44 protein-coding genes and 1 pseudogene (1 of these 45 only partly in view) are annotated in these 48,508 nt (G+C 71.5%); 22 read left to right on the top strand and 23 right to left on the bottom strand.

Going from position 1 to position 48,508, the window contains the following annotated elements; all coding sequences use genetic code 11:
- Window positions 1–78, bottom strand: partial view of an oleate hydratase gene (locus RT054_RS07695; RefSeq protein WP_312718917.1) — the start only. 1,680 nt of this gene lie to the left of the window's left edge; the window shows 78 of its 1,758 coding nt (coding positions 1–78); it begins with the start codon at window positions 76–78; the stop codon falls past the left edge of the window.
- A gap of 95 nt (window positions 79–173) precedes the next feature.
- Here RT054_RS07695 and RT054_RS07700 point away from each other — a divergent pair, with 95 nt between their 5' ends.
- Window positions 174–797: a TetR/AcrR family transcriptional regulator gene (locus RT054_RS07700; RefSeq protein WP_312718918.1), complete on the top strand. Its 624-nt coding sequence runs from the start codon at window positions 174–176 to the stop codon at window positions 795–797.
- Between the two features lie 54 nt (window positions 798–851).
- Here the strand turns inward: RT054_RS07700 and RT054_RS07705 are convergent, their stop codons facing one another.
- The 3 genes from RT054_RS07705 to RT054_RS07715 are packed head-to-tail and all read right to left on the bottom strand — an operon-like array spanning window position 852 to window position 3,396.
- The gene (locus RT054_RS07705; protein ID WP_312718919.1) at window positions 852–1,520 is read right to left on the bottom strand and encodes a methionine ABC transporter permease; all 669 of its coding nucleotides are present in this window, start codon (window positions 1,518–1,520) and stop codon (window positions 852–854) included.
- Entirely contained in the window at window positions 1,517–2,500 is a 984-nt protein-coding gene (locus RT054_RS07710; protein WP_312718921.1) for an ATP-binding cassette domain-containing protein, read from the bottom strand. Before RT054_RS07710 ends, RT054_RS07705 begins: the two co-directional genes overlap by 4 nt.
- Window positions 2,497–3,396 carry a MetQ/NlpA family ABC transporter substrate-binding protein gene (locus RT054_RS07715; protein WP_312718923.1) on the bottom strand — a complete coding sequence of 300 codons (900 nt, stop codon included), beginning with the start codon at window positions 3,394–3,396 and terminating at the stop codon, window positions 2,497–2,499. The genes RT054_RS07710 and RT054_RS07715 overlap by 4 nt, the downstream gene beginning before the upstream one ends.
- A 215-nt stretch (window positions 3,397–3,611) precedes the next feature.
- Between RT054_RS07715 and brnQ the strand changes: the two are divergent.
- The 3 genes and pseudogenes from brnQ to RT054_RS07730 form a co-directional block, all read left to right on the top strand.
- Window positions 3,612–4,487, top strand: a pseudogene (gene brnQ / locus RT054_RS07720) (branched-chain amino acid transport system II carrier protein); the annotation flags it as partial.
- Between the two features lie 205 nt (window positions 4,488–4,692).
- On the top strand, window positions 4,693–5,091 hold the full coding sequence (locus tag RT054_RS07725) for a branched-chain amino acid transport system II carrier protein (protein ID WP_313022955.1): 399 nt from the start codon (window positions 4,693–4,695) through the stop codon (window positions 5,089–5,091).
- A 33-nt stretch (window positions 5,092–5,124) separates the two neighbouring features.
- Window positions 5,125–6,117 carry a Cof-type HAD-IIB family hydrolase gene (locus RT054_RS07730; protein ID WP_312718927.1) on the top strand — a complete coding sequence of 331 codons (993 nt, stop codon included), beginning with the start codon at window positions 5,125–5,127 and terminating at the stop codon, window positions 6,115–6,117.
- Window positions 6,118–6,170: 53 nt separating this feature from the next.
- Here the strand turns inward: RT054_RS07730 and RT054_RS07735 are convergent, their stop codons facing one another.
- The 4 genes from RT054_RS07735 to RT054_RS07750 form a co-directional block, all read right to left on the bottom strand.
- The gene (locus RT054_RS07735; RefSeq protein WP_312718929.1) at window positions 6,171–6,323 is read right to left on the bottom strand and encodes a hypothetical protein; all 153 of its coding nucleotides are present in this window, start codon (window positions 6,321–6,323) and stop codon (window positions 6,171–6,173) included.
- A gap of 47 nt (window positions 6,324–6,370) precedes the next feature.
- On the bottom strand, window positions 6,371–8,203 hold the full coding sequence (locus tag RT054_RS07740) for an ABC transporter ATP-binding protein (RefSeq protein ID WP_313022920.1): 1,833 nt from the start codon (window positions 8,201–8,203) through the stop codon (window positions 6,371–6,373).
- A gap of 14 nt (window positions 8,204–8,217) precedes the next feature.
- Window positions 8,218–8,388: a hypothetical protein gene (locus tag RT054_RS07745; protein WP_313022922.1), complete on the bottom strand. Its 171-nt coding sequence runs from the start codon at window positions 8,386–8,388 to the stop codon at window positions 8,218–8,220.
- A 131-nt stretch (window positions 8,389–8,519) separates the two neighbouring features.
- On the bottom strand, window positions 8,520–9,893 hold the full coding sequence (locus RT054_RS07750) for an amidase family protein (protein WP_313022924.1): 1,374 nt from the start codon (window positions 9,891–9,893) through the stop codon (window positions 8,520–8,522).
- 316 nt (window positions 9,894–10,209) lie between these two features.
- Between RT054_RS07750 and RT054_RS07755 the strand changes: the two genes are divergently transcribed.
- Entirely contained in the window at window positions 10,210–11,994 is a 1,785-nt protein-coding gene (locus tag RT054_RS07755) for a hypothetical protein (protein ID WP_313022925.1), read from the top strand.
- A 7-nt stretch (window positions 11,995–12,001) separates the two neighbouring features.
- Here the strand turns inward: RT054_RS07755 and RT054_RS07760 are convergent, their stop codons facing one another.
- The 3 genes from RT054_RS07760 to RT054_RS07770 all read right to left on the bottom strand — a co-directional run bounded on the left by RT054_RS07760 (window position 12,002) and on the right by RT054_RS07770 (window position 15,264).
- On the bottom strand, window positions 12,002–12,730 hold the full coding sequence (locus RT054_RS07760; RefSeq protein WP_313022926.1) for a hypothetical protein: 729 nt from the start codon (window positions 12,728–12,730) through the stop codon (window positions 12,002–12,004).
- Window positions 12,731–12,890: 160 nt separating this feature from the next.
- Window positions 12,891–14,795 (bottom strand): translational GTPase TypA, encoded by a 1,905-nt coding sequence (gene typA / locus RT054_RS07765; protein WP_312722269.1) that lies wholly within the window; start codon window positions 14,793–14,795, stop codon window positions 12,891–12,893.
- Between the two features lie 13 nt (window positions 14,796–14,808).
- On the bottom strand, window positions 14,809–15,264 hold the full coding sequence (locus RT054_RS07770) for a (deoxy)nucleoside triphosphate pyrophosphohydrolase (protein WP_312722271.1): 456 nt from the start codon (window positions 15,262–15,264) through the stop codon (window positions 14,809–14,811).
- Between the two features lie 224 nt (window positions 15,265–15,488).
- Between RT054_RS07770 and RT054_RS07775 the strand changes: the two genes are divergently transcribed.
- From RT054_RS07775 to RT054_RS07815, 9 genes are all read left to right on the top strand, one after another.
- Entirely contained in the window at window positions 15,489–18,041 is a 2,553-nt protein-coding gene (locus tag RT054_RS07775; RefSeq protein WP_313022928.1) for a sodium-translocating pyrophosphatase, read from the top strand.
- A 54-nt stretch (window positions 18,042–18,095) separates the two neighbouring features.
- Window positions 18,096–20,084 carry an acetoacetate--CoA ligase gene (locus RT054_RS07780; protein WP_313022930.1) on the top strand — a complete coding sequence of 663 codons (1,989 nt, stop codon included), beginning with the start codon at window positions 18,096–18,098 and terminating at the stop codon, window positions 20,082–20,084.
- Window positions 20,085–20,166: 82 nt separating this feature from the next.
- Complete coding sequence (locus RT054_RS07785) at window positions 20,167–20,595, top strand: CBS domain-containing protein (protein WP_312722277.1); 429 nt, start codon at window positions 20,167–20,169, stop codon at window positions 20,593–20,595.
- Between the two features lie 173 nt (window positions 20,596–20,768).
- Window positions 20,769–22,445, top strand: a complete 1,677-nt coding sequence (locus RT054_RS07790) for an ABC transporter substrate-binding protein (protein ID WP_312722278.1) — start codon at window positions 20,769–20,771, stop codon at window positions 22,443–22,445.
- Between the two features lie 66 nt (window positions 22,446–22,511).
- Entirely contained in the window at window positions 22,512–23,525 is a 1,014-nt protein-coding gene (locus tag RT054_RS07795) for an ABC transporter permease (protein WP_312722279.1), read from the top strand.
- Window positions 23,522–24,541 carry an ABC transporter permease gene (locus tag RT054_RS07800; protein ID WP_313022932.1) on the top strand — a complete coding sequence of 340 codons (1,020 nt, stop codon included), beginning with the start codon at window positions 23,522–23,524 and terminating at the stop codon, window positions 24,539–24,541. The genes RT054_RS07795 and RT054_RS07800 overlap by 4 nt, the downstream gene beginning before the upstream one ends.
- 2 nt (window positions 24,542–24,543) lie before the next feature.
- Complete coding sequence (locus tag RT054_RS07805; RefSeq protein ID WP_312718473.1) at window positions 24,544–25,632, top strand: ABC transporter ATP-binding protein; 1,089 nt, start codon at window positions 24,544–24,546, stop codon at window positions 25,630–25,632.
- The gene (locus tag RT054_RS07810; RefSeq protein ID WP_312718474.1) at window positions 25,629–26,810 is read left to right on the top strand and encodes an oligopeptide/dipeptide ABC transporter ATP-binding protein; all 1,182 of its coding nucleotides are present in this window, start codon (window positions 25,629–25,631) and stop codon (window positions 26,808–26,810) included. Before RT054_RS07805 ends, RT054_RS07810 begins: the two co-directional genes overlap by 4 nt.
- A 112-nt stretch (window positions 26,811–26,922) precedes the next feature.
- Window positions 26,923–29,346, top strand: a complete 2,424-nt coding sequence (locus RT054_RS07815; protein ID WP_313022934.1) for a nitric-oxide reductase large subunit — start codon at window positions 26,923–26,925, stop codon at window positions 29,344–29,346.
- Window positions 29,347–29,388: 42 nt separating this feature from the next.
- Here the strand turns inward: RT054_RS07815 and RT054_RS07820 are convergent, their stop codons facing one another.
- The 4 genes from RT054_RS07820 to RT054_RS07835 all read right to left on the bottom strand — a co-directional run bounded on the left by RT054_RS07820 (window position 29,389) and on the right by RT054_RS07835 (window position 33,338).
- The gene (locus RT054_RS07820) at window positions 29,389–29,994 is read right to left on the bottom strand and encodes a response regulator transcription factor (protein WP_312718476.1); all 606 of its coding nucleotides are present in this window, start codon (window positions 29,992–29,994) and stop codon (window positions 29,389–29,391) included.
- A gap of 85 nt (window positions 29,995–30,079) precedes the next feature.
- Window positions 30,080–31,435, bottom strand: a complete 1,356-nt coding sequence (locus RT054_RS07825) for a histidine kinase (protein ID WP_313022935.1) — start codon at window positions 31,433–31,435, stop codon at window positions 30,080–30,082.
- A gap of 53 nt (window positions 31,436–31,488) precedes the next feature.
- Window positions 31,489–32,361 carry an ABC transporter permease gene (locus RT054_RS07830; RefSeq protein ID WP_313022936.1) on the bottom strand — a complete coding sequence of 291 codons (873 nt, stop codon included), beginning with the start codon at window positions 32,359–32,361 and terminating at the stop codon, window positions 31,489–31,491.
- Between the two features lie 50 nt (window positions 32,362–32,411).
- Window positions 32,412–33,338, bottom strand: a complete 927-nt coding sequence (locus RT054_RS07835) for an ABC transporter ATP-binding protein (protein ID WP_313022937.1) — start codon at window positions 33,336–33,338, stop codon at window positions 32,412–32,414.
- A 326-nt stretch (window positions 33,339–33,664) separates the two neighbouring features.
- Here RT054_RS07835 and RT054_RS07840 point away from each other — a divergent pair, with 326 nt between their 5' ends.
- The 4 genes from RT054_RS07840 (at window position 33,665) to RT054_RS07855 (ending at window position 37,604) form a co-directional block, all read left to right on the top strand.
- Window positions 33,665–34,894 carry a pyridoxal phosphate-dependent aminotransferase gene (locus RT054_RS07840; RefSeq protein ID WP_312718482.1) on the top strand — a complete coding sequence of 410 codons (1,230 nt, stop codon included), beginning with the start codon at window positions 33,665–33,667 and terminating at the stop codon, window positions 34,892–34,894.
- 88 nt (window positions 34,895–34,982) lie between these two features.
- Window positions 34,983–35,693 (top strand): glutamine amidotransferase-related protein, encoded by a 711-nt coding sequence (locus tag RT054_RS07845; protein WP_312718483.1) that lies wholly within the window; start codon window positions 34,983–34,985, stop codon window positions 35,691–35,693.
- Window positions 35,694–35,776: 83 nt separating this feature from the next.
- Window positions 35,777–36,484 (top strand): type 1 glutamine amidotransferase, encoded by a 708-nt coding sequence (locus tag RT054_RS07850; protein ID WP_313022939.1) that lies wholly within the window; start codon window positions 35,777–35,779, stop codon window positions 36,482–36,484.
- Between the two features lie 454 nt (window positions 36,485–36,938).
- Window positions 36,939–37,604, top strand: a complete 666-nt coding sequence (locus RT054_RS07855) for an FAD-dependent monooxygenase (protein WP_313022941.1) — start codon at window positions 36,939–36,941, stop codon at window positions 37,602–37,604.
- On the opposite strand, the gene RT054_RS07860 is transcribed toward RT054_RS07855, so the two are convergent.
- Window positions 37,570–38,538 (bottom strand): NAD(P)-dependent oxidoreductase, encoded by a 969-nt coding sequence (locus tag RT054_RS07860; RefSeq protein WP_313022942.1) that lies wholly within the window; start codon window positions 38,536–38,538, stop codon window positions 37,570–37,572. The two genes, RT054_RS07855 and RT054_RS07860, sit on opposite strands and share 35 nt — an antisense overlap.
- An 87-nt stretch (window positions 38,539–38,625) precedes the next feature.
- Here RT054_RS07860 and RT054_RS07865 point away from each other — a divergent pair, with 87 nt between their 5' ends.
- The gene (locus RT054_RS07865) at window positions 38,626–39,597 is read left to right on the top strand and encodes a DUF808 domain-containing protein (protein ID WP_312718489.1); all 972 of its coding nucleotides are present in this window, start codon (window positions 38,626–38,628) and stop codon (window positions 39,595–39,597) included.
- 12 nt (window positions 39,598–39,609) lie between these two features.
- Here the strand turns inward: RT054_RS07865 and RT054_RS07870 are convergent, their stop codons facing one another.
- From RT054_RS07870 to RT054_RS07885, 4 genes are all read right to left on the bottom strand, one after another.
- Window positions 39,610–40,149: a VOC family protein gene (locus tag RT054_RS07870; protein ID WP_313022943.1), complete on the bottom strand. Its 540-nt coding sequence runs from the start codon at window positions 40,147–40,149 to the stop codon at window positions 39,610–39,612.
- Window positions 40,146–41,006, bottom strand: coding sequence for a VOC family protein (locus RT054_RS07875; RefSeq protein ID WP_313022945.1), 861 nt, complete (start codon window positions 41,004–41,006; stop codon window positions 40,146–40,148). The genes RT054_RS07870 and RT054_RS07875 overlap by 4 nt, the downstream gene beginning before the upstream one ends.
- Before the next feature lie 75 nt (window positions 41,007–41,081).
- A complete protein-coding gene (locus RT054_RS07880; RefSeq protein WP_313022946.1) occupies window positions 41,082–41,891 on the bottom strand; it encodes an AraC family transcriptional regulator in 810 nt (269 codons plus the stop codon).
- Window positions 41,892–41,971: 80 nt separating this feature from the next.
- A complete protein-coding gene (locus tag RT054_RS07885) occupies window positions 41,972–42,748 on the bottom strand; it encodes a carbon-nitrogen hydrolase family protein (protein ID WP_313022948.1) in 777 nt (258 codons plus the stop codon).
- Window positions 42,749–42,873: 125 nt separating this feature from the next.
- Here RT054_RS07885 and RT054_RS07890 point away from each other — a divergent pair, with 125 nt between their 5' ends.
- Window positions 42,874–43,629, top strand: a complete 756-nt coding sequence (locus tag RT054_RS07890) for a TIGR02206 family membrane protein (protein ID WP_313022949.1) — start codon at window positions 42,874–42,876, stop codon at window positions 43,627–43,629.
- Window positions 43,630–43,733: 104 nt separating this feature from the next.
- Complete coding sequence (locus tag RT054_RS07895; RefSeq protein WP_313022950.1) at window positions 43,734–44,255, top strand: DinB family protein; 522 nt, start codon at window positions 43,734–43,736, stop codon at window positions 44,253–44,255.
- Window positions 44,256–44,309: 54 nt separating this feature from the next.
- On the opposite strand, the gene RT054_RS07900 is transcribed toward RT054_RS07895, so the two are convergent.
- The 3 genes from RT054_RS07900 to RT054_RS07910 all read right to left on the bottom strand — a co-directional run bounded on the left by RT054_RS07900 (window position 44,310) and on the right by RT054_RS07910 (window position 46,115).
- Window positions 44,310–44,996 carry a class I SAM-dependent methyltransferase gene (locus RT054_RS07900; RefSeq protein WP_313022951.1) on the bottom strand — a complete coding sequence of 229 codons (687 nt, stop codon included), beginning with the start codon at window positions 44,994–44,996 and terminating at the stop codon, window positions 44,310–44,312.
- A gap of 173 nt (window positions 44,997–45,169) precedes the next feature.
- Entirely contained in the window at window positions 45,170–45,712 is a 543-nt protein-coding gene (locus RT054_RS07905; protein WP_313022952.1) for a GNAT family protein, read from the bottom strand.
- Window positions 45,702–46,115: a hypothetical protein gene (locus RT054_RS07910; protein ID WP_313022953.1), complete on the bottom strand. Its 414-nt coding sequence runs from the start codon at window positions 46,113–46,115 to the stop codon at window positions 45,702–45,704. Before RT054_RS07910 ends, RT054_RS07905 begins: the two co-directional genes overlap by 11 nt.
- Window positions 46,116–46,234: 119 nt before the next feature.
- On the opposite strand from RT054_RS07910, the gene RT054_RS07915 reads away from it, so the two are divergent.
- Window positions 46,235–48,241 carry an NAD(P)H-binding protein gene (locus RT054_RS07915; protein WP_313022954.1) on the top strand — a complete coding sequence of 669 codons (2,007 nt, stop codon included), beginning with the start codon at window positions 46,235–46,237 and terminating at the stop codon, window positions 48,239–48,241.
- Window positions 48,242–48,508 lie beyond the last annotated feature (267 nt).

Here is a 48,508-nt window from a genome sequence, read left to right on the forward strand (position 1 = left end):
CCAGGCGCGAACGTCCTCGGCGTTCTTCACGGGGCGGGGGCGGGCGAAGGCTTCGTAGTTTCCGCTGCTGTGGAACATGGCTCTCCTTCTCCGACGTGCCGGGTGGAACCCCCCGGCTACTTATTGAGCGTACTCATCTTTGAAGTTGAGTCAATGGGGGTACAGTGTGACTCATGACGCAGACCGAGAGACCCCTCGGCCGGCGGGAGCGGAACAAGGCGGAGAAGCGTGCCCGCATCCGGGACGCAGCGGCGAGGTTGTTCTCCCGGCACGGCTACGAGGGCACGACGATGGCCCAGGTGGCACGGGACGCCGACGTCGCCATCGGCACGGTGTTCCAGTACGCGGCGACCAAGCCCGAACTCCTCATGATGGTCGCGGCCGAACGGTGGCGCGAGGTCCTCGATGCGGTGGTCACCGGCCTCGCCGGACGCGACGACCCCATCGAGGCGATCCTCGTCCTCGTCGAACCCGTCATCAAGACCGCGGAGGCCGAACCGGACCTGTCGATGACGACCGCACGCGAGCTGCTCTTCGGCGCTCAGGGGCCGCACCGCACGGAGGTCGCCGAGATCGTCGCCGCCGTCGAGGACGCCGTCGCCGGTCTCCTGCGGCGCTCCGGGGCGGCCGATCGTGCGCAGAGCGCAGCCCGCCTCGTCGTCTCCGGCGCGCTCCTCGAGATCAACCGCAGCCGCACCGGTCGCGCCGACGCCGCCTCCGTGCGGGAACGCGTCCGCGACCTCGTCGAGGTCGCCGTCCGCGGGGCCACGGCCGAGGAGGGCGCGCTCCGCGCCTGACGCCCGACCGCGCCGTCGCGGGGACGCGCCCTCCCGGCCTCCTCGGACGACGGGTCAGCGGCCGCGGGCGATCGCTCGCACGATGCCGTCGCCGAGCATCTGGACGAGCTGGACGACGACGACGAGGACGAGGACCGCCGAGAGCAACACGGGCGTGTTGAACCGCTGGTAGCCGTATCGGATGGCGAAGTCGCCGACACCGCCGCCACCGATGGCCCCGGCCATCGTCGAATACCCGATGAGCGTGACGAGGGTGAGGGTCGCTCCGGACACGAGACCCGGAAGCGCCTCGGGCAGCAACACCTTTCGGACGATCTGAGCCGTCGTCGACCCCATCGACTGCGCCGCCTCGATGCGCCCGACCGGCACCTCACGCAGGGCCGACTCGACGACCCGCGCGTAGAACGGGATCGCCCCGACGGCGAGCGGCACGATCGCGGCCGTGGGCCCGTAGGCCGTGCCCGCCACGAGCCGGGTGAACGGGATGAGCACGATCATGAGGATGAGGAACGGCAGCGAGCGCGTGAGGTTGACCAGCGCCCCGAGGCTCTGGTGCACGACCGCGTTGCGCCGCAGCCCGTCGGGGGCCGCGAGGCGCAGCCACACCCCGAGGCCGAGCCCGAGGACGAGGGTGACGAGGAAGGCGCCGAGGGTCATCCACGCGGTCTGGCCGAGGGCGGTGAGGAGCTCGGGCAGAGCCTCGACCCAGGTGGTCTTCGTCATGCCGCACTCACCGTCACTCCCGCACGTCGTAGGTAGGCGACGATCTCGTCCTCTCGGCCGCCCCGCTCGTCGCCGAGGGCGACACGCAGCCGTCCGACCTGGTGTCCGGCGACGCGCTCGAGGGTGCCGCCGAGGATCGACACCTCGACACCGAGGTCGCGGGTGAGCCGCGAGAGGGTCGGGTCGACCGCGCGCTCGTCGGCGAAGGCGAGGGTGAGGTGATGCCCGGGGATCTCGGCGAGAGGCTCCCCCACCGGCAGGAGGATGCCCGCGAGGCGGGAGTCCGGGTCGCCGACGAGGTCGAGGAGCCGACCGGACTCGACGACGCGACCGGCCTCCATGAGCGCGGCGGAGTCGCAGATGCGCCGGACGACCTCGGCCTCGTGCGTGATGAGGACGACGGTGACCCCGGTCCGGTCGTTGATGTCGGCGATGAGGTCGAGGATCTGGGCGGTCGTGTCGGGGTCGAGCGCGCTCGTGGCCTCGTCGCACAACAGCACCGAGGGGTCGGTCGCGAGCGCACGCGCGATGCCGACACGCTGCTGCTGTCCCCCCGAGAGCTGGGAGGGACGACTGTCGGCGCGGTCACTGAGGCCGACGAGGTCGAGGAGCTCGGCGACCCGTTCCCGGCGTCGCGCCGAGGGGACGCCCGCGACCTCCAGCCCGTAGGCGACGTTCTCGGCCGCGGTGCGACTCGCGAGCAGGTTGACGTGCTGGAACACCGTGCCGATCCGGCGTCTCGCGGCCCGCAGGTCCTGCCGGGAGAGGGCGACGAGCTCGACACCGTCGACGGTGATCGTCCCCGACGTGGGGCGTTCGAGGAGGTTGAGGCAGCGCAACAGGGTGCTCTTGCCGGCGCCGCTGCGGCCGAGGATGCCGAAGATCTCGCCGCTGTCGACGGACAACGACACGTCGTCGACGGCGGTGACCTCCTGCCCGCGACCTCGGTAGACCTTCGTGACGGACTCGAGGGTGATCACGAGTGGCCGCCGGTGGTGGGGGCGGGAGTCGCGGGCACGGCGTTCGCGGGCCTGGCCGGCAGCACCGACCCGCGGTAGGTCTTCTCGATGAACTGCGCGATCCGGGGATCGGCGAGGGCCTGGGCGACCTTCTGCACCCGCGGGTCGTCGACGAGCTCGGGGCGGGTGACGAGGCCGTTGGCATAGGGGTTGTCCTCGACCTCGTCGAGGACGAGCGCGTCGCGGTCGGGCGCGAGGCCGGCCTCGAGGGCGTAGTTGCCGTTGACGACCGAGAGGGTCACCTTGGGGTCGTCGAGGGTCGCGGCGAGCTGGGGCCGGTCGACCTGGACGAAGGTGAGCTTCTTCGGGTTGGCGGTGATGTTCTTCTGGGTCACCTGGGCGTAGTCGAGGTTCGGGTCGCCGGGGCGCACGTCGAGGCGCAGGAGACCGGCCTGCTGCAGGAGGAACAGCGCCCGGGCCTGGTTGACCGCGTCGGCGGGGATGGCGACGACGGCGGCCTGGGGCGTGGACGCGACGTCGTGGACCTTGCGGCTGTAGAGGCCGAGCGGCTCGATGTGCACGAGGCCGACCAGGCGCAGGTCGCCCTGGTGCTCGGCGTTCCAGTTCTTCAGGTAGGGGGCGTGCTGGAAGAAGTTGGCGTCGATGTCACCGGAGGCCACGAGCTGGTTGGGGTCGACGTCGCCGGCGATCTCCTTGACGTCGATCTTCACGTCCCCCAGCAGGCCCTCCTTCTCGGCCTCCTTGAGCAGCGTCGAGTGCGGCTCGGCGTCCGCCATGATCCGCAGCGGCGTCCCGGGGTCGGCCTGGGCGCCGGCGCCCGTGCGCAGTCCGCACCCCCCGAGGGCGAGCGGGGCGGCGAGGGCGAGGGCGAGCAGCGTGTGGGCGCGGCGGGGCATGAGCGTTCCGTTCGTCGTGGTGGAAGGGCGCGGACGACGTCGTCCGGAAGTCGCGGCGCGCGGAAGTCCTCACGCGCGGCCGTCGCCCTCAGTCCTAACACCATGAGCTTTGGTTGCCCAAAACGCGATGTTATGTGAGATGCTGGTCGGCGCCGTCGGTGCGCGGCCGTGGGTAGCCTGTCGGGGCCCATCCCCTCCCCTCGAACGGAGCCCGCGTGACCACCCGCCTGCGCCCGAGCCAGACCCTGCTGCTCGGATCCCTCGTCTTCGGGCTCTTCTTCGGAGCGGGCAACCTCGTCTTCCCGGTCCTCATGGGACGCGAGGCAGGGGCGGCGAGCCCGGCCGCGGCGACGGGATTCCTCCTCACCGCCGTCGGACTGCCCATCCTCGGCGTCGTCGCGTCGGCGATGGCCGGGGCGGACAGCCTGCAGAGCCTCCTTCGTCCCGTGTCGGGTCGGCTCTCGCTGTGGTTCACATGCGCGCTGTACCTGACGATCGGTCCGCTGTTCGCGATCCCGCGGACCGCGACCGTGTCCTACGAGGTGGGGATCCGGCCGCTCGTCGGCGAGGGACACACGCCGCTGTTCCTGTTCTCGGTCGCGTTCTTCGCGCTCACCGCGCTGGCCGCTCGGCGACCCGGCCGCCTCATGGACTGGGTGGGGCGCTACCTCACCCCCGTGTTCCTCGTCCTGCTGTCGGCGCTCGTCATCGCCTCGTTCGTCGCCCCCATGACGACGACGCCCGCCGCCCCGTCCGGGCCGTATGCCTCCGCACCCCTCGCCCGCGGCCTCGTCGACGGCTACTCGACGATGGACGCACTCGCCTCGCTCGCGTTCGCCGTCGTCCTCGTCGACGCGACGCGGCGCCTCGGCGTGAAGGGTCCGCGACGACTCGCCGTCGAACTGGGCAAGGCGGGGCTCGTCGGCGGCCTCGGCATGGCGGTCGTCTACGCGACGCTCGCCCACGTCGGGGCGACGAGCGTGGGAGCCGTCGCCGTGGCCGACAACGGTGGGGTCGTGCTCGCCGGCGTGAGCCTCCACTACTTCGGCGTGGCCGGGCAGTACCTCATCGCCGCGATCGTCCTCACCGCCTGCCTCAAGACCGCCATCGGGCTCACCGTCGCCTGCGCGACGACGTTCGTCGAGCTCACCGCGGGCCGCCGGGGGGCCGCAAACGCGACGGAGACCTCCGACCAGACGGGCATCGGACGCCACGGGCGGGGCCGACGCGTCGCGCACGACGGTCGCGGGGGGCCTCCCGACGGCGTACCGGTGGTGGGCGTGGGGGTTCGTCGGGGTGTCGTTCGCCATCGCGAACCTCGGCCTGGCGGCGATCGTCGCGATCTCGGTACCGGTCCTCATGTTCCTCTACCCGGTCGCGATCGTCGTCATCGTCCTCGCGCTGGCCTGGCCCTGGGTGTCGCAACGACTCGTCCTCGCCCGCGTCGTCATCGCCTTCACCGCCGCGGCGGCCTTCTTCGACCTGCTCGGCGCACTCCCGGCCTCGCTCGCAGCGACTCCCGTGGTCACGACCCTCACCGAGGCGGCGAGCGCTGTCCTGCCGGGCTACGACGTCGGATTCGGGTGGGTCGTCCCCGCCCTGGTGGGGACGGTCGTGGGCCTCGCCCTGTCGGCTCGGGGATCGAGGACGCGCCAGGCAGAGGCCTCGTCGGCGCGGGTGGCGGCACCGGCCTGACCCTGCTCCGCGGCGTGATGAGACGCTGTGACCGTGGCCACTCCTCCCGCGATCATCGCCGTCGACATCGACGGAACCCTCCTCACGCGCTCCGGTGAGGTCCTCCCCGGCACCCGCGCGGAGTTCGCCCGTGCGCGTGCGGCGGGGGCGAGCATCGTCCTCGCCTCGGGTCGTCCGATCGCGGGACTGAGGCGCCTCGTGCGGCGGGTGGCGCTCGACGTCGACGGGCTCGTCCTCGCGGGGTCGAACGGCTCGATCGTCGTCGACGCCGACTCCGGGGCGACCCTCGCCCGCCACAGCCTCCCCCTCGCGCTCGTCACCGAGATGGTGGGCCTCGCCCACGAGGCGGGCGTCCTGCCCATGCTGTGCGACGCGGACGAGATCGTCACCGACCGCCCCGAGGATCCGCAGGTCGCGATCGAGGCGCGCGGCAACGACCTCACCGTCCGCGTGGTCGACTCCCTCACGAGCCTGACCGAGGGCGAGGTGCAGGTCGACAAGCTGCACATGTTCGGCACGCCAGCGCTGCTCCGGCCGTTCTCGGAGCGGTTCGTCGCGCGGTTCGGCGATCGCGTCGAGCACGCGTTCTCGGCGCCGTTCTACTTCGAGGCGACCGCCCGCGGCGTCGACAAGGGATCGGCGCTGCGCGACGTCGCGCAGGCGCGCGGGGTGTCCCCCGCCCAGGCGGTCGCGTTCGGGGACAACGGCAACGACATCCCCCTGCTGCGCGCAGCCGGGATCGGCGTGGCGATGGGCAACGCGATCCCCGCCGTGCGGGAGATCGCCGACCGCCTCACCGCCTCCAACGACGAGGAGGGCATCGCGGCCGTCCTCGCCGAGCTCTTCGGCGACGGAACCCCGGCGGCCCCCGTCCCCCTCCCCGACGTCGCCCCGATGTACCACCGCACCGTCGACCTCACCGACGAGGACGCCACCTTCGGCACCGAGGGCGACGGGACGACGAACGGCACGGACGTGGGGCACCACGGGCCCGGCGGCGACGCGACCCGCGGCACCGGGCTCTGACCCGCCACGCAGGACGCGGCACCCCACACGCAACACGCGGCACGTGGTGGCGGTCAGGTGGCGGCGATCTCCCCCGCCACCGCTGCGGCCAGTCGCAGGACGGCGTCGTCCCCGTCCCAGGGTCGTGGACGTGCCGTGGGGTGCGGCGCGGGATCCATGACGCCACCGTCCGCGCCCACGATGTCGTCGGCGACGAGGCCGCGCATGGTCGGGTGGTGGCGCTGGCTCGGCCCCGTCGGCTGCGGCGGACCGGTCACAGGCTGGTGTGAATGCGCAGGGCGGCGATGAATTCGCGGTAGAGCTCGTCGCGGGCGAGCAGGTCCGCGTGGGTGCCCGCGTCGCGGATCCGCCCGTGCTCGAGGACGACGATCTGATCGGCGTCGAGCACCGTCGACAGGCGGTGGGCGATGGTGACGACGGCGCCATCGCGGGAGGCGTCGGCGATGACCTGCTGGATCGCCGCCTCGGTCGTGCCGTCGAGTTGGGCCGTGGCCTCGTTGAGCAGGAGGACGCCGGGTCGGCGCACGAGGGCGCGGGCGACGGCGAGGCGTTGCCGTTCCCCACCGGAGAGGCTCGTCTCGGACACGGCCGCGTCGAGCCCGTCGGGCAGCGAACGGATCTTCGCGTCGAGTCGCACCGCGGCCAGCGCCGCCCACGCCTCGGCCTCCGCCTCCGTGGGGGTCGCATGAGTGGGGTGCGGCGCGGCGACGCCCGCGTCGGCGTCGGCACCCGTCCGGACACGGAAGAGGACGTTCTCGCGCACTGTGCCGGGGATGACCGGTGTCTCCTGCTCGACGTAGGCGATGCGCGAGCGCACGTCGTCGATGCTCAACTGCCTGTAGGGGACGCCGTCGAGTTCGAGGTGCCCGCAGGTCGGGTCGATGAACCGCAAGAGGAGGGAGAACACGGTCGTCTTGCCGGCGCCCGAGAGCCCGACGAGCGCGACGTGTCCGGTGCGCGGGATCTCGAGCGTGACGTCGCAGATGGCGGGCTCGGCGGCGCCGACGTAGCCGGCCGTCACCCCGCGGAGGGCGAGGACCGGCACACCCACCGACACCTCGTGTGCATCGAGGTCGGCAGGCGCGTCCTCGGGGCGGCGGGTGGTGTCCTCGAGGTCCAGGTCCTCGGTCTCGCGGATACGCGCGGCTGCCGCGAGTCCGCTCTGGAGGGTCGAGACGGCCCCGGCGAGGGAGGAGATCGGGCCGATGATCGTGAAGGCGTAGAGGAGGAACGCGACGAGGGTCGAGACGAGCAGTTCCCCCCGGGCGACGCGTACCGATCCCAGCCCGAGGATGACGATGATCGCGAGCTGCATCCCGCCGCCGGCGACGGCCCACGTCAGCGCCGAGAACCACACCGACCGGATCGACTGCCGTGCCGATGCCTCTGCCATCGCGGTGACGCGGCCGATCTCGCGGTCCTCGGCCCGGCTCGACTTCACCGTGCGAAGTGCTCGGATACCGCCTTCGAGCGTCGCGCCGAGGTCGCCGATGGCGTCCTGAGCGCGTTTGTCCGCCTTGGCGATCTGCGGGACGAGGACGGCGAACGCCACGACGATCGCCGACAGCGCGAGCAATGTCGTCACGAGGAGCGGCACGTCCAGCCACGCCATGAGCACGATGGTGCCGACGAGAGCCACGAAGCCGTTGACGAGGTCGATGAGGCTGTTGGTCGTCGCCTCACGCAGCAACACGGTGTCGCTCGTCACGCGCGTGACGAGCTCACCCGTGCGGTACCGCTGGACCTGTTCGAGCCTCGCCCGAAAGAAGCGGCGCACGAGTCCGCGGCGGGCGTCGAGGACGATGTGCTCGGCGAGGCGCCCCAGGACGAGGCTCTGCGTGAGGCTTGCTGCCGTGCCGATGACGAGCAACAGGAGCAGGATCGCGGCGGGGCCTGCGAGGTCCAGGCCCGTCTCGAGGGAGTCGAGGACCCACTTGACGACCATCGGCGTCGCAAGCGAGACGCCGGTACCGCCCAGACTCAGCACGAGTCCAAGGGTGAGGACCCGCAGGTGCGGGCGCGCGTAGGACCACAGCAGCGCCGTCCCCTCGCGGAAGGGCACGTCGCTCGTGCGGTCGGCCGACATCTGGGGTCACTCGATCATGCATTCATCGACGACGCGTCATGCTCATCAATGGGAACGCGTCTCGTCGATCTGCCGAGCAACGACGCCTGGGGTCGCACGGAGGCAGCATCGGTCACCGCGAGGACGCTCGACACGAATCCTGGATCGACCGGGTCGGTCGGGCGCTCGATCGGCACGACGGTCATACCGCCACCCTTGCACACCGCCACAACGGTTCACTCGGCACTTTCGTGGTCGCACACCCTCGGTCTCACCCGCCACGACGGTTCACTCGGCGCCCTTGTGGTGGTGAGGGCAGCCGGTTCGTGTCGCGGACTCAGGCCTGAGCAGCGTCGCGCAGCAGCCGTTCCAGCTGGGCGGCCAACGGCAGCAGGCGGGTCTCGTCGCCGCCGGGGGCGTAGAGCTGCACGCCGACCGGAAGCGCGCCTGCCGTGCCGGCAGCGATCGACATCGCGGTGTGGCCGGTGACGTTGGCGAGGGTGCTGAACGCGACCATCGGCGCGGCACGAAGGATCGCCTGCCCCATCCATGCACCCGTGAGCTGCGGCAACGGCGGCGGCAGGCAGGCGATCGTCGGCGAGAGCACGACGTCGTACTCCGCCCACCGGGCTTCGACGCCGCGGCGGATCCGCTCGGCGGCACGTCCCGCGGCCCGCAGGACGACGTCCGGGATCGCGGCACCCACCCCCGCTCCGCTGCGGGTCCGGGCCTCGGCGCGTTCGGGGTGGGGCACGCGACTGCACTCGTCCGCGATCGCCGCGAAGAACGACGGCACGAACGCGGGCTGGGCGTCGGGCCACCGGCCCGGCAGGGCGCGGACGTCATGTCCTGCCTCCGCGAGACGGCGAGCCGTCTCCCCGAGGACGCGCCGCACCCGCGGGTCGACGCGGATCGTGGGCCACGGCGGGGTGGCGATCCACCCGATCCGCAGACGCCCCGGCTCGCGCGCGGCGGCTGCGGCGAAGGGCTCGGTGGGGGCGCGGGCGGAGAACGCATCGACGTCGGTCGTCCCCGAGATCGCGTCGTAGACGAGCGCGCAGTCTGCGACGGTGCCGGTCAGCGGGCCGATCGTGCCGAGCGCCCCCCAGAGGTCCGGGTGCGGCGCCGTGCTCACCCGCCCACGGACGGGTTTGAGACCGACGAGACCACAGCAAGACGCGGGGATGCGGATCGACCCGCCACCATCGCCGCCGATGCCGACCGGCACGACCCCCGCGGCGACCAACGCCGCGGACCCGCCACTGCTGCCGCCGGGGCTCCGGTCGAGGTCGTGCGGGTTGCGGGTGATCCCCCCGTCGCCCTCGGTGAACGGGTACTGGCCGAACTCCGGCATCCGGGTCGTCGCGACCACGACCGCACCGGCCTGCCGCAGACGAGCCACGACCGCCGAGTCCGCCACGGCCGGCTCCCCGCCACACCGCCCACCGAACGTCGTGACGACCCCCGCGACGTCGTTCTCCGCCTTGATGACGACGGGCACCCCCGCGAGCGGCCCGACATCCTCGCCCGCGGCCATCCGGGAGTCGAGGGCATGGGCGGCCGAGCGCGCCTCATCGGCGAGGACGTGCTCGGCGGCGTCAAGGTGCCTCGCCTCGTCGAGTCGGGCGAGCGCAGCCTCGACGACCGCCCGCGCCTGCACCCGTCCCGCTCGGACGTCGGCCGCGATCTGCGTGGCTGTGGCCTGGGTCATGGATCGACCGTAGACGCCGCATCCCCTCATCGCCGCATGAGCGCGAACACCCACCCGAGGTGTCGGCGCTGTGCCGTTGATCGAGCGCGAGACACGACAGCCGGAGCCCGGGGACCGACGCAGGGGCTCGGCTCCGATCCAGGGAGCGCCGCCGTCGCCGCCACCTCGCATCGTGATCGAGCACCCCCCGGGCATCACCGCCCAGGGTGGCCCCTGCATCGCCTGACGATCGCGCAAAGACCTGCTGGGCATTGACTCAGTCGCACATTCGTTCTAGACTTGCTCCAACCGAACATCCTCCCGGAGAGGCCCGCCCGTGACTGCCCAGACCACCCCTGCCGCGGTCCTGGCACCGCCCGCGCAGTGGGGTGTGGGCATGCCGGTTCCGACCGCCCGGTTCGCCGAGCTGAGCGAGGATGAACTTCTCACCGAGCTGGAAACCCACGAGAAGGTCAGCGCCTGGATCGAGGCGCGCGGCCTGTCGGTGATCGAGGAGCTCACGCGGCGCCGGGAGCGGGCGACCCTGGCGGAACTGTCCGAACGCCAACCCGACGCCTCGGCCCGGGCGCGAACCCTCGCCGTCGCCGGCGCGCGGGAGGCGGTCGTGGACGAGATCGCGTTGGCCACAGGCGCGAGCGAACGGACCTGCACCACGCGGGTGCGGATGGCCCGGGAATGGGAACGCTTCACCCAGATCCGCGACGCCCTGGCCACGGGGCGGATGAGCGCGGCCAGGGCGGTACAGGTCACCACGCGGAGTTCTGCGGTCGACGCCGGGCGGATGCCCGCCATCATCACCGAGGTCCTCGCCCCCTACGACACCAGCGATGACGGCGACGACGGCGGCCTGGCCGTGCCGCAGAGCGTGTTCTCCTGGCGCCTTGGCCGGGCCGTCGCGGCCGCAACGACCTGTCGGCAGCGGCACCTGGACGCGATCCAACGCCGCGACGCCTGGGCATCGCTCAGCCCCGAAGCGGACGGGGCATTCACCGTGACCGGGCACGCCGCTCGCATCGCCGCCGCCTACGGACGCGTGGATGACCATGCCCGCCGCCTCCGCCGCGAATGCGACCCCCGCACCCTGGCCCAACTCCGCTCCGACATCGGCCTGGACCTGCTCATCGAGGGACACCTCCCCGAGACCGACGGCCACGCCGCCTTCGGTGGGGCGCTGCCGGCGGCTCGAGTGACCGTCACGATCTCGGCCGCATCGCTCCTCGGGGCCAATGACGCGCCCGGCACCATCGAGGCCGGCACCCGGGAGGAGCACCTGCCCGCGTTCATCATCCGGGACCTGGCCTACGCCCACGGCTCCACCTGGCGACGGCTGGTCACCGATCCGGCCACCGGAGTCCTCCGTGACCTCAGCACCCACCGGTACCAGGTCACCGGCGAACTGCGTGAACGCCTCATCGCCCGCGACCGCTACTCCCGCGTGCCCGGCTCCATGCGTCGCGCCGCCTCCTGCGACCTCGACCACGACATGGACCATGCCGCCGGCGGGCCGTCCAGCGAATCGAACCTCTCGGCGAAGAACCGTCGCGGCCACAACCACAAGACCCACCACCGCTGGGGCACCCTGCGCGAACCCACCACCGACGGCGCCATCACCTGGACCACCCCCACCGGCCGGCACTACGTCACCCGACCCCACGACTACCGCGACCCCTCACCCCGAGGGGTCGAGGACCCGAACGACGCCACACGCGACGATCCCGCAGGCGAGGTCACCCCGCCCGTCCCGGTTGAGAACGCTGTCGTCGACGGACGCGACACCATCCAGGACGACCAAGGCCCACGCGAGCGCAGTCATCCGGACAAGCCCCGACGATCACGGGCACACGCCGGAGCGATGATCATCGCCCTGGCCCGCAACGCCCGACGAAGCGACTCCACCCACCAGGCCCAAGCCCGCGCCAACCACGTCGAGGAAACCGGTAGCCCGATCCTGCGCGAGGACTCCCACAGCGCACTGCACATCCGCCGACCACCCACCACCCCCGAAGACCGCGCCGAGAAGCGCGCACGACAACGCGCGCACCACCACGAGCAAGCCCGAGCGCACTGGTTCCGCGACGACCCCGGCCCACCCCCCTTCTGACGGCGGGTCAGGACGAGGTCGGAGTCAGGCGGTAGTGCAAGCGAACGGCGTTGGCGTTCCAGAGGTCGAGGCGATGGTCGGTCCGCAGGACACCCTCGTCGTCGACGTAGACGCGGAACTCCTCGTGGAGGGGAACCCGTGCCACGTAGGACTTCCCACCCTGCTGGACGAGCACGTAGGCGCCGTCCCCGCCGAAACGCCCCCGGGGTGAGCTCAACCGGAGCGAGCCGTTCGCATCGACCTGAGGTCGCAGGAAGACCTGCACGTTCCCCGCCTCCAGCGGGAAGGTCACGTGCACCCGGGGTTGCGCGTCACCGGGAAGTCGACGCACGCCGTAGCAGCCGCTGTAGACGTACTCTCCCGTCGCCCGCAGCCGCCGCACCCAGGCCGCTGCCACCTGCACCCCCGAGGCGTCCGTGATCACGCGGACGTCGCTGGTCATGCCGTGCGCCACGGCCAACGGGTCGATGGGGATGGCCAGCTGCCCGACGCGACGCCCGAACGCGGCCGCGACGACGGCCCCGGCCGGGTGGAACCACCGCGACCAGCCGACCCACACCTCCATCCGCCATCGGGAGGTGCGCTCGTAGAAGTCACGCACCTCCGGAGCGAGGTCGTCACAGTGGAACGAGGGCCCGTCGAGGGCGTGAAGGTCAGGCAGCAGACCGGCCTCGGGGAGGGCGACGAGCGACCCGCCGAGCGATGCGGCATGGGTCTCGACCCACTCGTCACTCACCCGAGAACCTGCGCTGACCGGCCCGGCCAGCCACGATTCGGCGCCTCCCAGGTCCACCTCGCGACCGGCCACCCGCCAGAACGCACGGGTGGCCGCGTCCATGGTGGCGAGGCCTCCGGCCTGCCTGGGACTGCCTCGCATCGCCCGCCGCCCGGGCCTCTCAGCCCTTCTTCGCGTCGCTGCGGGCGCGGGCGGCGGTGCGGGCGCGGGTGACCTGGTCGAGGTCGACCTTGCGGATGCGGACGGCCTCGGGGGTGACCTCGACGCACTCGTCCTCGCGGCAGAACTCGAGGCTCTGCTCGAGGGAGAGCTTCTTCGGCGGGATGACCTTCTCGAAGTTGTCCGCGGAGGAGGCGCGCACGTTGGTGAGCTTCTTCTCCTTGGTGATGTTGACGTCCATGTCGTCGGCGCGGGAGTTCTCGCCGACGATCATGCCCTCGTACACCTCGGTGCCGGGGTCGACGAAGAGGATGCCGCGCTCCTGAAGGTTGACCATCGCGTAGGAGGTCACCGGGCCCTGCCTGTCGGCGACGAGCGAGCCGCTCTGACGCGTCGAGATCGGGCCGAACCACGGCTCGTACCCGTCGAAGACGTGATGGGCGATGCCGGCGCCGCGGGTCTCGGTGAGGAACTCGGTGCGGAACCCGATGAGGCCGCGCGAGGGCACCTTGAACTCCATGCGCACCCAGCCGGTGCCGTGGTTCGTCATCTGCTCCATACGCCCCTTGCGGGCGGCCATGATCTGCGTGATCGCACCGAGGTACTCCTCGGGGGTGTCGATCGTCAGGGCCTCGACGGGCTCGTGGACCTTGCCGTCGACCTCACGGGTGACGACCTGCGGCTTGCCGACGGTGAGCTCGAAGCCCTCGCGGCGCATCTGCTCGACGAGGATCGCGAGCGCGAGCTCACCCCGCCCCTGGACCTCCCAGGCGTCGGGACGCTCGGTCGGCAGGACGCGCAACGACACGTTGCCGACGAGCTCACGGTCGAGACGGTCCTTGACGAGACGGGCCGTGACCTTGGCGCCACGCACCTTGCCGGCCATCGGCGAGGTGTTCGTGCCGATCGTCATCGAGATCGCCGGCTCGTCGACCTTGATGACCGGCAGCGGGACGGGGTTCTCGGCGTCGGCGATCGTGTCGCCGATCATGATCTCGGGGATGCCGGCGATCGCGATGATGTCGCCCGGCCCGGCGGCGCCGTTCTCGAGCGGCTTGCGCTCCAGGCCCTCGGTCATGAGCAACTCGGTGACCTTGACCTTGTCGATCGACCCGTCGTGCTTGCACCACGACACCTGCTGACCCTTGCGGATCTCGCCGTTGAACACGCGCAGGAGCGCGAGACGGCCGAGGAAGTTGGAGGAGTCGAGGTTGGTGACGTGCGCCTGCAGCGGCGCACCCTCGGTGTACGCCGGGGCGGGGATCGTCTCCATGATCGTCTTGAACAGCGGCTCGAGGTCGCCGCCCTCGGGCAGGCCACCATCCTCGGGGCGCTCCAACGACGCACGCCCGGCCTTGGCCGAGGCGTAGACGATGGGGAACTCGATCTGGTGCTCGTCGGCGTCGAGGTCGAGGAACAGTTCGTACGCCTCGTCGACGACCTCGGCGATGCGGGAGTCGGGCCGGTCGACCTTGTTGATGCAGAGGACGACGGGCATCTTGGCCGCGAGCGCCTTGCGGAGCACGAAGCGCGTCTGCGGCAGCGGTCCCTCGGAGGCGTCGACGAGCAGGACGACGCCGTCGACCATCGACAGGCCGCGCTCGACCTCGCCACCGAAGTCGGCGTGGCCGGGGGTGTCGATGATGTTGATCGTCACGCCGCCCGGGTGCTCGGCGGCCGACGGCCCGTTGTAGTGGATCGCCGTGTTCTTCGCGAGGATCGTGATGCCCTTCTCGCGTTCGAGGTCGCCGGAGTCCATGGCGCGCTCGTCGACGTGCTGGTGTTCGCCGAACGCGCCACCCTGCCAGAGCATCTTGTCCACGAGGGTCGTCTTGCCATGGTCGACGTGGGCGACGATGGCGACGTTGCGGATGTCACCGCGGGTCTGGGTGTTCTGCGTAGGCACGTGCCTCATTGTCTCAGGAGTGCGGGGATGCTCCGTCCACGCGCGGTCCGCCGGTCGTCAGGCGTCGTGCGAGGGCCGTGACGATGGCGGCGTTCGCGGGCAGCCAGTCGACGTCGAACAGCTCGGAGGCGCCGAGAAGCCGCAGGTCGTCGTGGTCGGCGAGCGGCCGGGGTTCCCCGAGGACGATGCGCGCCAGCCAGACGTCCATCTCGTAGGGCGGCGTGACCGGCCAGCGCCCCGCGGGCGACGGGCCCGGGACGTGGGCGCCGACCTCGACCGTCACGCCGAGCTCCTCGCGGAGTTCCCGGGTGAGCGCGTCGAGGGGGTCCTCACCCGGCTCGACCTTGCCGCCGGGCAACTCCCACCGGCCCGCGAGCGCGGCCGGTGCCGTCCGCCGCGCCGCCCACAGCGCGCGCGGCCTCTGCAGATCGTCGACGAGGGCGGCAGCGACGACGTGGGGGGAACGCATGGCCCCATTGTGTCTCCTGCGACACCATTCGTTGACGCTCACGGGCTCGCTCCACGGCGCGCGAATGAGCCTGTGACGTGCGACTTTCCACAGCGAGGACCTAGGTCCATGCCCCGGGTGCCGCGGCAGGGAGGTAATAGAGGGGCCGCCTCGGGTACGTCCCGATCGGCCGGGACGACGTCGAGACGGGCGCCCCCGAAAGACCGCCGAGAACAGGACCCCTCGTGCACACCGAAGAGCATCACCTTCGCTGCGGTCATCCCGCAGACGCGCCGTCAGCCCCTCGTCCACGCCTCGCGGTCCGTGCCGTCGCCGGTACCGGACTCGCCGCGCTCTGGGGGTCGATCCACGCGGGCGTCGCCGCCGCAGCACCCCACACCCTTCCGGCCGCCGGTGAGGCCGACCTCGAACTGCCGGACCTGGGCTCCGTGAGCTTCCTCGGCGGGATCAGCGGGCACCTGCTGCTGTCGTTAGGGCTCATCGTCTGCGTGCTCGGTCTCGCGTTCGGGTTCATCACCTACCGGCAACTGCAGAAGATGCCCGTGCACCCCTCGATGCGGGAGATCTCGGAACTCATCTACGAGACGTGCAAGGCCTACCTCGTGCAGCAGGGCAAGTTCCTCATGCTGCTGTGGTTGTTCATCGGCACGGTCATCTTCGTGTACTTCAAGTTCCTCATGGGCTTCGACTGGGGCAAGGTCGCGATCGTCCTGCTGTTCAGCCTCATCGGCATGGCCGGCAGTTACGGCGTGGCGTGGTTCGGCATCCGCGTCAACACCTTCGCCAACTCCCGCACCGCGTTCGCCTCGCTGCGCGGCAAGCCCTTCCCCGTCTACGCCATCCCCATGAAGTCGGGCATGAGCATCGGCATGGTCCTCATCAGCGTCGAGCTGTTCATGATGCTCGTCATCATGCTGTTCCTGCCCGGTGAGATCGCCGGCAGCTGCTTCATCGGGTTCGCCATCGGTGAATCCCTCGGCGCCTCCGCCCTGCGCATCGCGGGCGGCATCTTCACGAAGATCGCCGACATCGGCTCCGACCTCATGAAGATCGTCTTCAAGATCAAGGAGGACGACGCGCGCAACCCCGGCGTCATCGCCGACTGCACCGGCGACAACGCCGGCGACTCGGTCGGCCCGTCCGCCGACGGTTTCGAGACCTACGGCGTCACCGGCGTCGCCCTCATCACGTTCATCCTGCTCGCCGTCCACGAGCCGGCGCTCCAGGTCCAGCTCCTCGTGTGGATGTTCGTCATCCGCGCGGTCATGATCATCGCCTCGGGCGTGAGCTACTTCGGCAACGAGATGATGGCGCACCGCAAGTACTCCCACGTCGACCAGATGGACTTCGAGGTCCCGCTCACCGCGCTCGTGTGGCTCACCTCGGTGCTGTGCATCGTGCTCACCTACCTGACCTCCTTCCTCGTCATCGGCGACCTCGGCGACGGCACCCTGTGGTGGAAGCTCTCGACGATCGTCAGCTGCGGCACCCTCGCCGGCGCGCTCATCCCCGAGCTCGTCAAGGTCTTCACCTCCACGCACAGCCGCCACGTGCGTGAGGTCGTCATCTCCTCCCGCCAGGGCGGTCCGAGCCTCGACATCCTCTCCGGCCTCGTCGCCGGCAACTTCTCCGGCTACTGGCTCGGCATGGCGATCGTCGGCCTCATGACCGGCGCCTACTGGATCAGCGGCCTCGGCCTCGCCGAGCTCATGGTCGCCCCGGCCGTGTTCGCCTTCGGTCTCGTCGCGTTCGGATTCCTCGGCATGGGACCGGTGACGATCGCGGTCGACTCCTACGGCCCCGTCACCGACAACGCGCAGAGCGTGTACGAACTCTCGGTCATCGAAGAGGTCCCCGGCATCACCGGCGAGCTCCGTCGCGACTACGACATCGACCCGCAATGGGAACGCGCCAAGCTGCTGCTCGAGGACAACGACGGCGCCGGCAACACGTTCAAGGCCACGGCCAAGCCGGTGCTCATCGGTACCGCGGTCGTCGGTGCGACGACGATGATCTTCTCGATCATCATGGCGCTCACCGGCGGCGAGGCGTCCGAGATGATCAACCTCTCCCTCATGCACCCGCCGTTCCTGCTCGGCCTCATCACCGGCGGCGCCGTCATCTACTGGTTCACCGGCGCGAGCATCCAGGCCGTCACCACCGGCTCCTACCGGGCCGTCGAGTTCATCCGCGAGAACATCCGCCTCGACGGAGTGACGAAGGCGAGTGTCGAGGACTCCCGCAAGGTCGTCGAGATCTGCACGCAGTACGCCCAGAAGGGCATGCTCAACATGTTCCTCGGCATCTTCTTCTCGACCCTGGCGTTCGCGTTCATCGAGCCGTTCTTCTTCATCGGCTACCTCATCTCGATCGCGCTGTTCGGCCTCTTCCAGGCGATCTTCATGGCCAACGCCGGTGGCGCCTGGGACAACGCGAAGAAGATCGTCGAGGTCGACATGCACGCCAAGGGCACGGCCCTGCACGATGCGACGATCGTCGGCGACACCGTCGGCGACCCCTACAAGGACACGAGCTCGGTGGCCCTCAACCCGGTCATCAAGTTCACGACCCTGTTCGGCCTCCTCGCCGTCGAGCTCGCCGTGCAGCTCGCCGACCAGCAGGGCAACACGACCCTCACCTCCTCCCTCGCCGTCGTGTTCTTCGTCCTCAGCGCCTACTTCGTCTACCGCTCCTTCTACGGAATGCGCATCGGCACCGGGCAGGGCGACCTCCTGCGCGACGCCGAGGACGAGGAACGCCCTCACGCGCAGGTCTGACGCCGACGGCAGGTCGGCCCCGACGTCGGCGTCATGGGTGCCATCATGTGGCCCATGACGCCGACGTCGATGTCCTGGCAGATCGAGCACCCGCGCCTCACCGAGTTCGCCGCCTCCGCCGAAGCGCGCTGGGACCGTGCCCTGCCCGACTACCCGGCGTTGCACGCCTGGTCCGTGGAGCGCCCCGAGGAGTTCTGGGCGAGCGTGTGGGACGACTTCGAGGTGGCGTGCTCGGCGCCGTACGAGGCCGTCCTCACCGGCGGCCCCATGCCGCACCACGAGTGGTTCACCGGGGCCCGGCTCAACTACGTGGACCAGGTGTTCCGGCACTGCGGCGCCGACGGCCCCGTGGCGCGGGACGGCGCCGCCATCGTCTCCCACGCCGAGGACGGCACCCGCGCCGAGCTGTCGTGGGCCGAGCTGGAGGAGCAGGTCCGCGCGGTCGCCGGGACGTTGCGCGACCTGGGCGTCGGTGAGGGCGACCGCGTCGTCGGGTACCTCACCAACGCCCCCGAGACGATCGTCGCATTCCTCGCGACCGCCTCGCTCGGGGCCATCTGGGCCGTCTGCGCCCCCGACCTCGGCGCCTCGACCGCCGCCTCCCGGCTGGCGCAGCTCGAGCCGCACGTCCTCGTCGCGAACACCGCCTACGACTGGGCGGGACGCACCTACGACCGGCGCTCGGAGGTGCTCGAGCTCGCGGACGCGTGCGGTGTCTCCGCGATCGTCGAGGTGCCCCGCGCCGGGCTCACCTTCGACGAGGACGCGCCCGCGATCCCCGCACGGATGCGCCGGGTCCCCTGGAACGACGCCCTCTCCGGCGCGCCCCTGGCGCAGACGGCCCAGGTCGCCGCGAACCACCCGTTGTGGGTGCTGTTCTCCTCGGGCACGACGGGGGTGCCCAAGGGCATGGTCCACTCCCACGCCGGCGTCGTCGCCTCGCACCTGTCGATGTTCCGCCTCTGCCTGGACTGCGGTCCTGCGGACACGTTGTTCTGGTACACGACGCCGAACTGGATGATGTGGAACATCGTCACGTCCGCGCTGATCGCGGGCACCCGAACGGTGACGTACGAGGGCCACGTCGCCTACCCCGCGCCGGACCGTCTCTGGCGCCTCGTCGCCGACGAGGCCGTCACGATCTTCGGCACGAGTCCCGGCCACCTCCACCTCGGGGCGCAGTCCGGCCAGGAGCCTGGGCGTGACCTCGACCTGTCCTCCCTGCGCGCGATCGCCGTCACCGGCGCCCCCGCTCCCGCCGTCCTCAACGTGTGGGTCCGCGAGCACGTGCGGCAGGACGTCCCGCTGCTCTCGGTCTGCGGCGGTACCGACGTCGTCAGCGCGTTCCTCGGCTGCAGCCCGTGGCTGCCCGTCCACGACGGCGAACTCTCCGGCCCGGCGCTCGGTGTCGACGCCCAGGCGTGGGACCCCGAGGGCAACCCCGTGGTCGAGGAGGTCGGCGAGCTGGTCATCGCCTCGCCCGGACCGTCGATGCCGCTGTACTTCTGGGGCGACGAGGACGGGTCCCGCTACCGGTCGGCCTACTTCGACACCTACCCGGGGGCCTGGCGCCAAGGCGACTGGGTCACCCGCACCGACCGTGGGACGTTCGTCGTGCACGGGAGGTCGGACTCGACGCTCAACCGCAACGGCGTGCGGTTCGGCTCCTCCGACATCTACGACATCGTCGAGTCCGACCCCGCGGTCGCCGACGCCGTCGTCCTCGGCGTCGAGCTCGACGGGGGCGTGTACCGGATGCCACTCTTCCTCGTGCCCGCCCCGGGTCACGAGCTCGACGACGCCGAACTCGACCGGATCCGGCAACGTCTGCGCAGCGAGGGCTCCCCCCGACACGTCCCCGACGAGATCCGCGTCGTCCGCGGCGTCCCCCACACCCGCACCGGCAAGAAGATCGAGGTGCCTCTCAAGCGCATCCTCCAGGGCGCCGCACCCGGCGCGGTCCTCGACTCCGGGGCCATCGACGACGCCTCCCTCGTCGAGGACTACGTCGCACTCGGCCGCGAGTGGGGCACCCAGCCCTGAGGCACGTCGGCCCCGGGCCCACACAGCGATACGCACCGCGTGGTGTCTGTTCTGGCCGGTCCCGTCCGACTACCGTTACGTCATGTTGATCGCCGACATCATCCGGTCCAAGGGCAGTGACGTCGTCACCGCCTCCCCCAACGACACGGTGGCCGACCTCGCGGGCCTCCTCGCCGAGCACCGCATCGGTGCGGTCGTCGTCTCCGGCGACGGCGTCACCATCGACGGCATCGTCAGTGAGCGCGATGTCGTGCGCGCCATCCCGACGCGCGGGGCCGACCTCATCTCCGTCAAGGTCTCCGAGATCATGACGCGCGAGGTCGTCACCTGCACGCCCAAGCAGACCGTCGTGCAGCTCGCGGACCTCATGACCCAGCACCGCTTCCGCCACCTGCCCGTGGTCGAGAACGACGCCCTCGTCGCGATCATCAGCATCGGCGACATCGTCAAGGCCCGCACCGCCCTCCTCGAGGACGAACGCGACCAGCTCATCGACTACGTCCGGCAGTGACGCCGGCGCCGGAGCGGCCGTGACGTGCGCCACGCCACCGTCGAGCATCCGGTGTCGGAGAGATTTCGGCGCGCCGTTTCCTTCCCAGACCCGGGTGTGGCCAGTACTGTCACGGCCAACCCCCGGCGGCCCCGTGCCACACGGAACTCGCCCCACAGAAAGGCTCACCCGCCATGTCAAGAACTCGGTCCACGGCCACACTCGCTCTCGCCTCGGTCCTCGTGCTCTCGCTCAGTGCGTGCGCCCAGTCCGAACGCGAGAACGGCGGAGGCGCCGGCGGCGGGGGTGAGGGAGGCGGCACGTTCACGTTCGGCGCCGCCGGGGCTCCCAAGGTCCTCGACCCGTTCTACGCCACCGACGGCGAGACCTTCCGCGTGAGCCGCCAGATGTTCCAGGGCCTCGTCGGGTTCAAGCCGGGGACCGCCGAGGTCGCCCCGGCCCTCGCCACGGAATGGAAGCCCAGCGCAGACGGTCTCACGTGGACGTTCACCCTCGCCGAGGGCGTCAAGTTCCACGACGGCACCCCGTTCGACGCCGACGCGGTCTGCAAGAACTTCGAGCGCATGTTCGGCCAGACGGGCCCGGGTGCGACCGCCGCCGTGTCGCAGTACTGGACGGACAACTTCGGCGGGTTCAAGGACGGCAAGGACCCGAGCCTCTACAAGTCCTGCACCGTCAAGGACCCCAAGACGGTCGACGTCGCGCTCACCCGGGTGACGTCGAAGTTCCCCGCACTTCTCGGGTTGCCGTCGTTCTCGATGCAGAGCCCCACGGCCATGGACCAGTACAAGGCCAACGAGGTCAAGGCGCAGGGTGAGGGCTTCGCGTTCTCCGAGTACGCGATGAAGCACCCGACCGGCACCGGCCCGTTCAAGTTCGAGAGCTACGACCAGGCCAACGGCACCATCACCCTCGCCCGCAACGACGAGTTCCACGGCGAGAAGGCCAAGATCGCCAAGCTGATCTTCAAGATCATTCCGGACGAGTCGACGCGTCGTCAGGAGCTCCAGGCCGGAAGCATCCAGGGCTACGACTACCCCAACCCGGTCGACTGGCAGGCACTCGAGGGCGAGGGCAACCAGGTCCTCATCCGGCCCGCCTTCAACCTCCTCTACCTCGGCCTCAACCCCAAGGCCAACCCCGAGCTCAAGGACCTCAAGGTCCGGCAGGCGATCCAGTACGCGATCAACCGCGACCAGATCGTCAAGACCCAGCTGCCCGAGGGCGCCAAGGTCGCGACCCAGTTCATGCCCGACACGGTCGCCGGCTACAACTCCTCGCTCCAGCCGGTGCCGTACGACCCCGAGAAGGCCAAGCAGCTCCTCAAGGAGGCCGGAGCCGAGAACCTCACGCTCAACTTCTGGTACCCCTCCGAGGTCACCCGCCCCTACATGCCCGCCCCGCAGCGGCTCTACGAGGCGATGAGCACGGATCTCCAGAAGGTCGGTATCAAGGTCAAGACGACCACCAAGCCGTGGAACGGCGGCTACCTCGACGGCGTCGACGCCGGCCAGGCCGGTGCCTTCCTCCTCGGCTGGACCGGTGACTACAACACGCCGGACAACTTCATCGGCACCTTCTTCGGCGACACGACGAACCGCTTCAACACGGGCATGTACCCGTGGGGCAAGCAGCTGTCCGACGACCTCAAGAAGGCCGACAGCATCGTCGACGAGGGGGCCCGTTCGAAGGCGTACGAGGGCCTCAACAAGACGATCGTCGAGCAGTACATCCCCGCGGTGCCGATCAGCCACAGCCCGCCGGCGCTCGTCCTCGGCAAGGGAGTCGCCGGGGTGACCCCGAGCCCCCTCACCGACGAGAAGTTCGACCAGGTCACTCTTCCGAACTGATCCTTCTCGTCCGCGACGGGCCCGGCGTCAGCGCCGGGCCCGTCGCGCGCCCTCCCGGAGGTCCACGTGCTGCGGTACATCGTCAGACGACTCGCGCAGATGGTGCTGGTCGTCCTCGTCCTCTCACTCCTGCTGTTCGCGTGGCTGCGGTCGCTTCCCGGAGGGCCCGTCTCGGCCCTGCTCGGTGAGCGCGCCACGCCCGAGAGCCGAGCTCAGCTCGAGGCGGCGCTCGGGATGGACCAGCCCATCTACGTCCAGTACCTGAGGTTCCTCGGCCGCGCCGTGCGCGGGGACTTCGGGGTGTCCACCGGCGTGCTCCCCGGGCGGGAGGTGATGTCGATCTTCCTCAGCCGGTTCCCCGCGACGATCGAGCTGTCGATCTTCGCGATCCTCCTCGCCGTGCTCATCGCCGTCCCCGCCGGCTACCTCGCGGCGCGACACCGCGGCCGGCCTCTCGACGTCGCGGGCGTGCTCCTCTCGCTCGTCGGCGTGGCCGTCCCCGTGTTCTTCCTCGCGTTCCTGCTCAAGTACGTCTTCGCCGTCGAGCTCGGATGGCTGCCCGCCTCGGGCCGACAGACGAGCACGATCGGGGCCACCCGCATCACCGGGTTCTTCGTCCTCGACGGGTTGATGACGCGGGAGTGGGACGCCGCCTGGGACGCGTTCAGACACCTCATCCTCCCCGGGCTCGCGCTGTCCTCGATCCCGTTCGCGGTGATCTTCCGCATCACCCGAGCCAGCGTCCTCGACGTGCTCGACGAGGACTACGTGCGCACGGCCGAGGCGAAGGGCCTCACGCAGGCGGTCATCCGCAAGCGTCACGTGCTGCGCAACGCGATGCTCCCGGTCGTCACGACCATCGGCTTGCAGATCGGGGCGCTCCTCGCCGGGGCCGTGCTCACCGAGAAGGTGTTCTCGTTCCCCGGAATCGGCGACGCCCTCGCCAGATCGTTCGAGATGCGCGACTACGCCATGCTCCAGCTGCTGATCATGGCCGCCGCCGCCGTCTACGTCATCGTCAATCTCATCGTCGACCTGCTGTATGCCGTGATCGACCCGCGCGTGAGGACGGCCCGATGAACTCCGGCAAGAAGGACCGCATCGACCGGCTCGCCGCCAGCGCGGCCCCGGCCTCCGGCACGGCCGCCGACGCCCCCACCGACACGGCCACCGACACGATCGACCGGGGCACCGTCGCTGACGCCGGTCGGGTGGCCGGCGGGGAGGGCGTGAGCCTGTTCGCGAGCGCCTGGGGCCGACTCCGGCGCAACCCGCTGTTCCTCGTCGGCGCCGCCATCACGATCAGCTTCGTCGTCCTCGCGCTGCTCTCGCCGTGGATCGCCCCGCACGACCCGAGCGCGCAGCTGCTCTACTCCGAGATCAGGCAGCAGACCAACCCGATCCCCGCGGCCCGCCCCGGCTTCCCCCTGGGTGCCGACTGGTTCGGCCGAGACCTGTTCTCCCGGCTGCTCGTCGGCAGTCGCCAGACCCTCTTCGTCGGGGTGTTCGCCACGATGGGCGGACTGCTCGGCGGTCTGATCCTCGGAACCCTCGCCGGCGCGTTCGGGGGCTGGGTCGACGCGGTCGTCATGCGGCTCGTCGATGTCATGCTCTCGATCCCGAGCCTGCTCATGGCCTTCTCGATCGCCGCGATCTTCGCCAACCCCAGCCAGATCACGGTGATCATCGCGATCGCCGTCGTGCAGATCCCCGTCTTCGCACGGTTGTTGCGCGGCTCGATGATGGCGCAGCGGCACAGCGACCACGTGCTCGCCGCCCGCGCGCTCGGCGTCAAGAGGGCGCCGATCGTCTTCCGGCACATGCTGCCCAACGCCCTCGGCCCGGTCATCGTCCAGGCCACGCTCGTCCTCGCCGTCGCGATCATCGACGCCGCCGCACTGAGCTTCCTCGGCCTGGGCAACCCCGACGACCGCATCCCCGAATGGGGACAGATGCTCGGGGCGTCCCAGCAGTACCTGGCCGGTTACCCGCACCTCGCGTTCTACCCCGCGCTGTGCATCATCGTCGTCGCGCTCGGATTCACGTTCATGGGTGAATCCCTGCGCGAGGCGCTGGACCCCAAGACGAGGCGATGACCATGGCGCACACGACCCCCACCACCCCGCCCGACACCCGCCGCCGCCATGCGCGCGGAGACGGCCCGCTGCTCTCGATCCGCGATCTCACGGTGCAGTTCACCCGCGCCGGGGAGGAATCGTTCACGGCGGTCGACCACGTGAGCTTCGACGTGCAGCCGGGGCAGACCGTCGGTCTCGTGGGCGAGTCCGGCTGCGGCAAGTCCGTCACCTCGCTCGCGATCATGGGGCTGCTGCCCCACCGCGGCAACAAGGTCACCGGCACGGTCGACTTCGACGGCACCGACCTGCTCAGCCTCAGCGACGCGCAGATGCGGGACCGCCGGGGACGCGACGTCGCGATGATTTTCCAGGACCCCTTGAGCTCGCTCAACCCCGTCGTCCCCATCGGCATCCAGGTGACCGAGGTCATCGAACGGCACCGAGGCATGAAGCGCTCGGAGGCTCGTCCGCTCGCCGAGGAGCTCCTGCGCAAGGTCGGCATCCCCGACCCCGCACGACGCCTGCGCGAGTATCCACACCAACTCTCCGGCGGGATGCGGCAGCGCGCCCTCATCGCGATGGCCCTCGCCTGCGAGCCGCGGCTCCTCATCGCCGACGAGCCGACGACGGCCCTCGACGTCACGATCCAGGCCCAGATCCTCACCCTGCTGCGGGAGCTCGTCGAGGAGTCCGGCACGGCGCTCATCATGATCACCCACGACCTGGGCGTCGTCGCGGGGCTCTGCGACCGCGTCAACGTCCTCTACGGCGGCCGCATCGTCGAACGCGCGGACCGGCACGAGCTGTTCGCCACGCCGCGGCACCCCTACACGACCGGACTGCTCGCCTCGATCCCGCGGCTGGACGCCCCGCGCGGCGCCCGCCTGGACCCGGTGCCCGGATCCGTCGCCGACAACCTGCCCTGGGACTCCGCGTGTGCGTTCGCCCCGCGGTGCTCGCAGCCCCTCGAGATCTGCCGAGAGCGCACCCCCGAGCTCGTCGACGAGCCCTCCGACGGTCCCCTACCGCGGTCGCTGCGGTGCCACAACCCCGTCGAGCAGGCCCCGGCCGGGACACCTGCCGACCCCCAGCCCGAGGAGACCCGATGAGCACCGCCGCCGGGACGGCCACGACGAGCACGACGCCCGAGGGCGAGGACGTCCTCGTCGACGTGAAGGGCCTCAAGGTCCACTTCCCCATCAAGAAGGGCATCGTCTTCGACCGCACCGTCGGGTACGTGTACGCGGTCGACGGCATGGACATGCAGATCCACCGCGGCGAGACCTACGGGCTCGTCGGGGAGTCCGGCTGTGGTAAGTCGACGTTCGGTCGGGCGCTGCTGCACCTGGAGGAGCCCACCGCGGGCTCGGTCCACTTCGACGGCGTCGACGTCGCCTCGCTCAAGGGCGAGGATCTGCGCCGGCGCCGGCAGGACATGCAGATGGTCTTCCAGGATCCGCTCTCCAGCCTCGACCCGCGGCAGTCCATCGAGTCGCTGTTGCTCGAGGGCATGCAGGCCCACGGCCTCGTCCGGGACAAGCGGGCGGCGAATGCGCGCCTGCGGGAACTACTCACGGCGGTGGGCCTCCCGACCGCCGCCCTGCGCAAGTACCCGCACGAGTTCTCCGGCGGCCAGCGCCAGCGCATCGGCATCGCCCGGGCGCTGTCGGTCGACCCCAAGCTCATCGTCGCCGACGAGCCGGTCTCCGCCCTCGACGTGTCGGTGCAGGCGCAGGTCGTCAACCTGCTCGAGGACCTGCAGCAGGAGTTCGGCCTCACCTACCTCGTCGTCGCCCACGACCTCGCCGTCGTGCGACACATCAGCGACGTCGTCGGGGTGATGTACCTCGGCGCGCTCGTCGAGGAGGCCGACGCCGACGCGCTCTACGCCGAGCCGCTGCACCCCTACACCAGGGCGCTCATGTCGGCCGTGCCCGTGCCGGACCCCACGGTCGAGGACCGGCGCGAGCGGGTCATCCTCGCCGGGGACCTGCCCAGTCCCGCGGCACCGCCCTCGGGATGCCGTTTCCACACCCGCTGCCCGTGGCGTCAGGAGACCCGGTGCGACACCGAACGTCCCGAGTTGCGCGTCGTCTCGACCCGCAGCGACGCCTCCGACGTCCGCCCTCACCGGGTGGCCTGCCACTTCGCCGAGCAGATCGCGGACGGCACCCTCGTCGCCCATGCGGTCGCCCCCACCGGTGGTGAGCGGTTCTTCGAGGCGGGCACCCCCGCCGGCGTCACCGGCAGCTTCACCGGCCCCGCGTCGGTCACGGAGGTGAGCTGACGGCGGTGCCCGCGACCCGCACCGAAGGGGGCCCGAACCGGTACGACGGCGCGACTCTTGACAGCGGGAGTATTTTGACGGGGTAAATCCGTTTTTATCCATCGGAGTGCCCATGTCCGCCGCCGTCGCCTCACCGCCGCCTGCGTCCCCCTCCCCCGCCTCCCCGCCCGCGGGCCGCAGCCCCTCGCGGGACCGACGGTGGTGGTTCGCCCTCGCCACCGTCGTCCTCGGGTCCTTCGCCGTCCTGCTGTGGATGGGCCTGCAGATCTCGGAGTCCAAACCCCCGATCCCGACGAAGGTCGTCGACACCGGCGGCCGGGTCATCGCTCAGGGCGACGACGTGATGGACGGCCAGCGCGTCTGGCAGTCGATCGGTGGACAGCAGATCGGATCGGTCTGGGGTCACGGCGCCTACGTGGCCCCGGACTGGACCGCCGACTGGCTGCACCGTGAGGCGGTCTTCGTCCTCGACGAGTACGCGCGCGACGCCGGGGTGGCGAGCTACGACGCCGCCTCTCCCGAGGTGCGCGGGGCCCTCGAGGCGCGCCTGCGGCAGGCCTTCCGGACCAACACCTACGACCCCGCGACCGGCACGATCACCCTCGACCCGGCGCGGGCGCGCGCCTACGAGGCGAACGCCCGGCACTACGCGGAGGTGTTCGGGCGCGGCCATGACCAGTACGCCATCCCGGCCGGCACGGTGACCGATCCCGAGGCCATGCGCCGGATGACGACGTTCTTCTGGTGGAGCAGCTGGGCGGCCTCGACGAACGCGCCCGGTGACGAGGCCACCTACACCCGCAACTGGCCGCACGAGCCGCTCATCGGCAACGTGCCCACCCCGACGAATGTGCTCTGGAGCATCATCAGCATCATCACGCTGCTCGCCGGGATCGCCGGAATGGTCTGGTACCACAACTTCGTCGCCCACGACGACGAGGTCACCGACGCGCCCCCGAGCTCCGACCCGCTGCTCGGATACGAGGCCACCCCCTCCCAGCGGGCCACCCTCAAGTACTTCTTCGTCGTCGGCGCCCTGTTCGTGCTGCAGATCGCCGCGGGCATCCTCTCGGCGCACTACGGCGTCGAGGGCGCCTCTCTCTACGGCATTCCCATCGACCAGGTGCTGCCCTACGCCGTCGTGCGCACGTGGCACACCCAGCTCGGGATCCTGTGGATCGCGACCGCCTGGCTCGCCACGGGCCTCTACGTCGCCCCGGCCGTGGGCGGCCGTGAGCCGGCCTTCCAGCGGCTCGGGGTGAACGTCCTGTTCGGCGCACTCGTCCTCGTCGTCGCGGGATCGATGATCGGGCAGTGGCTCTCGATCACCGGCCGCATGGGGTACGGCACGGAGGTGTCGTGGTGGCTCGGCACGACCGGCATGGAGTACCTCGACCTCGCCCGGCTGTGGCAGATCGGCCTCATCGTCGGACTGTTCCTGTGGTTCGCCCTCATGGCCCGCGGCATGTGGCCCGCGCTTCGCCGCGCGAAGGACGGCCCTCTCTCCCCGACCGCCGAGGCCCCGCTCGCGGCGGGCGGCCGGCGCACGCTCGTCATCATGCTCCTCATGAGCTGCCTCGCGATCGCGTCGTTCTTCGGTGCCGCGTTCGGCATGGGTCACGACACCCACCTGTCGATCACGGAGTACTGGCGCTGGTGGGTCGTCCACCTGTGGGTCGAGGGCTTCTTCGAGGTGTTCGCCACCGTCGTCATCGCGTTCCTCTTCAGCCGCCTCGGGCTGCTGCGCCCCGCGGTCGCCGCCACGGCGACGCTCTCGGCGACGACGATCTTCCTCCTCGGCGGCATCATCGGCACCGGGCACCACCTCTACTTCACCGGCGCCAACGACGCCGTGATGGCGTGGAGCGCGACGTTCAGCGCCCTCGAGGTCGTGCCCCTCGCCCTCGTCGGGTTCGAGGCGTTCCGCAACCTGCGCATCCTGCGGGTCAGCGAGTGGGTCGCCGGGTACCGGTGGGCCATCTACTTCTTCATCTCGGTGTCGTTCTGGAACATGCTCGGCGCCGGCGTGTTCGGGTTCCTCATCAACCCGCCGATCTCGCTGTTCTACGTGCAGGGCCTCAACCTCACGCCGTTGCACGGCCACACGGCCCTGTTCGGTGTGTACGGGATGCTCGGTATCGGACTCATGCTGTTCTGCGTCCGCAGCCTCATGCCGGGCAGGGAGTGGAACGACTGGCCCATCAAGCTCGGCTTCTGGGGCCTCAACGGCGGGCTGCTCGCGATGGCGCTGCTCAGCCTGCTCCCGCTTGGGCTCGCCCAGGCGTACGCGAGCATCTCCGAGGGCCTCTGGTACGCGCGGAGCGCGGAGTTCCTCTACACCCCCGCCCTCACGGTGATCCGGTGGATGCGCACCCCCGGCGACATCCTCTTCGGCCTCGGCGCGCTGTCCATCGGGTTGTTCATGGTCGGCCTGCTCACCGGCCACGCCTACCGCAAGGACGGGGAACAGACCGTCCCCGGGCAGCCGATGTCGGCGGACGTGGCCGACGAGGTGCGCGCCGCACGTCGCGGCTGACGACGCGGCCCGGGGCTCACCGCTCAGGGCGCGCTCGCGGGCTCAGATCCAGCCTCTCTCCCGGGCCAGGTGCACGGCCTCGTGGCGGTTGGCCGCGCCGGTCTTCGCGACGGCCGCCGACAGGTAGTTGCGCACCGTGCCCGGGGAGAGGTGGGCGCGCGCGGCGATCTCGTCGACCGGGGCCCCCTCGGCGGCGAGTTCGAGGACGTCGCCCTCCCGGGGGGAGAGGGGGTTCGCGCCCGCCGAGATGGCGTCGGCGGCGAGTTCGGAGTCGACGTACCGGCCGCCGGAGTGGACGGTGCGGATCGCCTCGGCGAGCACACCCGCCGAGGCGGTCTTGGGCAGGAACCCACGCACGCCGAGCTGCAGCGCCTTCTTGAGGTAGCCCGGACGCCCGTGGCTCGTGACGACGAGGATCCCCCGGCCGGGGTCGGTGGCGAGGATCGTCTCGGCGACCGCGACGCCGTCGGCGCCGGGCATCTGCAGGTCGAGCACGGCGACGTCGAACTCGTACGCGCGCGCCATCGCCATCGCCTCGGTCCCCGACGCCGCCTGCGCGACGATCTCGAGGTCGTCCTGCATCGAGAGCAGCATCGCGAGCGCGTCGCGGAACAGTGTCTCGTCGTCGGCCAGCAGCAACCGGATCACGCGTGCACCTCGTCTTCCCCCGTCGTGGTCTCGCACCACCTTCCCACGTCGGGGGGACCGCTCAGCCCGTCATCCGGTCATCCGGTCATGCCGAGGCACCCGACACGGGCGCGGAGGTCGGGACGTGCGCCCGGAGGAGATACCCGGAGTGGCTCTCGGCGGGGCCGGCCTCGAGCGTGCCACCGACCGCGTCGAGCCGTTCTCGCAGCCCGACGAGACCCGACCCTCCGGCCTCGGCACCACGAGCCTCCGAACCCGTCGAGGGTTGAGGGCGGGACACCACGCGTGCCGTGGTGCTGGCGAGCGTGAGCGTGGCTCCGTCGCCGGTGCGCTCGAGGGTGAGGTCGGCACTCACGGCATGCCCGTGGCGCAGCACGTTCGTCACCCCCTCACGGACGACCCATGCGAGGGTCACGCACCCCGCCTCGCCGACGAGGTCGGTGAGCGCCGCGAGGTCGGGGTCGTCGAATCCCTCGGCGCTCGTGCGGATCCCGGCGGCGCGCAGGACCGACCGGGCGCCGGTCACCTCCTCGGAGAGGTCGATGCTCCGGTAGCCGCGCACGACGCCGCGCACCTCGGCGAGTGCGCTCTGGGCGAGGTCGCGCACGGCGGTCATCTCCCCCACCGCTCGGTCGTCGCCGCGGCGCGCGAGTTCCGCGGCGAGTTCGCTCTTGATCGCGACGCTCGACAGGGTCCGTCCGAACACGTCGTGCAGGTCCCGGGAGAAGCGGAGCCGCTCCTGCGCGACGGCGAGGTCGGCGGCGACCTGCTGGGCGTCGGCGAGCCGGCGGACGACGCCGATCATCCAGGCGGTGAGCGGCGCGGTGGGCGAAAGGAGCAGACAGATCCACACCGACAGCATCGTGAGACCGATCGCCGTCGACACCCCGAGGCGTGGCGGCCCCCAGGCGTAGATCGCGAAGAGGAGGGCCAAGCCCCCGACGAGCCCGAGGAGCACCGGGCGGCGGGGCCACAGGAGCAGCGCGATCGAGCCCCCGATCGCGAGCGGCACGGGGCCGAGATAGGCGAGGTTGCCTCGTTCGAGGCCGGAGGAGGCCGCCGTCGGCATGGTGAGCAGCGACGCCGACACCACCGTGACGACGACGCCGAGGACGAGGAAGGCCACGACGAGGGCGCGGTGAGCCTCACGCCCCCGGGTACGGACCTCCACCACCACGCTGCAGACGACCAGCCACACGATGAGCGTGACCGCGAAGGCCACGGCGAGCGACCCGGCGGCGGACGACAGCCCCGTGCCGATCACGGCGTTGTGCACCGCCACGCCGCCCGCGGTGGTGAGGATGAAGGCCCCGAAGGCGAGGAGCACGTGGAGTGACCAGCGGCAGTACGCCTCGAACCGGCGGCGTTCGCGGTCGTTGCTCGGGATGACGACGCCGCCTGGGGGCGTCGGGGTGGCGAGGTCGGCGGGCGGGGGCGGCATGTCCTCGATGATGCCCGGAGGGCGCCGCCGCGTGCCCGCAGCCGGGGGGCGCGTCATCGGCGGGGCGACCACGGCATCCGGGTGCGGACGAGCCACCCGCCGAGGGCACTCCAGGCCAGCAGCACGAGGCTCGGGCGCAGTGCGTGGGTGCAGGTCTCGGCGAAGGAGAGGGCCGCGCCGTCCGCGTCGGTGCCCGCCATCCCGAGGCGCATCAGCTCACCGACGGGGTGCAGCGGGGTGAAGGAGGCGATCGTCTGCACGACGTCGGGCATGATCGCCACCGGGAACATCGAGCCGGAGAACACGAGCGCGATCGTGATGAGCGGCATGGTCGTGATCTGCGCATGTTCGACGCTGCGGGTGATGATCGTCGAGGCGAGTCCGAGCAGCGCCCAGGCGAGGCAGCCGAGCGCCATCGCCGCGACGATGAGCAGCGCGTTCGCGGGCATTGCCGCGTCGAGCAGGACGACGGCGCCGAGCACGCAGAGGACGGTCTGGACGATCGTCGCGAGGACGAACGGCCCGGACAGGCCCGCGAGGATGACCCCGTCGGAGGCCTCGCCGGTCCGCAATCGCGAAAGGACGGAGGACTCTCGGCGCGCGACGACCGCCGTGACGAGCGTGTAGTAGACGGTGAAGACGAGCGCCATGTGGAGGATGACGAGCGGCGCCATCACCCCGAGCGACAGCCCGGAGGTGGCGCCCAGCATCGCGAGGAACGCGACCATGAGGCCCGGGACCAGCAGGGTGTTGATGAGCGCGACCTTGTTGCGTCGCAGCAGGCGCCACTCGCCCCCGCCGAGCGCGAGCACCTGCCGCATCCGGGAGGCCGGCGGGGGGCCGTCGAGGGGGGTGGTGCGCGGCGGCTCCCCTCGTTCGATCGTCGAGACGGAGACGGAACGGTCGTGCTGGGTCGGGTCGGTCATCGTGAGGTCCTCTCGTCGTCGGGGCGTGTCGTCGGGGGCGGGGCGGGGGGTCACGCGGCGGCCCGGTCGGTGGGGTGCTCCCCGGAGGTGGCGATGTCGAGGAAGGCCTGCTCGAGCGAGGCCGACGAGGCACGCAGGTCGGTGAGCCTGACGGTGTCGCCGGCCCAGGTCAGCAGGTCCCGCAGCGTGCGCTGAAGGTCCGACGTGCGCAGTTCGGTGCGGCCGGCCGCGGTCGAGACGTGCACGCCGGGGAGGGCGGGCAGCGGCACCTCGGGGGTGCGGAAGGAGATGTGGGAGGGCTGGGCGGCGACGATCTCCTCGGTCGTGCCGCTGACCGTGACCCGACCCTCGTGCATGATCGCGACCCGGTCGGCGAGGCGCTCGGCCTCCTCGAGGTAGTGGGTCGTGAGGACGATCGCGGTGCCCGAGTCGAGCAGCCCGGTGAGGATCTCCCAGGCGCGGTGGCGGCTCTCGGGGTCCAGCCCGGTCGTCGGTTCGTCGAGGAAGAGGATGCGGGGGCGGCCCATGATCGCGAGGGCGAGGTCGAGGCGGCGGCGTTCCCCGCCCGACAGGCTCTGCACGGGGACCTCGGCGCGGTCGAGCACGTCGACGATCGCGAGCGCCTCCTCCACCGGTCGCGGCGCGGCCATCGTGCCCGCCCACATGTGGGCCGTCTCGAGGACCGTGAGGTCGCCCGAGAACCCGGCCTCCTGCAGGACGATCCCCATGAGCGGGCGCAGTCGCCGCCGCTCGGTGAACGGGTCGAGACCGGCGATCTCGACACGGCCGGCGCTCGGGCGCGCGATGCCCTCGAGCAGCTCCATCGTGGAGGTCTTGCCGGCGCCGTTCGTGCCGAGCAACGCGAACAGCTCCCCGGGGGCCAGGGAGATGTCGACCCCCTTGACGGCCTCGAAACCCGTGCGTGGGTGGCCGTAACGTCGACGGAGGTCGGTCGCGGAAAGGATCGGTGCGCTCATGTCTCCACTGTCGGCGGAGAATGAACCGCGAGGCCGTGACCAGTCGCATCGGCCGGGGTGAGCCCGTCATCGGCGGGGCATGACATCCGTCATGGGGCCGGCGCCGGCGCCTGGGCGCGGGGGCGGCAGACCCGCCCGGGCATGACGGTACGTGACGGGCGGCGGCCCCTCCTCCGCCGCCCGTCACGCTCCGCATGCCCTATCGACGGTCGCGCGCGGTTCCCAAGCCTTTGCCGTGAACTGCTGAGAACTGGAGCGTCGTGGCCGTCGCGACGCGTCGGGGTCGGTGCGGTCGCCGGGGGCGACGCGGTGCCATGATGAGGCTCATGCGCTCGGTCTCCCAGTCACGCAAGCTCGCCGACATCCACTACGCCATCCGCGGGCCGGTACCGGCGGAGGCCAAGCGCATGGAGGACGAGGGCCACCGCATCATCAAGCTCAACATCGGCAACCCGGCCCCGTTCGGGTTCGAGGCGCCCGAGGACATCCTCGTCGACATGCGCCGGATGCTGCCGGAGGCGGTGGGGTACTCCGAGAGCAAGGGCATCCCCTCGGCGCGGCGGGCCATCAAGCAGTACTACGACGGCATCGGTGTCGAGGGTTTCGACGTCGAGGACATCTACCTCGGCAACGGTGTCAGCGAGCTCATCACGATGACGCTCCAGGCACTCCTCGACAACGGGGACGAGGTACTCATCCCCGCCCCGGACTACCCGCTGTGGACCGCGACCGTCTCCCTCGCGGGCGGCACTCCGGTGCACTACCTGTGCGACGAGCAGGCCGACTGGGCGCCGGACCTGGCGGACCTCGAATCCAAGATCACCGCCAGGACGAAGGCGCTGGTCGTCATCAACCCGAACAACCCGACCGGGGCGGTGTACCCGCGGGAGGTCGTCGAGGGCATGGTCGAGATCGCCCGCCGGCACGACCTCATCCTCATGAGCGACGAGATCTACGACAAGATCCTCTACGACGGCGCCCGCCACGTCCCCACCGCGAGCCTCGCGCCCGACCTGCTGTGCCTCACCTACAACGGACTGTCGAAGTCCTATCGCGTCGCGGGGTTCCGTGCCGGGTGGGTCGTCATCTCCGGCCCCAAGGACCACGCGCGCAACTACATCGAGGGCATCGAGATCCTCTCCAACATGCGTCTGTGCGCCAACCACCCGAGCCAGCACGCCATCGCGACGGCCCTGGGCGGCCGCCAGAGCATCGAGGATCTCGTCCTGCCCACGGGACGGCTCGCCCGACAGCGCGACGTCACCGTCGAGATGCTCAACGCGATGCCCGGAGTCTCGTGCGTCGTCCCCAAGGGCGCGCTGTACGCCTTCCCGCGCCTCGACCCGGAGATGTACCCGATCAGCGACGACGAGGCATTCACCCTCGAACTCCTCCGCGCCCAGAAGGTTCTCGTCGTGCAGGGCACCGGTCTCAACTGGCCTCACCCCGACCACTTCCGCATCGTCACGCTTCCCCACGAGGACGAACTGGCCGAGGCGCTCGGGCGGATCGAGAGGTTCCTCGCCACCGTGCGCTCGGGCGTCGTGCGCGTCTGACGCCACCGGCCGCGCCATCGACCGCCCCGGGCGAAATGTCCTGATCCTCGACTGGCCACCGCGGTTGCTCCATAGGTAACCTGGACGAATGTCCAACTGTCTCGTCGCGATGCTCGGGGCCCCTGAACCGCGACGTCTCATCGCCCGACTCCGGGCGGTGGGCGTCACGCCCGACGTCGTGCACCTCACCGCCGACGACGGTCTCCCGGAGGCCGACTGGGACGGCATCGCCCTGGTCGGAGGCCCGGTCAGCCCGTACGACGAACGAACCGTGTCCTTCCATCCGATCGGTCTCGTCCTCGCCGGGGCCGTGGCCCGTCAGATTCCCACCCTCGGCATCGGCGGCGGTGGTCACCTGCTCGCACGCGCCCTCGGTGCCCGGCCCACGACCCCACGCACCCCCCTGCCTCCCGGCATCCGCGCCCTCACGCGCACCGCCCACGGACGGCTCGACCGCCTGTTCCGACACGCACCCCCCTCACCCGCCTGGGTCGAATGCAGCGGCCTTGCGTACACCGACCTACCGGTGGGATCCCACGTCCTCGCCGTCGACGAGTCAGGGCTGCCGCAGGCCGTGCGCTTCGGCCCCGGCGCATGGGGCTTCCAGGGCCATCCCGAGATGGACGCCGACACCGTCGAGGCCTGCCGCGGAGCGGGGTACTGCGACGACGCGGACGAGGCCTTCGTCGACGAACTCGCCGCCATGACCGGTGAACTCGACGAGATCGGGGCCCGGTGGGACCCCATGCTCGAGGAGTTCGGTTCGCTCGTCGCGGCGAGGACGATCGCGGGCGGCTGAGCGCGGAGGTGCGGGCGGGCGAGGTCCGGCTGTGGTTCGATCACGGCATCGACCCCGCCCATCGCCCGCACCTGGAGGAAGCGATGACCGTCCTCGTCATCCAGCACGAGGCCCTCGTGCCGCCCGGCCTGCTCACCCGCACGCCCCTCGACCTGTGCGTCGCGAGGCCCGACCGGGGCGAGGCGCTGCCCGCGCGACGCGAAGAGGTCGACGCGCTCGACGCACTCGTCGTCCTCGGCGGCACGATGAGTGCGAACGACGACGCCGAGTACCCGTGGTTGCCCGCCACACGGCGGCTCATCGCCCAGGCCGCCGACGCCGGGGTGCCCACCCTGCTCCTCTGCCTCGGGCACCAGCTCGGGGCCGTCGCCCTGGGCGGCACGGTGGAGCGCAACCCGCGGGGGCCGCTGTGGGGCGTCGAACCGGTGGGCCTCACGGACGCGGGGCGGGAGGACGAGCTCCTCCGCCATCTGCCGCCCGACGCGCCGGTCGTCCACTGGAACGGCGATGTCGTCACCGGGGTGCCGCATGGCGCCACCGTGCTCGCGCGCGACCGGCGGGGCGACGTTCAGGCCGCCCGCTACGCCCCGCGCGTCTGGGGGCTGCAGTGCCATCCCGAGGCCGACGCCGAGATCGTCTCCGGGTGGGGTGCCTCCGAGACCGCACCCGAGGACCGCGAGCGCGCCACACGGACCGTCGAGGCCGTCCGGGTGGCGGAGCACGACCTGGCCGAGGCGTGGATGCCGGTGCTCGACGCCTTCGCCGCCCTCGTCGAGGCGCCCCGGCGATGATCCGCGTCTCGATCGTCGGCGGCAGCATCGCGGGGCTCACCCTCGCCGGTCTGCTCGACCCGGATCGGTTCGCCGTCACCCTTCACGAGGAGCGGCCGGAGCGACGCGAGGCGGGTTCCGCGCTCGGCCTGTGGGGGTCGGCATGGTCGGTGCTCCGGGCCCTCGGCCTGGAGGAACGCTCTCGTGCGCAGGCCGCCACCGTGTCGGCGGGCGCGTTGCGGGACGCGACCGGGCGAGCTCTCGTCGAACCGCCGTCGGTGCCGATGGATCTCATCCTGCGTCCGGTCCTCGTCGAGCTGCTCGACTCGGCGGTGCCCGACTCCGTGCGCCGGGTCGACGCCCGCGTGGAGGAGCCCCTGGACCTGCGTGCCGACCTCGTCGTCGGCGCCGACGGCGTGCGCAGCGTCGTGCGGCGGTCGGCCTTCGGTGCACATCTCCTCCCACGCCCGACGCCGTGGCTCGCGCTGCGAGGGCTGCTCGACCGACCGCCCCCCGTCGCCGGGAGTACTGGGGTCACGGGGATCTCGCCGGAGTCGTCCCCGCGCCCGGCGGACGCACGTACTGGTTCACCTCGCACGCCAGCGACCTCGGCTCCTGGGCCGACGGCGAGGATCGGTGGCGTTCCTCCCCCGCGGTCGACGTCACCGAGGCGCTCGAGGAGACCCGCCGCGTGTTCTCGGCGCGCCCGGATCGGGCGCCGGAGGTCCTCGACGCCCTCGCCGGCGCGACACCCGAGAGCACCCTCGCCCAGCGGATCCTCGAGGCGCCGCCACTGCCCCGGCTCGTCCACGGTCGCGCGGTGCTCGTGGGCGACGCCGCGCACGCGATGACGCCGAACCTCGGCCGCGGGGCGTGCGAGGCGATGGCCGACGCCCACGTGCTCGCGCGGGAGCTGGGGCGCACCGAGGGTGACCCGGCGCGCCTCGGCCCGGCGCTCGCGCGCTACGAGGCGCGTCGTCTGCCGGCCGCCTGGGCATTGCCCCCGGTGTCCCACCTGCTCATGCGAACGGCGCTCGCCCGCCGGGGTCGACGGGCGCGGGACGCGACGCTCCGGGGGGTCGGGCGCCTCGTCGGGCTCGTGTCCCTCACACGCGGTTGCGCCACCCCGTCCCCGTCCTGAGGGCACGGAGGTTGGTGCGCAGCAGGTCGCCGTATCCGACCGGACGCCCACCTGCGCAGTGCGGGGTGAGGATCACACCCGGTGCCCGCCACAGCGGCGATTCCGGTGGGAGGGGCTCGGTCTCCATGACGTCGAGCGCGGCGCCGCCGAGGGTGCCCGCGTGCAACGCGGCGACGAGGGCGTCCTCGTCCAGCACCGAACCACGGCCGACGTTGACGACGTAGGCGTGGGCCGGCAGGAGGTCGAGGCGGCGGGTGTCGATGACGTGGCGCGTGTCCTCGGTGCCGGGCAGGAGCGAGACGAGGATGTCGGTCTCGGGCAGCACGGTGTCGACGTCGGCGGCGCCGACGACCTCGACACCGGCCCGCACCCCGGCCGACCGGGCGACGCCCCGGACGCGCGCCCCGAGCGCGGTGAGCATCGGCGCGAGGGTGTGGGCGATGCTCCCGAACCCCCAGATCAGGACCTCGGCATCGAGGAGCGTCGTCACCGGCCCCTCAGGGTGCAACGGCTGGTGACCGGCCATGTCCGCGCGCCACGTGCACTCGCGTCGAGCCTCGAGCAGGGTGGGCAGTCGTCGCACCAGCGCGAGGACGAGGGCGAGGGTGTGCTCGGCGACCGGTCGATCGTGCAGGCCGACCCCGGAGCACACGACCGCATCGTCGGCGAACCCCGCGGCGGTGAGGACCTCGGTGCCCGCCATGAGCCCCTGGACCAGCTGCACCATCGTCAGGGCGCGGGCGTCGTCGGGGAGCAGGTGCGACGGGCGACCCCAGACGACGAACACGTCGGCGTCGTGCACCGATTCGGGCAGTGGGCTCGCCGCGTCGTAGACGAGCATCTCGACGTCGTCGAGGGTGGAGTCGCCGACGGGGTGGGCCGCGCCGAGGGCGGGGGGCTCGATCACGTCGGGCCACAGCACACGAAGGCTCATCGCCCCAGCCTGCCATTTCGGGGCGCGGATGGTCTCGCCCGCCCGCTACCGTGGGGCCATGACGACCTACCGGATCGAGGCCGCCGCATGAGCGGCGGCCTCGTCGCACTGCTCGACGACGTCGCGACCCTCGCGCGGATGGCCGCGGCGTCCGTGGACGACGTCGGCGCGGCCGCCGGGCGTGCGAGTGCCAAGGCGGCGGGGGTGGTCGTCGACGACACCGCGGTGACGCCCCGCTACCTCACCGGGTTCACCGCGGACCGCGAACTCCCCGCGATCAAGCGGATCACCATCGGGTCGCTGCGCAACAAGCTCGTGTTCATCCTGCCCGCAGCGCTGCTGCTGAGTCAGTTCGCGCCGTGGCTGCTCACACCGCTGCTCATGCTCGGCGGGACCTACCTCGCGTTCGAGGGCGCAGAGAAGATCTGGGAGAAGCTCCACCCTCACGAGGGCCACGAGGAGGCGGTGCCCGCCGTCCTCGAGGGCAAGGAGGCGGAGGACAAGATGGTCTCCGGTGCGGTGCGCACCGACTTCATCCTATCGGCCGAGATCATGGTCATCGCCCTCAACGAGGTGTCGCACGAGCCCCTGCTCGCACGGGCGATCATCCTCGTCGTCGTCGCGTTCGGCATCACGCTCGGCGTCTACGGCGTCGTCGCGCTCATCGTCAAGATGGACGACATCGGCCTCCACCTGACCAAGCGCGATTCGACCGTCGCTCAGCGCATCGGGCGCGCCCTCGTCGCGGGCATGCCCAAGGTGCTCACCGCCCTCGCGACGATCGGGACCGTCGCGATGCTCTGGGTGGGCGGCCACATCCTCCTCGTCGGGTTCGACACCCTCGGCTGGCGCTGGCCCTACGGGCTCGTCCACCACGCCGAGGAGGCCGTGCACCACGCGACCGGCCCCCTCGGCGGCGTTCTCGGCTGGCTGACGAACACCCTCGGGTCGGCCGTGTTCGGCCTGCTCGTCGGCGTGCTCGTCGTCGCGATCATGCACGTCGTCCCGCGGCGAAAGACCGACGGGGGCGAGCCGGAGCACGCCGCCGAGCACGCCTGAACACAGCTGTCCTCAGCCGCGTGCTGCCGCCTCGAGGGTCGCGACGTCGGGCTTGACCATCTGCAGCAGCGCCGCTTCGACGCGCGCGATCGCCTCCTGGTCACCGGCCTGCAGGACGTCGAGGTACACCCGCGGAATGACCTGCCACGACAGGCCGAAGCGGTCGGTGAGCCACGAGCACTGCACGGGCTGTCCCCCGTCGACGAGCGCGTCCCACCGGGCATCGAGCTCGGCCTGGGTGCGCGGATAGGTGTGGAAGGACACGGCCTGGGTGAAGGGGAACCCCGGGCCTCCGTTGAGGGCGAAGAACGGCGCGCCCTCGAGTTCGAAGCTCACCGCGAGCACCTCCCCCTCCGGCACGCCGGACGGGTGATCGCCGCCCACGACGAGGTGGACCGCCGTGATCCGTGAGTCGGGGAACACTCCGCAGTAGAACTCCGCGGCCTCCTGGGCCCGTCCGTCGAACCACAGGCACGGGGTGGCGCCACGCGCCTGGATCGGGGTCGGATCGCCCTGCTCGACCTCAGTGGCCCGTCCGGTCGAGGTGGTCATGCGCCGACCGCCTCGATGAGCTGGAACATCGCGCCGGCCGGGTCGGCGACCGTGGCGAGGCGCCCGTACGGCGAGTCGACCGGGCCGTCGAGAAGTCGCCCACCGAGCTCCCTCACCCGCTCGATCCCCGCGTCGACGCCGTCGTAGCCGAGGTACACCCGCCAGAACGACGGCGTCCCCTCGGCGATCACACCACGGGCATCGCACAGACCGGCCGACGACTCCGCCTCGGGGCCGTGGGTGGCGTAGCGCCACCCGTCGTCGGCCATCGTGTGGACGTCCCAGCCGAAGACGTCGCGGTAGAACGGGAGGGCGGCGTCGAAGTCGGTGCTCATCACCTCGAACCAGACGGGGGTGCCGGCGCGCATCGGCAGGTCGAGGCCCTCGAGGGTGCCCGGCTGCCACATCCCGACGAGGGCTCCCGCCGGGTCGAACGCGAGACCCATGAACCCGCGGTCCGCGACCGGCATCGGCGGAAGCAGCACCCGCCCGCCGACGGCGCCCATCCGCTCGACGGCTGCGGCCATGTCGGGGGTGCGCAGGTAGACGGTCCACGCGACGGGGACCTCGCCGCCGTCCGGCGCGGGCACCCCGGTCGTGTCCATGAGCCCCCCGATGAGGTCCTCACCGGAGTACACGAGGCGGTAGCCCCCGAACTCCTCACCCTGGTCCTCGAACCTCCACCCGAACAGCTCACCGTAGAAGCGCATCGCCCCCTGAACATCCGGGGTCCCCAGGTCGATCCACGCCGGGGCACCCTCCCGGCCCGCGGTCGCGGTCTCACCCGCGGTGTGCGCGGTCGCGTCGGTGGACGTGGTCGCGTCGGTGGGCGTGGTCGTCGTCGTGTCGGTGTTCATGAGGTCTCCCTCTGCTCGGCGACGCCCACCCCCACGGCGGACGTCCTGCGTCGACACTAGGCGCGCCCCTGTGACTCAGGACACTCCGATCTTGCGGAGTGCGGGGAGTGCCGTGAGGATCGGCATCTCCCAGGGGTGGGCGGGACGGAACGTGAGGTGCACCGACGTCGGTGCGCAGATCGGAGCCGGGTGGACGGCGACCAGGGGTGACTCGTCCGCGAGTTGGGTCACCGGGTCCGCGGTGGCGGGGACCATCGTGGCGAGCAGCCAGGGGAACCCGGGAACCACCGGCAGAGCCAGGTCGCCGGGGCCTCGTCGCAGGACTCCCGCCCCGGGCACGCCGGCGGGGGCCGGGGCACCGAAGAGCCCCACCCAGACGAGGGGGTCTCGGCCCGCGCCGGCCGGGACGTGCACCCGCACCCGCACGAGGTCCTCGGCGCCGGGCGGCGCGAGGCGGAACGGGGTCGCGGTGGTCTCGGCGACGTCGTCGGCGACGCGGCGCAGCTCTCCCGGTGCCACGCCGACCTGGTCCCGGAACCGCCGCGTGAACGTGCCCGGCGAGGAGAACCCCACCTCGTGGCACACGTCCACGACGCCGAGTCCCTCGGTGAGCAGGAGTCGCTTGGCCGCATGGAAGCGCAACGCGGCGACGTACCGGATGGGCGGGGTGCCCACGGTGGTCGTGAACGCCCGTGCCAGGTGGAACGGGCTGTAGCCCGCCACGTCGGCAAGGTCCTCGAGGGTGAGGGGCTCGCGCAGATGGGCACGCACGAAGGCGGCCGCGATCTGCACGCCCTGGATCACCGGGTCGACGCCCACGCCCCCACCCTCGGCCGGTGAGACCGCGATCCGGCCCCCCGGCCCCCGTGCCTTCTCGGCCGCCATGTCCGCGACGATAACCGGCCCGCGCCATCCCGACCAGGGCCCCGGCGAGGCCGGTCACCCACCGCGGGGATGCCGACGGGTCAGAGGATCGGCACCCGGACGCGCACGTCGGCGACGACCTGTGGGTCCGCGTCGCCGAGCAGCAGACCCGCCGCCTGATCGAGGCGGTCCCGGACGACCCCGAGGGGGTCGACGAGGCAGGACCGTCCGACTCCGAGCGGGTCGGTGCCCTCGGCGGGTCGCCAGGCCTGGTCGCAGGCGAGCAGGAACGCCTGGGCATCCATCGCGCGGGACCGGGTGAGCAGATCCCACTGCCCTTCCTTGCCCGGGCCGTCACCCCAGCTCGCCGGCACGACGACGACCTGGGCCCCGGCCCGCCCGAGCGCGGTGAACTGATCGGCGAATCGCAGGTCGTAGCAGGTGGCGAGACCGACGGACACCCCGTCGACGTCGATCGTCACGAGGTCCGAGCCCGGCGCGACCAGGTCGGACTCCCGGCTGCCGAACGCGTCGAACAGGTGGATCTTGCGGTAGCTCGCCTCGACGCCGCCGCCGGTCGCGAGCAGGGTGTTGTGGACGCGGCCGTCGTCGGCGGGTTCGAACATGCCGACGACGAGGGTGACGCCGAGACGAGCCGCGCATTCCCGGACCCCCGTGGCGAACGCACCGTCGAGGGGCTCGGCGACGGCCGGCAGGTCGGTGCCGAAGCAGGCCATCGACGCCTCGGGGAACGCGACGAGCCGGGCCCCGGCCTCCGCGGCGCGTGCCGCCTCGGCCTCGATGGTGCGGAGGTTCTCGGTCGGGTCCGACCCGCTGCTGATCTGGGCCGCCGCGAGGCGAAGCGTCTCGGTGCTCATGGTCACTCTGTATAGCCGACGCGCTCCCCCGAGGCGGCGTCCGGCCGGTCGTCATGCTGTGGCCGGGCCTCACGCCTGCCCGGCGTCGCACCGTCGTCCGGCGCACTCCACCTAGGATCACGAGGATGCAGTCACCCGAGATCGGCCACATGGAGAACTACGGCGCCTCGCACCTCACGGTGCTCGCTCTCACCGTCGTGGCCGTCGTCGTCCTCGTCCGCACGGCACGCGGGCGACACGGCGAGACGGTGACGACGGCCTTCGGCTGGGTGCTCCTCGTCGTCGCGGTCCTCTGGATGGTGTGGTGGTGGCTGCCGGGCAACTTCGACGTGGGGCAGTCGCTGCCGTTCCACCTCTCGGACTGGCTGCGGATCATCGCGCCCCTCGCGCTCGTCAGCCGCCGCGGGTGGGCGATCGTCCTGTCCTACTTCTGGGGACTCACCTTCAACCTTCAGGCGCTCCTCACCCCCGACCTCGTCTACTTCCGCTACCCCGCACTGGAGTTCGCCGGGTACTGGTTCCTGCACGCGTCGGTGTTCGTCGTCCCCGTCGTCCTCATGTGGGGCCTGGGGTACCGGCCGACCTGGCGCGGGTGGGCGTTCGGGTGGGCGGTGACGATCGGGTGGGTGGGGGTCGCGCTCGGCGTCAATGCCCTGCTGGGCACGAACTACGGGTTCGTCTCCGAGCCGCCCGGCAACCCCTCGCTGCTCGACCTCTTCGGTCCGTGGCCCTGGTACGTCGTCACGGTCGCCCTGCTCATCGGCCCTGTCTACGCCCTCCTCACCTGGCCGTGGGCGACCCGCCGCACCCTCGCGGGCACGGTGCCGCTGCCCGGCGGGCTCGCCCGGCGACGCGACTCCGCCCGGCCCGTCGGCGCCTGAGCCCTCGCGCGCCGGCCTCACCGTGGGACCTCTCGTCCGGGCCCCTCACCGGGCCCTCGCCCGGCCCTCGGGCGGGGTGGGGTCGGCCGTCCTAGGCTGGCGACATGTCGATCCGAGATCTGCTCACCGACGCCGCCTCCCGTCCACTCGACGCGGCACGACCGGTCTTCCACGGGCTCACCACCGAGGACGCCCACCGCCTGCCCGGCGGGCACGGCAACTCCATCGTGTGGCTGCTGTGGCACGCGGCGCGCCAGATGGACGTGCAGACGCTCGCTCTCGGCGGCGGCGAGTCCGTGTGGCGTTCCGGGGGGTGGGCCGATCGGCTCGGCGTCGACCGTGGCGAGCGCGACTTCGGCTTCGGCGACTCCGTCGAGGAGGTCGCCTCCCTCCACGTGCGCGACGTCCCGGCCCTCGGCGATCACCTCGCCGCCTGCATCGACGCCCTGACCGGCTACCTCGCCACCCTCGACGACGCGGCCCTCGACGAGGTCATCGACGACTCCTACGACCCACCCGTCACCCGCGGTACCCGCCTCGTCAGCATCATCGACGACGCGGCGGTCCACGTCGGTCAGGCCGCCTACGCCCGCGGCCTCCTCGACGGGTGGCGCGCCGCGGTCTGAGAGCAGCGGCGACTCCGCCCGCGCGTGGCCTCGGGCGTCGGTGCAACCGCGATGTCAGCGCGCGGAGCGGTCCCTGGGTCTGGTCCAGTCGATCGTGTGCCGGAAGGCCAGGTGCCGCCTCACCTCGGCTCCGGGAAGATGCCGCCGGGTCGCGTCGCGGATGTGGTCCAGGCTGAGCTGGGGCTCGATGGTCGGACAGGGGGCGGGGCCTTTACCGGCGAGCGCCACCCGCGGGTGGCGGACCAACCCGATGAGGGGGTTGGTCACGGCGGAGGCGATGTCGAAGGCGTGGTCGACGACCGACACGGGGCGGGACAGCCCCACGCAGAGGAACCGCCCGCCCGAGCGCAGCGTCCTCGAGACCGCTGCGAGCGCCCGGTCGATGTCGAGGTGATGGAGGACGGCGACCATCGTGACGAGGTCGGCGCCCTCGGGGAGCGCGGTGAGGTCGGTGTCGTCGATGATCACGTTCGACAGACCGACGCACCGTCGCCGCGCTGCCTCCCGCATGGGGGCGTCGACGTCGACGCCGCGGACCTCCTCGAAGTGCTCGGCCAACGTCGCGACGAGATTCCCACGGCCGCAACCGATGTCATGGGCAAGCCCTCGTCGCGCCGGGAGCCTCGCGAGGATCCACGAGTGGAACGCGTCGTTGTGACTCCACGGATGACGAGCGTTCGCGGCGTCCAGGCCGCGTCCGATCGGCGCGGCCACCGCGCGGACCGCATCGCGCATCGCCATACGTCCAGAGTGACAGGTCGAGATGTCGTGTCGTCGTGTCCGTCGTCCCCGCAGCGAATTCCGCTCCCGGACGGAGGCTCACGCCGATGGGACTCCCGCGACTGCCCCGTTCCGCCACCGCCTCCCGTGATACCGGCCCTCGCCCGGTCCGTCGAGGCCCGGCCGACGCGTCGTCACTCCCCCGGGAGACGGCTGTAGACGAGCATGTCCCGGCGTTCGTCACCCACCTGCTCCCACGACCGCAGCAGGCCCTCGCGGGCGAAGCCGCACGCCTCGGCCGTCCGCCACGAACCCTCGTTCCAGGGCTCCACGTGAAGTTCCAACCGACGGATCTCCTCCAGACCGAGCGCCCACCGTGCGGCCGAGGCCAGTGCGGCGCGAGCGAACCCGCGACGTCGGAACGGTGAGGCGATCCAGTAGCCCGTTCGAGCACGCCCCTGCGCGATCTCCGAGGTCCACACCCCGACCTGGCCGAATGCCTCGTCGGTGCTCGGGTCGGCGATCGCGAACGAGTAGCCGGCGCCGGTGCGGAGTCGGTCGTGCTGACGGGCGATGTAGGCGAGGGCGTCCTCGCGGGTGCCCGTCGTGGGAACGGTGGTGATGAGCGGGATGAGGGGGTCGTCGGCGACGGACTGCACGAGCGGTGCGTCCGCCTCGGCGAACGGCCGCAGGACGACGCCGTGACCGGTGAGGGTGGGAATCGCGTCAGGAAGCATCGGGTGCTCGTCGTGCGGCTCGTACCTGAGCGATGCCGTCGGCGATCCGGTGGGCGTCCTCGCGACTGATCCCGGGAAACGTGCCGAATCGAACGGGCGCAGGGGCCTTCCCGGTCGTCGCTCCCCACCGAGAGAACACCGCGAGCACGTCGTGCGCGTCCGGGTGCGGATGGTCGAGGAGGTCGCAGACCTCACTCGTGTATTCGTCGCGGGGGGCTCCGCTCTCCACGAGTCCCCACGGATCGACCCGTGCGAACAGCTCGACAAGGGCCGGGCCGTCGGGGTGGACCGCTCCGACGTGGGCACCGGGCGCGAGGGTCCGGCCCGAGCTCGCGGCCTTCTCATCGTCGTCGCGGTCCGCCTTCGTCCCCGCGGTCTTCTCCCCGCTCTCCGCCGCGCACATACGTCGATGGTGACATCCGCACCCCGCCGCGCCCAGCGGATTCCGTCGTCGGCGCTGGTCGCCGGAACGCCCACGCCCTGTGTTTGACTGCCTCATCCGCGTGAGGAAGGACTCCCGCCATGTTCGCAGCCGCGTCGCCGCACACGATCGTTCTCGGGGCGGGGCCGGTCGGCCTCGCGGCCGCGCTCATGCTCACCGCCCAGGGTCGTCGGGTCACGGTGTACGAGGGTCGGGACGAGCTCGTCCTGTCGGACGAGAACAGCTACCCGATCGGCGTCAACGCGCGCGGGCAGGAGGCGCTGCGCCGCATCGATCCCGATCTCCTCGCACGATTGCAAGATCGCGGTGAGGTCGTCGAGGCGTTCCACATCTATGCCGGCACGAGGCGCCTGTCGCGGCTCGAGAGCGGACGGATCATCGCGACGACCCGGGCGTTCCTCACCTCGATCCTGTTCGAGAGGGCCCGAGAGACCGACGCCCTCACCTACGTGCCCGGACACCGGCTGGCCTCCCTCGACGTCCACGAGCGCACGTTGACGTTCTCGACGACCTCGGGCGAGAACGTCGTCGTCGACGCCCGCGACGCCCGGGTGATCGCCGCGGACGGGGTGTGGTCGGCCGCGCGCCGGTCGCTCGCCGAGCAGCGCCCGGAGTTCGCGCCGCGGGTCGGGGAGTGGGGGGTGCAGTTCCGGGTCGCCTACTCCCGGCCGTACGCCTCGGCGCCCGGGATGGATCCGGCCGTCCACCACATCTTCACGAGCAAGGGCATCTACACGGCGACGCTCGCCGACGGCGTCTGGGGCGTCGCGCTCACCGCGATCGCCGGCGACGAGGCCGAGCCGCTGCTGCTGTCGAGGGAGGCGAGCGAGGAGAACGTGCGGGCGTTGCGGGCGCACGTGCAGGAGCACGCGCCGCTGGCCGCTCCCCTGCTCACCCACGACGATTACGTGGCGTACTTCTCCCGGGAGCCCTTCGGGGGGGCGGTCGTGCGCTGCCCGCGGCTGGCGTTCGACGAGTGGTTGCTCCTCGTCGGCGACGCCGCGCACAGCGTGCTGCCTCCGACGGGCGAGGGCGTGAACTCCGGACTGGAGGACTGCTTCCTGCTCATCGAGCGCGAGGCCACCGGGTCACCGACGTGGTTCGCCGACTTCGAGGAGCGTCGTCTGCCCGACCTCGCGGCGCTCGGTGAATACGCCTGGACGCTGCGGGACAACATCAGCAGCAGCGACCCCGCCCGGGACGCGGCGAACCTCGTCCTGCGCATCGGCGACGCCGCTGCGGCGAAGGTGCACCTGCCGAGCGCGCAGGTGGAGGCCCGGCTGTTCGGGCCGGATTCCGATCTCACGCCGTATCGCGAGGTCCTCGCGCCGTGGCTGCGCCAGCGGCGGTTCCTCTACCCGGCGGCGCGGGAGGCCGTGGCCGGGGTGCAGTCACTGACCCGCCTCGTTCGTGGTGAGGCGCCCCGGGCCCGCCGGGACGAGGCACCCGAGGCCACGCCCCAGGTCGATCACCCGATGCGCATCACGGTGGTCGGCGGATCGCACGGCACGGGCCGGGCGTTCGCCGAGGCGGCGCTGCGGGTGGGACACGACGTCACGGTGGTCTCGCGGTCCGGCATCGGGGTGGGCATCGCCCGGGTCGTCACCGGCGACGCCGCCGACTCCACCGTCGCCCGCGAGGCGGTGACCGGCGCCGACGCGGTGGTCGTCACGGTCGGCGGTTCGAAGCGCGAGCCCCACGCGCGGACCGACGTCACGCGGTCGGTCGTCGCGGCGATGCAGGAGGCCGGTGTCTCGCGGCTCGTCGTGCAGACCTCCCTCGGCACCGGCGGCTCGGAACGTCAGCTGCCTCCGCTTCAGCGGGCGATCGCGCCCAAGCTGCTCGCGGGTCCCCTCGCCGATCACGAGGCCCAGGAGAGCCTCGTCCGGGAATCGGGTCTGGAGTGGACGATCGTGCGTCCGGCGGGCCTCACCAACGGCGCCGCAACCGGCGCGTGGCGCACCCTGCGCGACGACGAACCCGGCACCCTCGGCGGCCGCGTCACGCGCGCCGACGTCGCCGCCTGCCTCCTCGCCTGCCTCACCGACCCCACGACCATCGGCCAGAGCCTCGGCGTCAGCGGGTGAGGTCGGGGACGCTGCGACCGATTCAGCGTGCAGATCGCCAGAGTGCGTCTGTGCTCCCCCAATTGGGCGAGCACAGACGCAGTGTGGGCACCCCTCGGGGATGAGCCCGTGACCCTGGGGGGTCCCCACACTCGGCTGGTGCATTCCCACATCGGGAGCATACGGGCGCCTTCAGAGCCGCTGAGGTTCAGCCTCGCCCCCGGGGGCGACCTTGGGCCGCCCCCTTCATTCGGTCCGGTCGCTCTGTGAGTCGTCGGTTTTGATTTG

Source organism: Mobilicoccus sp. (assembly GCF_032060985.1).
Taxonomy (GTDB): Bacteria; Actinomycetota; Actinomycetes; order Actinomycetales; family Dermatophilaceae; genus Mobilicoccus.

Bases quoted from the DNA above. Each gene is read 5' to 3' on its own strand.
- RT054_RS07700 (WP_312718918.1), top strand. From the start codon at position 174: ATGACGCAGACCGAGAGACCCCTCGGCCGGCGGGAGCGGAACAAGGCG.
- RT054_RS07705 (WP_312718919.1), bottom strand. From the start codon at position 1,520: ATGACGAAGACCACCTGGGTCGAGGCTCTGCCCGAGCTCCTCACCGCC.
- RT054_RS07715 (WP_312718923.1), bottom strand. From the start codon at position 3,396: ATGCCCCGCCGCGCCCACACGCTGCTCGCCCTCGCCCTCGCCGCCCCG.
- RT054_RS07735 (WP_312718929.1), bottom strand. From the start codon at position 6,323: ATGCGCGGCCTCGTCGCCGACGACATCGTGGGCGCGGACGGTGGCGTC.
- RT054_RS07740 (WP_313022920.1), bottom strand. From the start codon at position 8,203: ATGTCGGCCGACCGCACGAGCGACGTGCCCTTCCGCGAGGGGACGGCG.
- RT054_RS07745 (WP_313022922.1), bottom strand. From the start codon at position 8,388: ATGACCGTCGTGCCGATCGAGCGCCCGACCGACCCGGTCGATCCAGGA.
- RT054_RS07750 (WP_313022924.1), bottom strand. From the start codon at position 9,893: ATGACCCAGGCCACAGCCACGCAGATCGCGGCCGACGTCCGAGCGGGA.
- RT054_RS07770 (WP_312722271.1), bottom strand. From the start codon at position 15,264: ATGCGTTCCCCCCACGTCGTCGCTGCCGCCCTCGTCGACGATCTGCAG.
- RT054_RS07780 (WP_313022930.1), top strand. From the start codon at position 18,096: ATGACGCCGACGTCGATGTCCTGGCAGATCGAGCACCCGCGCCTCACC.
- RT054_RS07785 (WP_312722277.1), top strand. From the start codon at position 20,167: ATGTTGATCGCCGACATCATCCGGTCCAAGGGCAGTGACGTCGTCACC.
- RT054_RS07790 (WP_312722278.1), top strand. From the start codon at position 20,769: ATGTCAAGAACTCGGTCCACGGCCACACTCGCTCTCGCCTCGGTCCTC.
- RT054_RS07800 (WP_313022932.1), top strand. From the start codon at position 23,522: ATGAACTCCGGCAAGAAGGACCGCATCGACCGGCTCGCCGCCAGCGCG.
- RT054_RS07805 (WP_312718473.1), top strand. From the start codon at position 24,544: ATGGCGCACACGACCCCCACCACCCCGCCCGACACCCGCCGCCGCCAT.
- RT054_RS07810 (WP_312718474.1), top strand. From the start codon at position 25,629: ATGAGCACCGCCGCCGGGACGGCCACGACGAGCACGACGCCCGAGGGC.
- RT054_RS07815 (WP_313022934.1), top strand. From the start codon at position 26,923: ATGTCCGCCGCCGTCGCCTCACCGCCGCCTGCGTCCCCCTCCCCCGCC.
- RT054_RS07825 (WP_313022935.1), bottom strand. From the start codon at position 31,435: ATGCCGCCCCCGCCCGCCGACCTCGCCACCCCGACGCCCCCAGGCGGC.
- RT054_RS07830 (WP_313022936.1), bottom strand. From the start codon at position 32,361: ATGACCGACCCGACCCAGCACGACCGTTCCGTCTCCGTCTCGACGATC.
- RT054_RS07835 (WP_313022937.1), bottom strand. From the start codon at position 33,338: ATGAGCGCACCGATCCTTTCCGCGACCGACCTCCGTCGACGTTACGGC.
- RT054_RS07840 (WP_312718482.1), top strand. From the start codon at position 33,665: ATGCGCTCGGTCTCCCAGTCACGCAAGCTCGCCGACATCCACTACGCC.
- RT054_RS07845 (WP_312718483.1), top strand. From the start codon at position 34,983: ATGTCCAACTGTCTCGTCGCGATGCTCGGGGCCCCTGAACCGCGACGT.
- RT054_RS07850 (WP_313022939.1), top strand. From the start codon at position 35,777: ATGACCGTCCTCGTCATCCAGCACGAGGCCCTCGTGCCGCCCGGCCTG.
- RT054_RS07860 (WP_313022942.1), bottom strand. From the start codon at position 38,538: ATGAGCCTTCGTGTGCTGTGGCCCGACGTGATCGAGCCCCCCGCCCTC.
- RT054_RS07865 (WP_312718489.1), top strand. From the start codon at position 38,626: ATGAGCGGCGGCCTCGTCGCACTGCTCGACGACGTCGCGACCCTCGCG.
- RT054_RS07870 (WP_313022943.1), bottom strand. From the start codon at position 40,149: ATGACCACCTCGACCGGACGGGCCACTGAGGTCGAGCAGGGCGATCCG.
- RT054_RS07875 (WP_313022945.1), bottom strand. From the start codon at position 41,006: ATGAACACCGACACGACGACGACCACGCCCACCGACGCGACCACGTCC.
- RT054_RS07880 (WP_313022946.1), bottom strand. From the start codon at position 41,891: ATGGCGGCCGAGAAGGCACGGGGGCCGGGGGGCCGGATCGCGGTCTCA.
- RT054_RS07885 (WP_313022948.1), bottom strand. From the start codon at position 42,748: ATGAGCACCGAGACGCTTCGCCTCGCGGCGGCCCAGATCAGCAGCGGG.
- RT054_RS07890 (WP_313022949.1), top strand. From the start codon at position 42,874: ATGCAGTCACCCGAGATCGGCCACATGGAGAACTACGGCGCCTCGCAC.
- RT054_RS07895 (WP_313022950.1), top strand. From the start codon at position 43,734: ATGTCGATCCGAGATCTGCTCACCGACGCCGCCTCCCGTCCACTCGAC.
- RT054_RS07900 (WP_313022951.1), bottom strand. From the start codon at position 44,996: ATGGCGATGCGCGATGCGGTCCGCGCGGTGGCCGCGCCGATCGGACGC.
- RT054_RS07905 (WP_313022952.1), bottom strand. From the start codon at position 45,712: ATGCTTCCTGACGCGATTCCCACCCTCACCGGTCACGGCGTCGTCCTG.
- RT054_RS07910 (WP_313022953.1), bottom strand. From the start codon at position 46,115: ATGTGCGCGGCGGAGAGCGGGGAGAAGACCGCGGGGACGAAGGCGGAC.
- RT054_RS07915 (WP_313022954.1), top strand. From the start codon at position 46,235: ATGTTCGCAGCCGCGTCGCCGCACACGATCGTTCTCGGGGCGGGGCCG.